This is a genomic window from Peribacillus deserti, from assembly GCF_016909175.1.
GTDB classification, from domain to species: domain Bacteria; phylum Bacillota; class Bacilli; order Bacillales; family DSM-1321; genus Paraperibacillus; species Paraperibacillus deserti.
Window position 1 is genome coordinate 1 of record NZ_JAFBFI010000012.1, and the last position, 57,671, is coordinate 57,671.

Genomic DNA, 57,671 nt, shown 5'->3' on the forward strand with positions numbered 1-57,671 from the left:
AGGCACCATAGTATATCGACCTTCCTCTCCTAGCCGTAAGATCAGTATGGACAGGAAACCCATTTTCATATTCTGTGGTGCAGCAGTGCTGCATGATTGGCTAACGGGTGCGTTAGTTAAAGAAGGAGGGCTGCTACGGCAGCTTTTTTTGTTATTCAGCTAACTGGGCAGTTTAGTTGAACAAAGAATTTATACTTTGTCTGTTGAAATTGTAATACTAAATAAGGTTTTTTAACAATCCTAAAGTAAATTTTACGGTTAATTTATTTTCTTATTGCGGAGGGGTTTTATTGCAAACACTTTTTAGATATAACTGGATGGTAAGAAAAGACTGGTATCGTTGGTGTGAAGTGTTAAGTGAAGAAGAGCTATTGCAAAACCGAACGGGTGGTCTGGGAAGTATATTGCATACACTTTTCCATATTGTTGATGTCGAGTGGAGTTGGATACGTCTCTTACAGGGGAAAACTGACTTTCAGGAGAGTTTCGATAATTATAAAAGCTTGAATAAGGTTCGAAAATTGGACGCGGAATTTCATTTAGAAGTAGAGAACTTTGTGAACAACTGGGATGCTAGTATGGAAAATCAATTATTTTACGATACCCTGCCAGATGGAAGAATTGTAACTGATACTTGGGGTGAAATTATGCGACATGCCATTGCTCACGAAATTCACCATATAGGACAATTATCAATTTGGGCAAGAGAATTGGGAAGAAAGCCTGTTTCTGCAAACCTTATCGGTCGGGGGCTTTCCTCTCATTCGAAAAAATAATTCAAATAGATATTAATTTATTCAGTTTCTGTTCATTAACGTATGCGATGCTCTAAAGTGGCATCGCCTTTTCCATTGTCTATTATAGGACTGTTTTGTGGAGCAAAGTGTGTTTGTGAAATTGTGTACTTAAGCTAAAAGGTGCGATTGCAGAACAAGGCAGTCGCTTTTTGTGTTATTTGCGCAGGAAGGTTTTATAAAGAATAATAATATTAAGGTTAGTAGAGGTTTCAAAATATACGCGGGAAAATCAACCTTCCCTTTATTAGTAATCCGACACGATTCCTATTGTTTTTGCTTTTTCTGATCTTTAAAGAAAAAGTAGTTGACACTGAAAATAAATTTATGATATTATTAAAAAATTTGATAAAAAATAATATATATGTTAAGGTTAAGAAGGTTACCATATATGGAGGTGGATTATTTGTTTCAAATTGGCGATAACATTGTTTATCCAATGCACGGAGTAGGTATAATTAAAGCCATAGAAGAAAAGGAAATTTCAGAGGAAAAACAACAGTATTATGTCATAAAAATGTTAATCAGTAATATGCAAGTCATGATTCCTACGGGTAAAATATTGAGTTCAAGTATACGCCCTGTTACTGACATAATTGCATTAAAACACATCATAAACATTTTTCATCATGGAGAATCAGATAGATTACTGCCGTGGAAACAAAGGTATAAAGTGAACACGGACAAAATAAAAACGGGTAAAATACAAGAATGTACTGAAGTTGTACGTGATTTAATGCGTATGAAGAAAAAAAAAGCACTTAATACAAGCGAAAAAAAAATGTTAGATAACGCACATGAATTTTTGATTAGTGAACTGGGATTAATTAAAGGGATTACTGAAAATCAAATAAAAAGTTTCTGTTAAGGTTAATTTAAGAAAATGTATTACATCTCCCCAAAATATCCTGAATTTTTTGGAAATATGTTTATTATTAAAAGTAAATCTTTTCAAAGACATTCAACTTCTCCAACTCACCTTTAGAGCATTAACCTCTTTTGTTATTTCTACAATCTAATCCATTTTTATTATTTAAATTTCTTTTACGAATGTTTGAAGTTTCATCAAATAACTCGATAAAATAGTCACTTGATTTTTGCAATCCTGATTCACACTGGCACGGACAAGGAGCCGTAAGGATGAAAGAGAGGTAGGGCTTTCATTGTTTTAGGTATACAATATATTATTTAAGTCATTATTTCTAGAAGAAAAAACAATCAATCTCACCTCTATCTTTAAGAATTTTTTACATCTACTGAGACAGTGAATAGTAATTGTTTATCTTCTTTACGTAAAAGAGAAAAACGAATTGGTAACACCATATGGTCAACTACAAAAATGGTTTCCAGACCAGGAAACCATTTTTTATTTTATTTACATAACAATAGTAAAGATTACTGGTGATGGTTTTAAATCCTTTGATGAAGGGCAATGCGTACAATTTGATATTCTAAAAGGACAACGTGGCTCTCAAGCAGTAACGTTTCTAAAATTTAATTGATCTCCTACCCCTTTGTAAATATGAACTCTGATCATAGGGGGGGACCAAGCATAATCACCGCTTTGTACTTGAGTATACTTTTGTCATTTCCTTTTACTTCAATGTTTTCCCCCCAAAAGGTTTTCAAAGTACAGACTTCGCAGAACTTATTCGGGTAGTTAATGATTTTCTTGGCTCATTAGAGGAAGGAAAGCTGATAGATGTTAAATACACTGCTGTTCCTCTTGCTGTAAGCATGCACACAGAATATGGAGTGAATCCTGATACAAAATATACGGCAATGATTATCATAAAGAAATAGTGAGTTCAATGGATTTTTCTGTATCTTGACATTTCTTGCAAAAAATGTTATGATTAAAAAGAATTATTTTTGTTCGGTGTAAAGGACTTGTAACTTTTCATCTTGATGATCACTGAGAGCAGGGATAGTATTACATTGTGTGTGTTTACACACTAGGAGGCAATACAAATGGAAAAAGGTAATGTAAAATGGTTTAATGGCGAAAAAGGCTTCGGATTCATCGAACGTGAAGGTGGAGACGATGTATTCGTTCATTTCTCAGCGATTCAAGGCGAAGGTTACAAAACTTTAGATGAAGGTCAAGCAGTGACTTTTGATGTGGAGCAAGGTCAACGTGGACCTCAAGCTTCAAACGTACGTAAAGCTGCTTAATTTTACAAAACAGGGAAGGCAGGCTCTTTTATGGGAGTCTGCTTTTCTTTTTTCTGTGAAACAAAGAACCCCCACTCGTAAAGGAGTAGGGGAATAAAGATTGTGATGAATTGCACTTAAAGTAACGGGTGCGTTAGTTGAAGAATGTATGGCTGCTATGACAGCCTTTTTGTTAATTACTAACTGGCAGGTTAGTTGAAGAAGGAAAAAAATGTTTGAATATAGAATACATATAAACACTTGAAACAAAAGTAAGTAAAGGGGATGCATTTGATGAAGAGGAATTTTATCAAAGTTCAGGACGTGCTTGAAAATTACAAGTCTTCAGTTTACGAAAAAGATGTTGAAAGATTCTTAGCGACCTATGCCCCTGAAATACATATATATGATTGCTGGGGTAACTGGGAGATCAAGGGTATTTCACACTGGAGGGCAAATGTGGAAGAGTGGTTTAATGGTTTGAAGGTGGACGGTGTTTCACTTAATGTGGAATTCAATGACTTAGTAATAGAAGAAAATATGAATCTTGCATTTGTTCATTGTACTGTTACCTTTGCTGCTCATGATATAAAATCGGGAGATAAACTTCGTCAAATGACAAATCGTTTTACATTTGGATTAAATAAAAAAGATGATTTCTGGCAAATATCTCACGAACATTCATCCTTACCAATAAATATGGAAACTGGAAAGGGTATTTTTAATTTAAGGTAAAAAGGATAAATTAATTTGTTTAAGAATGGGGCTGCTGAACCAGCAGCTTTTCCATTGCATAAAAGGTCAGGTTACAATTGTGAAGAAATGTACTTAAACTATCGGGTGCGTTAATTGAATAAAATATTGCTGCTTAGGCTGCTTTTTTGTTCATCAGCTAACGGGGCAGGTTAGTTAAAGAAGGAACTTTACTTATTTAAGTTGTTCCATTAGATTGAGCAAATGTTAAAAGCTAATTAATTCACTAAAGGGGCAAACCTGAGTATTAGTACATTTCCTTGAAATAGGGCATAGGATAATTTAAAAAATCTTCGAAGGTGTTGAGAAAATTGTACGATGCTCCTTTTTCGTATTCCCACCAATATCAATTTCCAAATCCTAATTATTTTAATGAACCAATAAATAACAATATTATACAGGCCAATTACTGGACCACTCACGATGTTGCTAACCGATTGGATTTGTTTCAATCATCAAAAGGAAGAAATAAAATCGGTCTAAAAGATTATGGACGGAACCCCTTTGTAATCAATATTAATGCAGCTGCAAAACAAAACAGTAACTACCGCACTGCATTATGGACAGGAAAGTATTTACAAGTTACATTGATGAGTCTTAAAGCCAGGGAAGATATCGGTTTAGAAATTCATTCTAACGTAGACCAATTTTTACGCATTGAACAAGGTCAAGGGATTGTTCAAATGGGCAAGAGAAAAAACAATTTAAATTTTGTACAAAATGTTTCTGATGATTCTGCCATTATGATACCTGCTGGAACATGGCATAATGTAACCAATACAGGCAATATCCCGTTAAAACTTTATTCTATATATGCACCTCCACAACATCCATTTGGCACGGTTCATGTAACTAAAGCAGATGCTTTGGTTGCGGAACACCATTCTGCCTATGGAAAGCACTATTCCCATCCAACAAAGTATCCAATTAGGATTCAAACCAATATGGTTAAAAATAGTTTTTCTAAAGAGGAAGCAGCAGCCATAGCTTTACTTTTAGGCATTGACTTTGATAAAAGTAAATTTGGGTTAGAAGAGTTTTTGATGGGAGTGAACACTGAACTTGAACATGGAAAACGGTCCAGCCAAACAAATGTTACAGGGGACGATCCTATTATTACAGGGAAAATTGCACTAGCTCATCTTAATGAATTTCCTGATTATTATAAAAGGTTAAACAAACTTGAGGAAGAAGCAAAATCGTATTGGAACAGATGAAATAGGTTCACTCCTGCTATGGATTGGATGCTTTACTCAGAGCGTATGAATAATTTAGAGGAACTGAAACAAATGATTAATTGTTCAAGAAACTGAATGTCCAAACGGGGCATTCTTTTTTTGTTTTACTATTTATTTTGGTTTTTCGTTCAATCACCAAAATTTGGGTCACTAAAGACTAAACTTTTGCTAATGAGAATAAAATTAACAAGGATACCAAGGAGGTGTAGGATGAAAAATTATGCATTTCTGTTGGTTAGCTTTGTATGGATATTTATGTTGGCAGGATGTTCCCTGGGAATTAATGAAAAAACATTTTATGATGTCCTAACGCCAGTTAAAGGGGATAAAAGTTCTTTCAGGACGGAACGACATATTTCCAAAAAGAACGATGTGAAAACAGTTCAATCTATATTGCATCACGCGAAATGGGCGAATGTTAAGGTTGAGATGGATCGCCAAGCCGACTTTATGGTGTATACCAACAATCCTCAAGCTTCAGAGAAAGCGGCCAGTTATTATATATGGGTAAACCCTGGCAAAGATGTGTTAGAAATTTTGTATACAGACCAGAGTAAGTATGTGAAACTGCCAAAAAAAGATTCAAAAGTTTTGTATCATTTATTAGCTGGGAAAGACCTGAAATAGGTCTTTTTTCTTTTTATTTCCACAATAAACGCAGAGGATTAAATAAGAATGGTAAGTAATAGATATACAAGGTGGATGATATTGCAAGTAAGGCAAAATCTAAAATCCCTTCCGAATTGGAGGGGTTACTTTTATGTACTCGTCAGCAATATCTTCTTAGTCGCCAGGTTATTCTAAGTATTTCAAAGATCAAAATTAATGAGGCTTTCAAAGATATTTGCTAGGTTGTACTGGACCCCTTGCAGGTTACTATTAACCTTCTTAAGTTCAAGTCCGATAAAAAGGAGTAAGGCAAGGAGCAGGAAAGCGAATATATATAAGCTGATAACATGATTCTTTTTCATGGTTATCCCCCATCTATTCTTTTTATCATGTGTATGTAGATCTTTATTTTAGCATTCTTTAATTATTGTGACTTCGCGACAATAAAGCTTGCTAATCAATTCATATTCAAAATTAAAGCTGTGCTAGTTAAAGAACATAGTTATTATGGGTAAACGCTACTGACCGCCTAAGGATGACATTTACATTGAATTCCAACCGTTCCCATCCTGGTCCCACAATTGTAGATTATGCCAATAAAGAACATTTCGATCTAGTGATACTTGGCAGCCGTGGCTTAAATTCTTTACAGGAAATGGTATTGGGCAGTGTAAGCCACAAGGTGGTTAAAAGAGTTAAATGTCCTGTTCTGATCGTAAAGTAATTGAAATCAATCGATTAAATTAATTTCATATCAATATTGGGTTGCCAAAATAAATGAGTTTTTATGTGACCTATGATATGATTACATTACTAAAAAAGAATATTCAAATGTTTTGGAGGAGCCTGTCACCAAGGGATAAGTATGTCCTAAGGTGACGGGCTCTTTTTGTATTTTTTTAGCTGTTAAAATGAATAACTATTAACGAGGGGTGGAATTTGTGTTAATACTTCAATTAGCCATTATTTTAATTGCGTCAAAAATAGCTGGGAGCCTAAGTGTAAGATTGGGTCAGCCTGCCGTTCTTGGTAAACTCCTTATCGGAATTGTACTGGGTCCATCGGTTTTAGGACTAGTGCACGAGACTGAAACACTGGAGGAGCTCAGTCAAATCGGTGTTATTCTGCTTATGTTTATAGCAGGATTAGAAACAGATATAGATGAATTTAAACGAACGGGTAAAGCTTCCGCATTCGTTGGACTAGGCGGGATTGTTGTTCCCTTAGTCATAGGTTATTTAACAGGCATTGCTCTAAATTTATCAGTATTTGAATCCTGGTTTTTGGGTTTATTGCTTTCGGCTACAAGTGTTAGTATTTCAGTTCAGGCACTTAAAGAGATGAATCAACTGCAAACTCGTGAAGGAACCACCATACTGGGTGCAGCTGTTATTGATGATGTAGTGGTCATCATTGCTTTGGCATTTTTAATGAGCTTTGCTGGTGGAGATGTCAATTTAACCACAGTTGTATTGAAGAAAGTATTGTTCTTTGCGGGGGCTATTCTTGTCGGATGGAAAGTGGTCCCTTGGTTCTTGAAAAAGTTTTCTTCATTGAAAGTTACGGAAACGGTGATTTCTTCCGCTTTAATTATTTGTTTTGTTTTTGCTTATCTGGCTGAATACACTGGAGTGGCTGCCATAATAGGAGCTTATATTGCTGGTGTGGCAATTAGTGTAACAAGATTTAAAGATGAGGTATTGGAAAAGGTAGAGACGATAAGTTATTCCCTGTTTGTTCCCGTATTCTTTACATCCATTGGGATTACTGCCCAATTCACTGGCGTTACAGAGAACTTTGGTTTAATCGTCGTTTTAAGTGTTATAGCTATATTGACGAAATTGATTGGCGCCTCTGCTGGGGCAAAATTGGCGGGATTCAATTGGATGGGTTCGTTGGGAATTGGATCGGCAATGGTCTCAAGGGGAGAAGTAGCACTAATACTTGTAGCGATTGGGTTAGAATCCAAACTGCTTACACAAGACATGTTTGCTGTCATTGTTGTTGTAATATTAGTTACAACGATTGTCACACCTCCAATGATGAAAGTATTCTTTAAATCAAAAAGCCGATTAAAGAATGTAGTATAAAAATCATAGTAAAAATAAAGACCTCCAACGCATCTGGTGGTCTTTACGAAATTAATTCGATTGCTAGGTGACCAATTCATACGAATACTTTTGTTTATCATTCTAAGGACTGATTAGGGGTTGACTTTATACCCGTGGGGGTATACTATGTACATTGTAGATAGGCCCTAATGATTGGTGGTGTTCCTAATACTAATACTAATCTTAATCCTACTGGCAATGTCCTTACTGCCAAGTTTTTATAAACGTTATTATCCTGTAAAACACGTTCCATGTATAGAAAAACCAGTTGGTTTAAAGCATAATAATACGATGATTTTGGACATTAGGGATTATAATGAGAAGGGAACCAATTCAGGTGGAGATTCAATGAACATCCCGTATGCGTATTTAAATCGTTACTATGGTGAAATTCCTTCTAGACAGCTACACCTGATTGCTTCTTTAGGCATGAGGTTCTTAAGGGCAAAGGGGTTTAATGTATCGAGCTACATGTTAACAAAATGCCCATGTAAAGAGGTGTAAAATAGTCATGGAATATAATAATGGTGTCAAAAATCGGTTAAAACGAATCGAAGGTCAAATTAAAGGTGTTCTAGCAATGATGGAACAAGGAAAGGATTGCAGGGAAATCGTAACACAACTATCCGCAGCTAGGAATGCCATTGATCGCACCATGGGTGTCATTGTTAGTACAAACCTGGAACAGTGCGTCAGAGAAAATGTAGAAAAAGGTGAGTCAACAGAGCACCTCGTTAAAGAAGCTGTTGAGCTTCTAATCAAAAGTAGGTAAAAGTTCATCAACCGCTGGTGTACCAGGGTTGGCGGACTTTTCATTTGAATAAATATATACCCTTACCCGTATAGGTAAAATTGATTTTGCGGGCCATACGGGTACAAACACCAAGGAGGAACAAAAATGAATCAGCAAAAGAAGAAGACAACGATTGTTTTATTTAGCGGTGATTATGATAAGGCAATGGCCGCTTACATTATTGCAAATGGAGCTGCTGCCTATGATCATGAAGTAACCATCTTTCACACTTTCTGGGGGTTGAACGCTCTCCGTAAAGACGAACAGGTACCAGTGAAAAAACGACTTATCGAAAAAATATTTGGCAAGATGATGCCTCGCGGAGCCGATAAAATGGGATTATCGAAAATGAACTTTGCAGGAATGGGGCCTAAAATGATAAAAGAAGTCATCAAAAAACATAATGCCATGACCCTTCCCCAGCTCATTGAGATGGCACAAGAACAAGAAGTCAAATTAATCGCCTGCACTATGACCATGGACCTTCTGGGTTTGAAAGAAGAGGAATTGTTGGAAGGCATTGAATATGCTGGAGTGGCCGCCTACCTAGGTGAGGCTTCAGAAGGTAATGTGAACTTATTTATTTAATAGTTTCAGGGAAAGAGGTTAGGAGAATGATTGTTATCGGAACCCTATTGAATATAGTGTTGATTGCTTTTATCATTTGGTTCTTATTGCAGCGTATTTTACCTGTATCTGGAGTCAAAAACATGAATATGAGCGAACTGAAAAAGAAGCTGCACCAAAACGATATCCAGTTCATTGACGTTCGAACCCCTGCTGAGTTCAAGGCTAACCATATCAAAGGTTTTAAAAACATACCTTTGGGAGAACTACACAAAAGAAGCCAAGAACTATCAAAGCAGAAAGAGGTATATGTGATTTGCCAAAGTGGCATCAGAAGTTCACGGGCGAGTAAATTATTAAAAAAGATTGGTTTTGAACACATCACTAATATTACAGGCGGAATGAATGCCTGGCATTAATAGGAGGAAAGTTAAATGAAGCAAATGACACCGAAAGAGGTTGAAACATTACTCAACAACAAGCAGCCAGCCAATATTATCGATGTAAGAGAAGTAGATGAAGTAAAGACGGGTAAAATTCCAAATGCCATTCATATTCCATTGGGGCTACTTGAGTTCCGTATGCATGAATTGGATAAATCAAAAGAATATATCATTGTGTGCCGTTCAGGAGGAAGAAGCTCCATGGCCTTCAAACTGCTTGAAAGCCATGGTTATAAGGTAATTAACATGTCAGGCGGAATGCTTGAATGGCAGGGAGTAGTAGAGTAAATTTTTTTAAGAACATAAATACCCCCAGAGGTATAAAACAGGAGGAGAAACGATGATACATTCAAACAAGGTCTTAGACGCAAAAGGGTTGGCATGCCCGATGCCAATTGTTAAAACAAAAAAGGCAATGAACGACTTAGGAGCAGGACAGGTAATTGAAGTTCAGGCAACCGACAAAGGTTCTACGGCTGATTTAAAGGCTTGGGCAATTAGGATGGGACACCATTACTTGGGAACCGTCGAAGAAGGGGAAATTCTTAGGCATTATGTCCGTAAATCAGGCGGAGAAGAACAAAAGGATAAACGGCACCCTCATGTAGTTTCCAATGATGAACTAATTAAACTGATGGAAGAAAAAAAAGACATGCTGGTGTTGGACGTTCGTGAATCAGCTGAATACGCATTTAACCATATTCCGAACGCAGTCTCTGTTCCTTTAGGTGAATTAGAAGAACAAATAAACGAGCTTGATAAAGAGGCGGAAGTATATGTGGTTTGCCGTACTGGGAATCGAAGCGATCTGGCCGCACAAAAGTTATTCGAAGCTGGTTTTAAAAAAGTAACCAACGTGGTTCCAGGCATGAGCGAATGGAATGGAGAAACAGAAAAAGCTGTAAAATAAAACATTTTTTTAAAAATTATACTATGGGGGGTATTTTAGATGACTGTAAAACCAATGACAGTTAAAGAAGTCACAAAAAAAGTGATAAGTAAGGATCAATTATTTATTTTAGACGTCCGCAACCATGATGCGTTCGGTGATTGGAAAATTGAAGGAGAAAACTTTGAGTATCTGAATATACCCTATTTTGATCTGCTTGACGGTGTGGAAGATATAGTGGATAAACTGCCGTTAAATAAACAGGTACTTGTAGTGTGTGCAAAAGAAGGATCATCCGTGATGGTAGCTGAAATGCTGTCGGAAACTGGTCTCTCCGTTCACTACCTTAAAGGCGGCATGAAGGCATGGAGTGAATATTTAGAGCCAGTTAAAATAGGCGACCTAAAAGGTGGCGGTAGCCTTTATCAATTTGTTCGTATCGGAAAAGGCTGTTTATCCTACATGATTGAGTCACAAGGAGAAGCGATAATTGTGGACGCTGCCCGAATGACAGAACACTATGAGACCTTTGCCAATGAAAATAACATTCTCATTAAGCATGTTGCAGATACCCATCTCCATGCGGACCATATTTCAGGTGGGAGAAAATTGGCTGAAAAAGTGGGAGGAACCTATTACATTCCTCCAAAAGATGCCGAAGAAGTGGTGTTTGATTTTGCGGAGCTACAAGAAGGCAAAGAAATCCTTGTCGGCGGTACGAAGGTAATCGTCCAACCGCTTTACACGCCTGGCCACACCATTGGAAGCACTTCACTCCTAATTGATGATAAATATTTGTTAACTGGCGATATTTTGTTTGTGGAATCAATAGGCCGCCCTGATTTGGCTGGCAAAGCGGAGGATTGGGTCGCAGATTTAAGAGAATCCCTTTATGACAGATACAAAAAGTTAGACGGAGGCTTAATGGTTCTGCCTGCCCATTTTTCCAAGGTCTCTGAACTGGGTGAAAACGGAAAAGTCACGGCTAGCTTAAAAGAATTATATGAGCGTAATGAGGGGCTCAATTTGGAGTCTGATAAATTCCGAACTCTGGTTACGGATAACTTGCCTCCACAGCCAAACTCATACCAAGAGATCCGCCAAACCAATATGGGGAAATTGAAACCTGATGAAGAAGAACAAAGAGAAATGGAAATTGGGCCCAACCGCTGCGCGGTCCATAATTAAAAAGGAGGATATACAAATGAACGCAGATAAATTCTTGGATGCAAAGGGTCTTGCTTGTCCTATGCCAATCGTAAAAACAAAAAAGGCCATGGATCAACTGGAGTACGGCCAAATTTTAGAGATACATGCAACAGATAAAGGAGCAAAAAACGACCTGTCAGCTTGGGCAAAATCAGGCGGGCATGAACTTATGGAACACACTGAGGAGAATGGGGTTCTAAAGTTTTTCTTAAAAAAAGGATAACCTCATGACGAAAAAGCTTAAGGTGGTGAGAATATGGATATAGGGTTTATCGTCACGATCTTGGCAATCGGCTTTATTGGTTCCTTTTTTTCAGGAATGTTAGGAATTGGCGGGGCCATCATTAACTATCCCATCCTTTTATACATTCCGCCTCTGATGGGTTTGAATGGATTTACAGCTCATGAGGTCTCTGGGATAGTCGCGATCCAAGTATTCGTTGCAACCCTCGGGGGAGTTTGGTCCTACCGAAAAGCGGGTTATATTAATAAACCTCTTCTTCTGGTTATGGGATCGAGTATATTATTAGGAAGCCTGATCGGGAGTTACTTGTCCCGCTCGATTTCTGAAAACAGTATCAGCATCATTTATGGATTGTTAGCCTTGTTCGCGGGAATCATAATGCTTGTTCCCAAAAAAGGATCAGACCATGAGTTTGCTGATTTTAAAAGATGGCTGGCATCCCTCCTTGCTTTTGTTGTTGGTCTTGCCTCTGGAGTGGTAGGAGCTGGCGGTTCTTTTATCCTCATTCCGATCATGCTGGTGGTACTGAAGGTTCCATTGCGAATTACAATCGCGACATCATTGGCCATTACCTTCATTTCTTCCGTAGGGGGAGCGATAGGTAAGATAACGACTGGACAAGTGTTGTTCCTTCCAGCTCTTCTTATGATGGCAGTGAGTCTGGTTGCTGCCCCGTTTGGAGTGAAAATCAGCAAAGCTATGAACACAAAGGTACTACAATGGGCCTTAGCATTTTTGATTTTAATTACCTCAGTCAAGATTTGGACTGATATCCTCTTTAAGTTATAGCTATGAAGGAGTGAAAAGGGTTATATGTTTCATTATACAGTTGAGAGCAATAAGTCAGTAGAAGAAGCGATCGCTTCGCTTGAGACTCATTTAAAGGAAGAGAAATTCGGTATATTGTGGCGACTTGACCTTCCTGCCAAATTGCATGAAAAAGGCGTAGACAGTTACAATAATCCTTATCACATCTTAGAAGTATGTAATCCAAAGGAAGCGGCGAGGGTCATTGAAATCAATGAACTAGTCGGTTATTTTCTGCCATGTAAAATTACTGTATATCGCTCAGGTGGAACAACGAAAATCGGTTTGCCAAAACCAACTCTGATGGTCGGAATGCTTGACGATTCCCAGTTGAAAGAAATAGCAGAAAATATTGAGGCTACTTTAATGAAGGTATTGGATAAAAGTAAGTAGTTCAATTGATTTGTGTGGAAAAGTCAAATCATCGAGTAAAGAGTGAATTAGGTAACCCTTGCACAGGAAAAGAAGCACAAAAAAAGAGGAGAGAGCACCTCTTTTTTTGTACTATTATTGTACGGCGTCGCTCTTCGTCAATTCCTCATAGGCATCCATAAAGCTTTTATAAGTATCTTTTCCGTATAGTTTCTTGTTATTTTTAAAAAATAGCTCCAGCGTCAGATCTTTAGCATGTGCGAGGCAGCAGGCACGTGCAGCCCAGACAAGCTTTATATAAGATAAGAAATATTCCTTTTTTAGCGCTCCGCCATGATTAACAGTCAAGCCAATCCCTCCTTTAAGTAATCTTTTCATTAGAATATTATTCTCTATAAAAGGTTAAGCACAACTCAGACAGGGTTCCTTAACAAAATTAGTATCAGTGTCTTTTCCTGAGGTTTTGTCATCTGTTTGTATCTCGTAGTATTTCCAGGCATCCTTAGTATTCTGTTCAATCTCATGTTGGAGAGATTTAGTCATCTCAAAAATTACATATTCATAAAAAATCCTCCTTTAATCAAATAATATTGATATATTAATCAAAAAAAACTGATTTAAAACCGAAAAAAAATTAACAACTTGGCTTGAACACGCAACAAAGTTCGTGGGAAAGCATATGGTTGATCTCATCTTGATTGATTTGATAATAACTCCAAGTTCCCCTTGTTTCTTTAGAGATGATGTTCGCATCAAGGAGAATCTTTAGGTGGTATGATAACTTTGACTGAGCCATTTCCATAAGCGGAGCCAGATCGCAGACGCACATTTCTCCTTTTTGGGTCAGGATATTCATGATTTGAAGACGTTTTTTATCGGCCAATGCCTTGAATTTAGCCTCGTATTTCTCAAAGAATTTTTCCATAGATACATCTTGTATTTGGATTTCTTGATTCATCCTTAATTCACCTTTTTCTTAATCAAATCTTCTTGATGTACCCATAGTATACCCAAAATTTTCTTGTGTCAATTTTTTTAATCAAATATTTTTGATTAAAAACATTTGTTTTTTGTTGGTTTACTTTAATTTTTTTGCAGTATATGAAAGTGTTAAAAAGAGGGGAAGGGACACAAACCTAAAAAGGGATAAATATCAAATACTTTTAATAAAAGAGTTGTAATTAGAAAATACTGCTAATATACTGAGTTTATCAAATTAATTTGATTTACCGATTTTAAATCAAAAAATATTGTTTAAAGGTTGGATTAGCAAATCGTGCTGGAACTAAAAACTGCCGAATATAATGTAGCGGTTGTGGGGTGGCTTAAAAAAATGAGTCAAATTAAAATTCGAACGGCTTTTCTTAGCGATCTGGATGACATCCTGGTGATCTATAACGAGGGAATAGCGGACCGAATCGCTACCTTGGAAAATGAAACGAAAGATATGTCATATATCTTGGACTGGTTTAATAAACATCAAGATCGTTACAAAGTGGTAGTGGCTGAATGTGATCAAAAAGTAGTCGGTTGGGCGAGTTTAAACGTGTTCAATGCCCGTGCTGCCTATAATGGCGTCGCAGATCTTTCCGTGTATATCCAGAGAGAATACCGCGGAAAAGGCATTGGTAGAAGATTACTAACATCTATTGAGACACTGGCGAAAGAAAATGGGTTTCACAAAATCGTTCTCTCTACATTCCCATTCAACGAGCTAGGGCAGAGTCTCTATAAGAGAATGGGATATCGGGTCGTAGGAGTATATGAGAATCAAGGAATGTTAGACGATATATTCGTCGATGTGATGGCGATGGAAAAACTTATTAATATAGGAGGTAAGGAAAATGGGTCAAATCGATAAACATTCACTTCCAGTTGCGATTATAGGGGGAGGGCCTGTCGGTCTTGCCGCAGCAGCTCATTTAATTGAGAAGGGTGAGCCATTTATCCTGTTTGAAGCGGGCAACAGTGTAGGTTCAAGCATGCTTGAATGGGGGCACGTCCGCATGTTTTCACCTTGGCAGTATAATATGGATAAAGCGGCCAAGGAGTTACTGCTAAAGTCAGGCTGGACATCTCCGAAAGAACAGGAGCTTCCAACAGGCCGTGAACTGGTGGAAAACTATCTTCTTCCGCTAAGCAACCTGCCAGAAATAAAAGAGAACATCCTGTTAAATGCAAAAGTGGTAGGAGTGGCTAAAAAGGGACTCGACAAGCTAAAAACGGCCCAAAGAGACCTTGCTCCCTTTGTATTGTATGTAGAATTAGACGGCGAAACAAGGGTATTTGAGACGAAGGCAGTCATCGATTCATCAGGAACATGGAAAAATCCAAATCCCATCCTTTCTAACGGCATTTGGACAAAAGCAGAAAAGACTTTGAAACATCGGATTTTTTATGGAATACCAAACGTGAAGGAACTGGAAGAGCGATATAAAAATAAAAAGGTGATGGTGATCGGGAGCGGCCATTCTGCAATCAATGCGCTTCTTGAATTAGCGTCACTGAAGGAACAATTCCCAGAAACGGGTATTCACTGGGTTCTACGAAAGTACAGGATTCAAGATGTATATGGAGGCCAGGAAAGAGATGGATTGCCAGCCCGCGGGGAACTCGGCATCAACATTCAACGATTAGTCGAATCCGAACAAATTAATGTTCACACTCCCTTTTATATCAACAAAGTAAGTGAATTGAAAGGCACGATTACTGTAACAGGAGAGTCAGGCAACGAAGAATATTCAGTAGAAGGAATCGATGAAATCATCGTCAGCACTGGATTTAGGGCAGACGTAACCTTCCTGAATGAAATTAGGCTGAGTATAGATTCTGCTGTTGAAAGCGTGGAGGCTCTTGCACCGCTTATCGATCCCAACGTCCATAGCTGTGGAACGGTCAGACCACACGGGGAAGCGGAACTTCGTCAGCCTGAGAAGGATTTTTATATCGTGGGCATGAAAAGCTATGGGCGGGCACCGACTTTCTTGCTTGCGACAGGATATGAACAAGTCCGTTCAGTAGTAGCCTATTTGACAGGGGACCTGGAAGCGGCAAAAAAAGTCCAATTGGAACTTCCTGAAACAGGAGTGTGCAGCACAAATATTGTGACCAGCTGCTGTACTTCAGAAAATTCTGTCCAGGAAACAAGTTCTTGTTGCAGTGCACCAGTTGTTCTAGAATTTAAAAGTTCTTCTTGCTGCGGGTAAATACAAAAAGACCAGTCTGCTTTGATTCAGACTAGACGTGTTGTATGATCGGCTAACGGCGATAGTTCAGAATTTAACCGTCCGTATTAATCGGGCGGTTTTTCTTGTGTTCAGACGTTACCTTAGAAAAAGCTTGGATTCTGTTAGACATCTGGATAAAACATACCATGCGATTGGTCTTAATAAGAGTGAGTTGAATGAAATAAGTGAACATGGGGATATTGAGTTTTTTCTACGGTTACCTGAGGATAATTTTAAGGACCTGTCTTTCAAGCTTATTTTTAATAGTGCAGAATACAAAAGAGAAAATTTGGACTTTAGTACGTATTTAGCCTTAACAAGTGAAGATATAGTTTATGATTTGCTAGAGCTACTATCGATATATAATTTAACTAATACATTAGAGTCAAGAACGGTAAAACATAAATATGTCTACGATAAGATAAATTCGCGTAAACTCATTAGATTTGTAAAGTTTTCGAAATTAGCATATCTCCGCACTAAAGTGGAACATGACTATTTATATATAAATAGGTTAAAGAGAGATACAGTAGATAATTTATATGTAGGTATTAAAAAGCGGTATGAATCAGTAGTCGGTGAAACCAGCAATCCTTGGATATCTGGAAACATCGTAGGGAGGTTGACTGAAATAGTAAAAACACGTATAAACAATTTTGTTTCTCTGTTTGAGAATGTAAAACAAGAAATGGATATACAGATATCGTTTTTAAATACAATTATTGACTATAAAAGGCAGAGACGAATGTTTTTACTCACAATTGTATCTTTAATCGTATCGCTTATCGCTTTAGCTGTATCTATTTTAGCGTTATAATCGTTGAACTCGGTAGCCCCATGGCATACCTATCCTTTCGGAAAAGCAGTTCCTAGCAGGCAGGACGACAGAGAGATGGTCGCAATATCCAATACGGAGAGCTACCAAAATGCAAATCCTCTATTAATCATTGTCCGTAACGGCCGTATGGAATTTCGGATAGGTACTTTTAGATATCAAAATTCAGAGCGCACCGATCTAGCATATGAGGTGTATGGTAATAGCATATAAATCCCTTGTAAACTAGAAATTAAAAAAGGAGGCTAACGGCCTCCTTTGTGATATTTATCTGGGACCTTTTCAATATGAGCCTTGTATTCTTCATACTTCTCCTCGGCCGCCTGCAAAGCTTCCATCCTAGAGAGAGAGTCTTCAGCTGCGTTACCTAACACTGCCTGTTCATGGACACTTTCAAGCATGTGGAATTTTGTCCAATCGCTTTCTTTCATAGGACCTGAAAAGTAATAAGCAACATAGTGCATTCTGATTCCCCCTACTAAATGGCTTTGGAATATAAGGAGTATGCAATTAGAATCATTGTGCATTCCATATTCTGTCCAGACCCAGGTACACCCAGTATTGTATCCTTCCCATTTCTCTAACTCTACAAAGTCTTTTATTTCTGAATAGGCTTTGTATTTCTTTCTTCCAATGAACCTCGTTTGTGCTCGAAGTCTTCTCCATTCTTCTACAAATTCTTCTGCCCATTTCAATCATTATTGACCTCCTTGCTACTTGCAGGATTTTTTCTATAAAACTAAACAAAAAGTGTCCCTTTAAAAAAACACAGGGATTTAGAAAAGTCATCAGGAATTGTGTCAGATATGTTATGGTGATTTGAAAATAGGGCTCTATGTAGACTTTTTTTGTTCCGCATCCAAGCCTTAAAAAACGGTTTCGGAACTGGAAAAGCATTTCGGTGTGTATTTTTAAAACTGTCAGCATAATGGTAGATTTTTAAACACTAATCATGAGGAAGTTCGCTTACATTCTCCTTATAAAAGATTAAACCAGCTCTCTTGTAATGAGTAAGGGCTTTTTTTTACTGAAGGATATTTTATAAAGGGAAAACCAGAATTTATTTTCTCCTTAAATTTTGTTATGTAAGCTGGTATATTCTTCAGCATCTGCATGAGGGTAATTATATTCAATCGGATCATCTCCAATAAAAAATTGAATGAACAGCAACAACTTTTTCTCTATCGAGAATTAAGACATTTAGTATCACCTCTCTATAAATGAAAAAGGATAATCAAATGTTTGTTAGATTACCCTTTTCCTTTACTGTTCACTCAAATGAATATTTATATGTACATATGTTCATAAATATGAATAGTCGTATCTATTTTGGTTACAAATATAAATGGAAACACATTACTTTTTATGAAGGAGGTACATATATACCCATTTGTTGCTTATTAGAAAAAGAATTAAATCCTTCTAAAATCCTTTACCGAAGGAGGCCCTATCTGTGTACTCGTCTGTTGATCATATTGAATGGAGGAGGAATACATGAAGAAGTTAATCAAGTGTCCACCTTTATTGAATGGGGAGAGCCTGTCCAGTTATGTATACCGCTTGAGCGAAGATAATTATTATGAGTCTGTCTTCACTTTCCTAAAGATCATTAACGTACCCTTTTCTCATTGGGAATCGAACATGCTTGATGAGGAGAGCTGCATGCGGTTATCCAGATTGATCGATTACAATGCTGATGAATTGTACCAAGTATCCGTGAATCATTTTGTAAAAAACACCGATTCAACCTTGCATAAGGTTGGCATGCTTAAACAATATGTCAAGTACTGCCCAGCATGCAAGCGATATTCGAAGGCAAAGGGGGCAGGGTATTTAAGAATTTATCTTTCGATGAGCTGCTCCTTCTATATAAGAAACATCTCTATCTTCTCGACAGTATCCCTCACTATGCGGGAAACAGTGAGGAACAGGAACAAATAAAGATCCGATACGATTCCAGCAAGTTTTTCTTGAACGAAAGTCTGGAAGCAGCCCAAATTCACCTTTACTGGATGCATCAAGATTTCCCTAGCCGATTTTTTTGAGGTCCTCGATCAATTCTTCTTGCTGCCTTTCAATAGAAGGAAAAGGAGAAAGTGTGAGTTTGAAGCGTTGCTTTTGCATGACAAATTTCGCTTCATTCAAGATGCTTATGCAGCCTACGAGCGGCAGGAAATTACAAATGGAAATGTACCTCGGAATATTTCTTGCATCAATCCTGATATTGCAGAGTGGGTTAAAACGAAATTTTTAATGAAGAAACAAATACAGACCAGCTACAACCTCACTAGAGAAGAAGCGAAGGAGTTATGTTCCTGGATGAATCCTCAGGTATATATAAGGGATAAAACCAAAATTTGCCATTATTCCGTAGAGGAAATAGAAGAAAAGGTAGCGGTACTTTATGACAAAAGAACCAATGTCATCCTAAAATGTGAAGCTGCTAAGATGTTAGGGGTTAGCGTAGACACCATTCCTTCCTTAGTAAATGCAGGGTTTTTACAAGAAGTTAAGTTTATGAAGAAAATATATTTATGTAAAAAAACTTTAAATAACCTTCAGAAAGGTTTTGATGCAAAATCCCTGACATCTGATGCCAATTGCGTATCCTGGGGGCGTTTGTTTGATAAATACAGAACTAGTGGATTGTGTGTGGTTGACTTAATCTATTTGCTGTCATCCAGAAAAATCGCCGCCTACTCATTGTTTCAGTCTAACAAGGTATCGGACTTTTATTTCATGCCTGGTGATGTTGAAAAAATCATTCTATATATAACGGAACGGACTATCAACAAAAGGGGCTACTGTTTGGGACAAGCTGCCAAAGCCATTAGTGTAGGGGAAAGGACAGTGCATAAATTGATCGAGCTTGGGTTGCTCAATCCAATCAAAGCCGCAGCAAATAATAATAGAAGAAAAGAGTATTTTTTCAATATAGAAGAGATTGAAGCCTTTCATAGGAAATACATAACCCCCAAGGAAGCGGAGAAGGTTTACGGGAAAAGCCAGAACTATTTCCGTAACCTTGTATTCAGAGGAAAGGTGGATAACGTTCTTTCTGGCACTTGTTCCAAAGTGCTATTGAATAGAAGGGAAGTGATGGAGTACATGAGGTTAAAAAGATAGTTTGTGAGAAAAATGTAAAACTAGAAAAAAAGAAAAAATGACAAAAAATTATACTATATTTTTCCACAAAATATATGTAATTCCAATTATGTATATGCAATTCCATATTTGTATATCCTTTTCCAATATTGCGATCTGCTTCCATAGACTTGCTATTGTCAGAATGCTTTGGGGTCCATTATGCTGTTAAACGTACCGCGAAAACATAAAGGAGGTGAGCACCTTATGAATGCTTAAACAAGATGTTTATGCTTATGTGGAGAGGCTAATGCTTAAAGGCCCTTATGGGAGGTCTTGCTGCGAAGGAAGCTTGAAAAATATTAGAAAAGATCCTTTAAAAGAGAGGGCATGATGGAGCACATTATTCGGTTTGCCAATATAGAAGACAAGGAGAGCTGTCTTACGTTTGACCATCAAATAGATGAACAGCTTCTGCTAAGTAAAATACAGCTCAATCAGATTATCCTCCTCGAAATCGATAGAGTTATCCGATGGTATATAAAACTGGATATTATTTGGAGCAACCTCCCATTTCTCAGCCTGATTAAAGTGACCGGAGAGATCAGGGGAAATGGATATGGTCAAGAGCTTCTCAAGTTCCTGGAGAAAGAACTGAAAGATAAAGGTTATTCAGTACTGCTTTCTTCGTCACAGGTAAATGAAACAGAGCCGCAGAAATGGCATCGGAAAAATGGGTTCCAGGAATGTGGGATCTTGACTGGGATAAATGGGCAGGGAATAGGCGAGCTCTTCTTTAAAAAGGAATTGATTACTAAGTTTTATAGAGCATCTGCCCGACCTGAGCTGGTTTTATAAGGATTTATCCATGAATGTCTCAAATTAACAGCTCTTATTGCGACACTTTTCTCTTAACAGGAAAAGTGTTTTTTTCGAATTTGTTTGACAGGACAAATTAAACCACTATACACTAAGGGGAGTTATTAGTTAATTAAGAAAATTTTTTATATTAAGTGAGATGTATATGCTGCAGATTAAAAGAAATCGAATTGGATTAAATGCTATATTGCTGGCATCGACTGAAGCAGAAGAAGAAAACAAACTTTACAGGCAGCTCCGCGAGAGCGGCTATATTTTCTGCAGCGGCAAAGTTGGGTCGATGGATACTCATAAAATTGTTGCAGCTATTGAAACGGCAGCGAAGAGGAATGAAGTTGTTGATGGCTCGCTTTATCGTGAAGTTCATGCTTTATACCATAGCTCAATTGAAGCTGTCCAGGGAATGACCAGGGGGCAGGCTCAGATAGGGGAATTGCTTAGGACGGTTGGCCTGAGGTTCGCTGTTTTAAGAGGAAAGCCCTTCCAGAATCCTGAAGAAGGTGAATGGATTGCGGTAGCTTTATATGGGACCATTGGAGCCCCTATAAAAGGGTTTGAACATGAAACGGTAGGGCTGGGCATTAATCATATCTAAAAATTTTTTCAGTCCATAGTTAAAAGTTAAATGGGGGCTGTATCACTTTATTGTGGTACAGCCCCTTTATTATGTTAAAGAGGTGAAGTGATAAATGGTAGTCTTAAATGGTAATTCTTTAACCTTGCAGCTCGCCTATCAGGTCCTGTTTCAGAAAGAAACAATCACAGCTTCGCCTGAAGCATTGGCTAAAGTTATCTGCAGCAGGGAAGCAGTAGAAAGTATAGTTGCGGAAAAAAGGATCGTTTATGGAATTACGACAGGCTTTGGAAAATTTAGTGATGTATTAATAGACAGCAGCGATGTGAATGATTTACAAACCAATCTTATTCTTTCTCATGCCTGTGGTATCGGTGAGCCATTCCCTGAAATAGTGTCGAGAGCCATGCTTCTTTTAAGAGCAAATGCTTTACTCAAGGGTTATTCAGGAGTCCGTCCGATCGTAATTGAACGGCTGATCCAGCTGGTCAATACAGGCATCCATCCAGTAGTTCCCCAGCAAGGGTCACTCGGGGCCAGCGGTGATTTAGCGCCTCTGTCTCATTTAGCGATGGCCTTAATGGGAGAAGGGGAAGTTTTTTATCAGGGAGAAAGGGTTTTAGCCATGCAGGCTTTAGCAGCGGAAGGTATTCCTCCTTTAACTCTTGAAGCAAAAGAAGGCCTCGCCTTAATAAATGGCACTCAGGCCATGACGGCAATGGGTGTAGTTACTTATCTTGAGGCAGAGAGTCTGGCTTATCAATCTGAGGCAATCGCAGCTATAACTATGGAAGGATTACAAGGAATTATTGATGCTTTTGATGAAGATATACAGAGGGTAAGAGGCTACAAGCAGCAGATGGATGTGGCAGAGAGAATGAAAAGATGGCTGCATGACAGTAAGCTCACAACAAAACAGGGAGAATTACGTGTGCAGGATGCTTATTCCCTTAGGTGTATTCCGCAGGTGCACGGAGCTTCGTGGCAGGTACTTGACTATGTAAAAGAAAAACTTGAAATTGAGATGAATGCGGCTACCGATAATCCTCTGATTTTTGAAGGCGGCAAGGTCATTTCTGGCGGTAATTTTCACGGACAGCCGATTGCGTTTGCGATGGACTTTTTAAAATTGGGAGTAGCTGAACTCGCTAACATTTCCGAGAGGCGGATAGAAAGGCTTGTAAATCCTCAGCTAAATGATTTACCTCCATTTTTGAGCCCTCAGCCAGGGCTTCAATCAGGAGCCATGATCATGCAATATGCCGCGGCCTCACTCGTATCTGAGAATAAAACACTGGCACATCCTGCGAGCGTTGATTCTATTCCTTCATCTGCGAATCAGGAAGATCATGTAAGCATGGGCACCATAGCTTCGAGACATGCTTATCAAATTGTCGGTAATGCACGGAATGTCCTGGCTATAGAAATAATCTGTGCCATGCAGGCCGCTGAATATAGAGGCAGGGGTAAAATGGCATCTAAGACTGCTGTGCTCATGGAGAAAGCGAGAGAAATCGTTGAACCTATTGAAAAGGACCGGATATTTGCAAAAGATATTGAAAGAATGGCTGCCTGGCTGCAGGTTACTAACTTTTTGCCTTTTTTAGAAATCGAAGCTTCGGTTAATTTGTAATGATCTAAATTGAGAGGGAGGCTTTCATGAGATGGAAAAAAATGTAGCTGAAAAACGTGTGATCAAAAATTATAGTGGATCAGAACTGCATGCTAAAGGCTGGGTACAAGAAGCGGCGATCAGGATGCTGATGAATAATTTAGATGAGGAGGTAGCGGAACGGCCAGAGGATCTTGTCGTATACGGGGGGATAGGAAAAGCTGCGAGAAATTGGGAATGCTATGACGCTATCATGGACGCCCTTCACCAATTAGAGTCGGATGAAACGCTGCTGATACAGTCTGGTAAACCTGTCGCGGTGTTCAAGTCGCATAGCGATGCACCGAGAGTTCTTCTGGCTAATTCTAATCTTGTGCCGGCATGGGCAAATTGGGACCATTTTCATGATCTCGATAAAAAAGGTCTTATGATGTATGGTCAGATGACTGCGGGAAGCTGGATTTATATAGGCAGCCAGGGGATTGTACAGGGAACATTTGAGACCTTTTCAGAGCTCGCGCGGCAGCACTTCCACGGTACATTGAAGCATACGATTACTCTGACTGCGGGACTCGGAGGGATGGGCGGGGCACAGCCGCTTGCTGTTACGATGAATGATGGAGTCTGTATTGCTATAGAGGCAGATGAATCAAGAATTGACCGCAGAATAGAGACCAAATATCTGGATGTAAAAGCAGTGGATATTCAGACGGCTATAACCATGGCGAAGGATGCGAAGTTTAAAGGGATAGCATTGTCAATTGGACTGCTCGGAAATGCCGCCGAAATACTGCCTCAAATGCTTGTTGAAAATTTTATTCCTGATATCTTAACAGACCAGACCTCTGCGCATGATCCTTTAAATGGATATATACCTATGCACATGTCCCTCACAGAAGCAAAGGAACTCCGAGATAGTAATCCAGCTCAATATATTAGGAAATCAAAAGCCAGCATGGCAAGGCATGTGCAATCAATGCTCGAAATGCAGGAGAAGGGTGCCGTCACATTCGATTATGGAAATAATATCAGGCAGGCTGCAAAAGATGAAGGAGTACAAAATGCATTTGATTTTCCCGGGTTTGTACCTGCTTATATCCGCCCGTTGTTCTGTGAAGGCAAAGGGCCTTTTAGGTGGGCAGCCCTTTCTGGAAATCCAGAGGATATTTATAAAATAGATCAAGCTATTTTAAAAGAATTTGCGGGCAATGAACATTTATGCCACTGGATTAAGTTGGCCAGAGAAAAGATAGCCTTCCAGGGTCTTCCTGCACGAATTTGCTGGCTTGGGTATGGAGACCGGGCTAAACTTGGTAAAATGATTAATGATCTCGTTGCCTCTGGAGAAGTATCAGCACCTATTGTTATTGGAAGGGACCATTTAGATGCAGGGTCGGTCGCTTCGCCTAATCGGGAAACAGAAAATATGAAGGATGGCAGCGATGCAGTGGCTGACTGGCCAATTTTAAATGCTTTAATTAATGCTGTTGGCGGTGCAAGCTGGGTCTCTGTCCATCATGGAGGCGGAGTAGGCATGGGTTACTCTCTTCACGCCGGAATGGTGATTGTTGCAGACGGAACAAAAGAAGCGGAAATCAGGCTCGAAAGAGTACTTACTACTGACCCTGGAATGGGTGTGGTACGCCATGCCGATGCTGGGTATCAATCAGCTATCAAGACGGCAAAAGACAAAGGCATTCACATGCCGATGCTGGATGATGAGTGATAGTGGATTTGAAAAGGAGGCAAAACATGGCTGGTACAATACTTATTCGAAACGCTTCACAGCTTGTCACGTTAAAGGGAAGCTCCGATGCTCCGCTTACCGGTGAAGCGATGTCGAGACTCGAAGTAATTGAAAATGGAACGGTGTGGATCGAGGACGGGCTGATTAAACTGGCAGACAGTGACGAAGCCGTTATGGCACAATTTACGGGAAACTACGAGGCGGCTGAAATAATAGATGCGAACGGCAGGCTGGTGGTGCCAGGTCTTATAGACCCGCATACACATCTTGTGCATGCAGGCAGCAGAGAAGAAGAATTTAATATGAGATTATCCGGTGCGTCATATATGGACATTATGAATGCAGGCGGGGGAATTCACGCGACAGCCTCGAAAACTAAAAAGGCCGCTCCAGAGGATTTATTTCAGGCTGCCTACAACACTCTAAATGAGTTCTTGCTTCACGGCGTTACAACCTTAGAGGCAAAAAGCGGATATGGAATGGAATGGGAAACAGAAAAAAAGCAGCTGCAAGTGGCGAAGGAATTAAATGAACGTCATCCAATTGATATTATCAGAACTTTTATGGGGGCACACGCAGTTCCGAAAGAGTATAAAGAAAGACCGGATACATTTGTTGATCATATTATTGAATATATGCTTCCACGGGCAGCGGAAGAAGGTCTTGCTGAATTTAATGATGTGTTCTGTGAACAAGGCGTCTTTACGCCCGAGCAGTCCAGGAGAATTTTAGAGGCAGGAAAGAAACTTGGACTTAAAGCAAAGATTCATGCAGATGAAATTGAACCTTATAAGGGAGCAGAGCTTGCTGCGGAACTCGGAGCCATAAGTGCGGAGCATCTGCTAAAAGCGTCTGAAGAAGGCATCAAAAAGATGGCGGAAGCAGGCGTGATAGGCGTACTTCTTCCAGGAACGGCCTTTTTCTTAATGGCGGAATTCGCAGATGCAAGAAAAATGATAGATTCAGGTGTTCCTATCGCATTATCTACTGATTTTAATCCTGGTTCTTCACCTACCGTTTCCCTGCCCTTTATTATGAACCTCGCATGCTTGAAAATGGGAATGACACCGGCAGAGGTTATTACTGCTGTTACCATAAATGCGGCTCACGCGATAAATCGCGGAAGAGAAATAGGAAGTATTGAACAGGGGAAAAAAGGAGATATCACCATATTTAATGTGCCAAACTACATGAAGCTTCAATATTCATATGGAGTGAATCATACCCATACCGTCATTAAAAATGGATGTGTTGTGGTTAGAGACAAAAATCTCGTGTTTCAAAGTGCTGGCTGCTGATGTTGATTAGGGTGTGAATGAACATATATGCATGTTTTATAGACGAACAGGAGGGCCAATTTTGGTCCTTTTTTGTGTTTTTTAAGTACGACCTATACAGAGCCAGTGAGCCGGTGCAGCAGGACGAGGCTAACATTTATTACCGCCAATCCCCTTAAAAACATAAAACCACTCTTAAATCTCGAAAAATCCTCTTAAATTTGAATTCTAGCTCTTATATTTCCATTTTGCCTCTTAACTTTTAAAAATCGCTCTTAAATGGCTGTTTGGGCCATTATGTAGTACCTGAAGAAAACTTCAAATGAATTAATTGCAGTTTATCGGCAATTCACTGAGCTGGTCTATGATCATTACTCTTAATTTAGGCTCTTTCCTGCAGTTCACAGGTTCTAATCTATAATCTTTGTAAACTTTTACATCTAATGCTATCATGAGTATTTTATTGTGCCCAGCACCCCCTTTAAGTCATTCTGAGTTACTTAAAGCTTCGGAAAAACTGATGGACTGCGTAGAGATATTTACTGCTTAGTTTTTAAATCTAAGAAATGTCATCTTTCATTCCTGGTAAAAGAACTCTATAATTATAAAAATTGTATATAAAAGGAAAGGGGGTAAGTATATGGAGTTTAAAGTATACAAAAATATTTATGAGTTCTTTGAAAAAACTCAATCTTTCTATCTATCTGACGAACTAGTACATAATCTGCCATACGGAACACTAAAGAGACTTGTAAATAAAGAACTGGGAAACAAGGATGCATCTCCTTTCATGGCCCTGATCGAGTCAGGGGAAGAAGTGATTTTGTCTTTGCTTCAGACTCCGCCTCACAACCTGATTATAAGTTCTAAGAGTACCAGTGATCCAGAGATTCTCCGTTATGCTGCCGAGCTGCTGATTAAGGAGGGTATTACTATCCCGGGCGTAATTGGTTCCAAAGAGCTGGCGCAGAGTTTTGCGGACGTATGGGTGGAGCTGACGGGACAAAGCCAGCAAGTAGAAATGAACCAAAGAATATATAGATTGGACCAAGTGCTCCCTACCCATAAGCCTGAGGGGAGATTTGCGCCTGCCGAGAATTCACATGCACCCTTAATCATGAAATGGGTTAAAGAATTTTGTGAAGAGACAGGTGTATTATACGAAGAGGACAAGTTGGAGAAGTCTGTTAAGGATTCAATAGCCAGCAAAAGTACATTTTTATGGCTGGACTCTCATGGAAATCCAGTTTCCATGGCTAAAGAAGGAAGAAAAATAGAAACCGGCACCGTTGTTACCCTGGTGTATACACCTCATGAATTACGCGGGAAAGGCTATGCTAGTGCCTGTGTAGGGGAACTAAGCCAAGAATTGTTAAAAAGGAATACGTTTTGCTGTCTGTATACCGACCTGGGAAATCGTGTCTCTAACGGTATTTACATGAAAATTGGATATGAACCTGTATGTGATTCTATTGCAATAAAATTTTCTGGCGCGTAAATCCTGAGAAATCATGTGAAACTTTTCTTTTTAAAAGAGATAGTGTCTAATTAAAGCACAGGATCAGAAGCATTATGCTAAGTTTTCGTGATAAATATAAAAATTCATCAAATATATTTCAATATAATACTGAAATTAACCTTATTTTTATGACTTTTTCCTTTGAATATATATGTCGAAAGGTGTAAAATACCTTTGTAACCGTTTTATCCTTAGAATTTTAAGAATAATTACTTATTCAAAACTATTTTTATATAGCTTGTTATTTTAATAGTTAGCAGAACGAATAAAAAGGAATGGATTCTTTAGGGTATTGCGTAAGAAAATTACACTAATGGAATGGTTGGGGGTTTAAAAATGACCAACATAAGATCAATGGAGCTAAATCCCTGGGCGGGGCTGTCAGGACCCAATCTAGGCTATGTATTGGAACAGTATGACTTGTTTGTGCAAGATCCTGATTCTGTTGGTTCCGATTTAAAGGAATTATTTATCACTTGGGGATCTCCGGAACAAGCTGTACAGCTAAACCATATAGCTGGCCAGGCAGCTGCCGGGCAGACGAAGACAGCAGGTGTTCCGCTGAGCACCGATATAATGAAAAAGGTTATGTCCGCTGTTCAGTTAGCAGAAAATATCCGTGCATATGGACATCTGGCTGCTAATATTTATCCCTTAAATGAAGTTCCTAAAGAAAATGATGTGATCAGATTATCAAATTATGATCTGACTGACGAAGATTTAAGGAAAATTCCAGCGGATCTGCTAAGCCCTTATCTTCCAGCACACATTAAAGATGGACTTGAAGCCATTCAATATTTAAAAGAAGCTTACTCAAAAACAATTGCGTTTCAATTCCATCATGTAAATGACATGGAAGAAAAATACTGGCTGAATGAAATGGTTGAATCCGGCAGGATTTTCCGGGATCTTACCAATGAAGAAAAAGTAGGCCTTTATAAACGATTAAGCGAAGTAGACAGCTTTGAAAAATTTCTTCATAGAACATTTGTAGGGCAAAAGCGTTTTTCAATCGAAGGACTGGATACACTTGTCCCTGTGTTAGATGAAATTGTTTCCGAGGCAGTGCAGTCTGGTACGCAAAGCATTAACATTGCGATGGCTCACAGAGGCCGGCTGAGTGTTCTTGCACATGTTCTTGGCAAACCATACGAAGTGATTTTCTCAGAATTCCAGCATGCTCCTAATAAAGAGCTTGTACCATCAGAGGGATCAATCGGAATTAACTTTGGCTGGACTGGAGACGTAAAATACCATCTTGGTGCAGACCGCCAGATTAAAGATGAAAGCACAGTAAAAGCAAGGATTACGCTTGCTAACAATCCAAGCCATCTTGAATTTGTCGGATCCATTGTTGAAGGGTTTACGAGAGCAGCGCAGGATGATCGATCAGAGCCTGGATATCCTGTACAGGATGATGAAAAATCACTGGCCATCATCATACATGGTGATGCAGCATTCCCTGGCGAAGGAATTGTAGCTGAAACACTAAACTTAAGCGGGTTAAAAGGCTACAAAACTGGCGGAACCGTTCATATCATAACTAATAATATGATTGGTTTTACGACTGAGAGCGAAGACTCAAGATCAACAAAATATGCCAGCGACCTGGCAAAAGGATACGAAATTCCAATCGTTCATGTGAATGCAGACGATCCGGAAGCATGTATTGCTGCTGTGGAGCTTGCTTATCAATATAGAAAAAAATTCAAAAAAGATTTCTTAATTGACCTGATTGGATACAGAAGGTTTGGCCACAACGAGATGGACGAGCCATTGGTCACAAATCCGCAAATGTATAATTTGATCCATAAGCATCCGGTGATTACAGAAATATATGGTAAAAAATTAACTGACTCAGGTGTGCTGACACAGGCCAGGGCTGCAGAAATCAAGGAACAGGTTGACTCCAGGCTTAAGGAAGCATACAGCAAGGTGGATACGAAAAATAAAAAAGAAGCGCCTGATGATTTAGTTCCTCCTGAAACAGTGGAACACGGCCTTCCAAGAATCGATACATCTGTTTCTTTAGATACACTTCAACAGATTAATAGTGAACTTGTTCAGTGGCCAAAAGACTTTAAAATTATGAAAAAGCTTGAAAAGATTCTTACCAGACGCCTTGATGCTTTCAATGAGAACGGAAAGATTGACTGGGCGCAGGCAGAAACACTGGCATTTGCAAGTATTTTGGGCGATGGTACACCGATTCGAATCACAGGACAGGATTCAGAACGCGGAACTTTTGCACACCGCCATCTTGTGCTTCACGATTATGAAACGGGTAAAAAGTATTCTCCGCTTCACACATTAAGCCTGGCGAAATCTTCATTTGCCATTCATAACAGCCCGTTAACAGAAACAGCTGTTTTAGGCTTTGAATATGGCTATAACATTTATTCACCTGAGACGCTGGTGCTCTGGGAAGCTCAGTATGGGGATTTTGCAAATGTGGCCCAGGTGATCTTTGATCAATTTATCGCAGCCGGCCGTGCGAAGTGGGGTCAAAAATCGGGGTTGGTTATGTTATTCCCGCATGGGTATGAAGGTCAGGGACCAGAACACTCAAGCGGAAGATTAGAACGATTCCTGCAGCTTGCAGCAGAAAATAACTGGACTGTCGCTAACCTGTCATCGGCTGCTCAATATTTCCATATTCTCAGACGTCAGGCTGCCATTCTTACAATGGAGGAAGTACGCCCACTGGTTATTATGGCACCGAAAAGTTTATTAAGAAATCCTTTAACTTCTTCATCACCTGAAGATTTTACAGAAGGTGAATTTAAAGCTTATATTGAAGAGCCGCTGCTGGGGAACAATCCAGAAGCTGTAGAACGTATTGTGTTTACTACTGGTAAGATGTCAATAGACCTTTCGGATAGTCTGAAAGATAAAAAGGATATGGATTGGCTTCACATTATCAGGCTGGAAGAGATTTATCCATTCCCATTCGAGGAAGTTCAGAAGTTTCTTAAAGGATTCAAAAATCTAAAAGAGATCGTCTGGACGCAGGAAGAACCTAAAAACATGGGTGCATGGAGTTTTGTCGAGCCTCGCCTGGCAACCGCGGCACCTGATGGCGTACAAGTTAGTTATTATGGCCGTAAACGCCGTTCAAGCCCTGCTGAAGGGGATCCGATGGTCCATAAAAAAGAACAGCAAAGAATTATTGACACTACTTTAACACGCAATTAAAAGGGGAGAGTATTTTCATGGCCGAAATTATTGTACCAGAACTAGCAGAATCTATCTCAGAAGGAACGATCGCCCAGTGGCTGAAACAGCCGGGTGACCAGGTTCAAAAGGGAGAATATATTGTTGAACTTGAAACAGACAAAGTAAATGTTGAGATTATTTCCGAAGTTGACGGGATTCTATCTAAACAGCTTTTCGACGAGGGAGACACTGTTAAGGTTGGAGAAGCTATTGCAGTTGTAGGAGAAGGCTCAGAAGCGGCTGCCCCAGCTCCTGCTGCTGAGGAGAAAGTAAGCCCAGAGCCGGCACAAACGGCCGAAGCAGTACAAGCTGCTCCAGTCCAATCTGAACAAGTACAGACAGGTTCTAAGCATAAAGCGATTGCTTCTCCAGCTGCAAGAAAGCTTGCGCGTGAGAAAGGCATTAATCTTGATGCTGTTCCAACTGCAGATCCCCTTGGAAGAGTAAGAGTTCAGGATGTGGCTTCCTTTGAAAATAACAGCCAGCCTGTACCTGTAAAATCTGAAAGTCCGGCTCCGAAAGCTCCAGAGGCTGTACAGACTTCTGACAATCCATCAAAGCCGGTTGAACGTGTGAAAATGTCCCGCCGCCGTCAGACCATTGCGAAACGATTGGTTGAGGTCCAGCATACAGCAGCCATGCTTACTACTTTTAATGAAGTCGACATGACGGCAATCATGAATTTAAGAAATAGAAGAAAAGATTCTTTCCTGAAAAATCATGATGTGAAACTTGGGTTTATGTCATTCTTCACAAAAGCGGTTGTTGGTGCTTTAAAACAGTTCCCGCTTTTAAATGCAGAAATTCAAGGTGATGAGTTAGTAATCAAAAAATTCTATGATGTAGGTATTGCTGTGTCTGCAGAGGATGGTCTAGTTGTACCAGTCGTAAGAGATGCAGATAAGCTTACATTTGCTGAAATTGAAAAAGAAATCGGCCATTTGGCAAACAAAGCAAGAAGCAAGAAGCTAGCAGTATCTGACCTGACTGGCGGCACTTTCACAATAACTAATGGCGGTACTTTTGGTTCTTTACTCTCCACACCAATTCTAAATGCACCGCAAGTAGGTATTCTTGGTATGCATAAAATTCAGGTTCGTCCAGTTGCGATTGATGCTGAAAGAATGGAAAACCGGCCAATGATGTATCTTGCATTATCATATGACCACAGAATAGTTGATGGAAAAGAGGCTGTGAGCTTCCTTGTAAAAGTGAAAGATCTTCTTGAAGATCCAGAATCCTTGCTATTGGAAGGCTGATAGTTAACTTAAAAAATCCCTGCTGATCTAGCAGGGTTTTTTTTTGTATCTACCTATTTGGATAACCTAATAAATTGCCAAATATTTAGAAGATTATGGTATTGTTTAAATAATACAATCTTATATTTGAGGTGGTTCAATGACTAAGCTTAAAGCATTAAAAGAGAATATAGAAAAGGTCCTTGTAGGAAAAAGTGAAGTAATCGATTTATTGCTGCAATGTCTGCTGGCAAATGGCCATGTGCTGCTGGAAGATATTCCTGGTACTGGAAAGACTGTCCTGGCAAAATCTACGGCAAAAAGTATTGGAGGCACTTTCTCGAGGATTCAGTTTACTCCTGATGTTCTGCCTGGGGATATAACAGGGATCGAATATTTTAATCCACAAACAAATCAGTTTGAGACCAGAATTGGACCCATATATTCTAATATATTGCTTGCTGATGAAATTAACCGTGCTATGCCGCGGACACAGTCGAGCCTTTTAGAAGCTATGGAGGAGCGGCAGATTACCATTAAAAAAAATACATATGCTCTGCCAACACCTTTTATCGTCATCGCAACACAGAATCCAATCGAGTCTCAAGGGACGTTCCCTCTGCCAGAAGCTCAGCTGGATCGTTTTTTAATGTGCATACCAATGGGCTATCCTTCATTTGAAGACGAAAAAACAATTATGCGGAAATTTAAAAGCAATCAGCCGCTTGATAATCTGGAACCTTGTATAGAACTCGAGGAACTTACTCAGCTGCAGGAACAGACCAAGACCGTCTATGTCTCAGAGGCAGTCGAAGATTACATACTGCAGCCCGTTACAGCAACAAGAAATCACAGTTGGATTGGGCAAGGGCTAAGCCCGCGGGCTACTCTTGGGTTTATGAGAAGTGTACAGGCTAAAGCCGTACTAGAAGGGCGTGACTATTGCACGCCAGATGATGTGATCCTGACCTTCCCATACATAGCACACCACCGGATATCCTTATCTATGGAAGGTTCCTTGAGAACAACTCCTGTAGAAGTAATTAAAGAAATCCTGAAAGAAAATGACGTTCCTGTGGAGATTGTCCGATGAAACTAAGACCCATGATTGAAACGGTTTATCCTTTTCAGGCCGGCTTTATTGCAAGTACGGTACCGGCAGCTTTAGTTATTGTATTATTTTACCCGGCAAAATACCTCCTTTTCATTCTTGCAGTATACTATTTGTATGCTGTTTTTCTAAAACTGCATAATTCTTACATCGTAGAGTCTGTAAGAATTTCAGATAAAATAAAAAGAGTCCGAGTATTTCCTGGTGAGAAAGCACAGCTGGAATTCGGTTTATTAAACAATGGCAAACTACCCGTTGTACAGGCCAAGCTGAATTTTTCTCTCGATAAAAGCATGACAGTGTCTCAAAAAAATCAAGATGTCAAAAGTGACTTCAATCTTATATCGCAATACATTTCACTGCCTCCTAAGAAATCAGTCAGCTGGGAAATTGAAGTAATCCCACAAAAAAGGGGTATATACCATATAAAAGAACTAGAGTTAATTTTATATGATTGGTTTAATACATCATCGATTCATTATCCCGCTATGAAACGCTTAAAGCATGAAATTTTAGTATATCCTGAACTTAAGCCTGTGGCAGGAATTGAAGAACTATTTAAAATCACACAGGGCAGCGCATCTGCTAATTTTTCACTTTACAGGGACGAGCTGTCTATTTCGGGAGTTAAGCCATATGAAGGTGAAGGCTTCAGGCAGATTCACTGGAAGGCAACTGCAAGAAGCGGAGAGCTTATTGCGAAGAGATTTCAGCCTGTTATTCAGAAAGGCTTTACTATTTGCTTATATTTAACGGCAGAGAAATCCTTCTCTTATCATCCTCATATGGAAGAGTATATTTCATATACTGCATTTGTTTGTAAATATCTTAGCGAGAGAAGAATTCCGTATGAATTGTTTATTAATTTGAATGCGCAGAATGAGCCTATCCAGCTGCACTTAAATGAAGGAGATCCGCATTTCTCCTTATGCCTTGAAACACTGGCTCAGCTCAGCGAAGAAGGGCAGCTTCTGACAGCAGACTATTTTAACCGGTTTGTTAAATCTCATAGATTTTCAAATAATATAACGGTCTGGATTGGAGAGGCCGCTGCTAATGTTCAAACAGGATTTGTCAGAACTATAAATAAAGATGGAATCATTCAAGGAGGGGAAAAACGTGCTCTCTCTATTGGTTGATTTTTTTGTCCAGCTTTTTTCTTTTATTGTTTTGGTAAAATTCAATAATGAAGCTATTTTTGCTGCGCTCATACCAGCCTCTTTCGCGGTATATTATTTGATTTATAAAAGGCTCCTGATGCTTTTGTGTTATTGCCTTCTTTTTGTTGGTTCAATATTTTTTAGATTAGCTCTTCCTTCTGTCCTGGAATGGATCGTTCTTGGGGGTGTTCTGCTGCTTCATTTATTTGTTTCCAGCAGAACTAAGCGCATTGGTGTTTACCGTATAGAGGGAATTTTGTCTGCCAGTGCAGCAGGTTTCATGCTGTTGTATATAGTACCCTTTGTAACCACGACTTTAAAAGCTATTCTAAGCCTGATTGCTACACTCTTGGCATGGATTGTCAGCGGTCCGCTTGTATTCTTAGTAGGTTTAATTAATTTTAGGGGCGGGAAAGAAATGGAGGAAAGATTACAAAATTTACTCAAGAAAAGCCCGGAAAAAGCTCCTGAATTTACTGGCGAATCAGGTAATAATATATTGATTTATTCGGTTTTGGCAATCTTAGCTCTAGTTGTCATTTTTCTCATAATCAGAATGGCCAAGAAAAGGTTGAATATCTACAGCCTCAGCAGTATAACTAAAAATATAAGTATTTATGAAGGAACGTCCAGTCTGCCAGGGAGGCTTACCGCCACTAAAGATGCGGTACGTAAAATTGTATTCAACTGGGAAAAGAAGCTTGCCGCTCCTTATACAAGAAACAGCGGAGAATCATTTTCTGCCTGGATCATGCGGATAAGCTCTGATTTCTTGAATGACTTGGACACAAATTTATTAATATCGATTTATAGCGGTGTAAGGTATAAAGACCAGGCGGCCGATAACTCTGATGTAAAGAAATTCAAACAAGAGATGAATAAGTTTGCACAATTAAGAAAACCGGCCAAATCATAAATTTTTTGCCTCCGCTGGAGGTGAAAATGTATTACATCAAAAGAAGGGAGAGCAATATGTTAAAAAAATGGACGATTAAGACAGTAAAGCGGGATGAAATGGTTGAAATTTCTCATGAAGTAAGCAAGTTTATCTTAGAACAGGGAGTAGAGAAAGGGATTGCCTTAATATATTGTCCCCACACAACTGCAGGAATAACGATAAACGAAAACGCCGATCCGGATGTGAAAAAAGACATGATCCGAAGGCTGGATGAATTATACCCCTGGAATCATGCTGCTGACCGTCACTTGGAAGGCAATACGGCTGCCCATCTAAAAGCCAGCACTGTAGGAAGTTCACAGCAGGTTATCATCGCTAATGGTGAGCTTTTATTAGGTACATGGCAGGGAATTTACTTTTGTGAATGGGACGGGCCAAGAACTAGAGATTTTTATGTGAAGCTTTCAGTAAATTAGTGAAAAAGGTCTGGTGTAAGTGTGTGTCAGACCTTTTTAGATTTTCGACTAGTAAAGAAATGGGTGGAATGATGGGGATAGTATTAAGCGGCGATGAGCTGGTATTGAAAAGCGTGAGAACCGAGGATTTTGAAACTCTCTGGAAGTTAATATATTCTGAAGAGAATCCCGAATGGAAGGGATAAACGGATCTCTATTCTATTAAACTAAATTGGTTTTTGTAGGGTTGCCTTTTATTGCTTCTCGCTTTTGGTATAAGTGAAGCATAACAGAATTTTTAATTAAGATAAAAATCCGCCTTCTAAAACAATTCCCAGTCAAGGAGAATGGTTCTAGAAAAGCGGATTTTTTATTCATGAGGAGAGTATTTAAGCCTTTAATGGAATATTGAATTGGCCATTGAGGAGCGGATTTGACAGCGATTTTTCCTTTTTTTTCATCTCTTTTCTAATCTCATTTGTCCATACACCATCTTCTATCTGATTTGCAATGTCAGCAAGGAGCTCGATATCGTTAAAAGAGTATTTCCGCATTCCTGACTTTGATCTTGAAGGGAAAATTAGTTTTCTCTCTTCGTAATATCTGATCTGCCTCTCCGATAAACCGGTTAATTCACTGACTGTCCCTATAGAGATGACCTTCTTTTCCTTGAAGCTTACATCGTTCCATCCCATTATGACACTCCTATTTATCTAAAGATTCTAAATTGTTAATATATTTTATTTTAAGAGATTGCAAGTAAAATAGCAATACAATTAGACATTCATAATCTAACAAAATTCGACTAGGATAAAATAAAAAAACTATGTAAGGAAGTCTGACAAACTTAGTGTACAGGAACGACGTACTATTTATACTGAAAAAAGCTACATAAATGCTTTACTTTTCTGAAAGGAGTACTTTGGAACTAAAATTTCTGAATATTTGGAAAAAGGGGGATTCATAAAATTGAATATTAAAAAGTCATTATCCTTATTATTAACAGGTTCACTTGCATTCGGAATTTTAGCCGGATGCGGCAAAGACAGTGCAGGATCAACTAGCGGGGAAAGCAGCAGTGGTCTTAAAGTAATAAAAATTGCTACCCAGACTCCTCTGTCAGGTGGAAGTGCAACACTTGGTGAAGCAATTAAGCTTGGTGCGCAGCTGCAGCTGGAAGAACAAAAAGAAAAATTTAAAAAGCTGGGCTATGAGTTGAAGCTTCAGCCTTATGATGACCAGGGAGATCCGAAAAAAGGCGTGGCTAACGCGCAGATAATTGGTTCAGATAAACAGATTATGGGCATTGTCGGCCACTTAAATTCGGGTGTTGCCATTCCTTCATCAGAAATTTATGAAAAATACAAAATTCCGATGGTATCTCCTTCCAATACAGCAACAGACGTGACGGACAGGAACCTTAAATCCGTAAACAGAATTTGTGGCCGTGACGATTATCAAGGGCCTGCAGGAGCGGAATATGCGACAGGAAACCTTGGTGCTAAAAAAGTCTTTGTTATCCAGGATAAAACGGCTTACGGAACTGGGCTTGCTGATGCCTTTAAGAAGTCAGTAGAGGAAAAGGGAGCCACAGTTGTAGGCTATGAGGGTATCACTGTTGGAGAAAAAGATTTTAACGGTGTAATTAACCAGATTCTTTCCAAAAAACCTGATCTTGTATTCTTTGGCGGCCTATATTCAGAAGGCGGGCTTATCATTAAACAGGCTCGTGAAAAAGGTATCGATGTGCCGTTTATGGGTGGAGATGGCCTAGACTCTTCAACCTTGGTTGAAATTGCGGGAGATGCTGTTAAAAACGTTTTTATTACTTCTGTAGCAGGTGATACAGAAGGGACGGAAAGCGGAAAGAAATTCGCTGAAAATTACAAAGCTAAATTTAATAAGGCAACTGAATCTTATTCAGTTTATGGTTATGACTCAATGGGCGTTGTGTTAAAAGGCCTTGAAGATGCCATTAACTCTAATGGCAAAAAAATGCCTTCCCGCGAACAAGTGATGACTGCAGTAAGGTCAGTTAAAGACTTCCAGGGAGCGGTAACGCAAGTAAGCTTTGATGATAAAGGCGATAACGACTATGCTAAGTTCTTCGTATACAAATTTGATGATGCTAAATACCCACCTGCGTTTGACGCTGAGATTCCAAAGAAATAAATAATGGCGAAAGGGTATAGCTCAGAAGAGGGCATACCCTTTCGTACATTTTTAGGGAACGGAGAGATGATTATGCTGAATGATATATTGCAATCGATCCCGCAGGTATTAATAGACGGATTAACTTTAGGTACTGTTTATGCGGTCATTGCACTTGGCTATACAATGGTTTACGGAATATTAGAACTTATTAATTTCGCACATGGAGAAATATTCATGACAGGAGCGTTCATAGGTACAGCGATGCTGATTGTTCTTACTGGTATTGGCTGGGTATCGGCACTGCCGGCGATTGTTATGCTGATCACCGTACTATTATTAACCGCTTTGCTGACAGGGCTGCTGGGCATGGGGATAGAACGGGTAGCCTACCGTCCTCTCCGGAATGCGCCAAAGCTTATCCCTCTTATTACAGCAATCGGAATATCCTTCCTTCTGCAAGACCTGGTACGTTTCATTGCTGAGCTTAAAAAAGGAAATTATATCGTGACTGGTCCCAGCCTCTTTACCAGTCAAATTAAAATAAACAGTTCTGCGATTTCTTCTGTATTTAATGATGCATCCATTAAAAGTTCATTTATCATTGTGCTGGTTTCTGCCATTATCATGATGGTGGTTCTGGATTTCTTTGTTAATAAAACAAAATGGGGAATGGCTATGCGTGCAGTGGCCCAAGACCGTGAAACAGCTTCCTTAATGTCGGTGAACGTCAACAAGGTGATTTCATTAACCTTCTTCATTGGTTCTGCCTTGGGAGGTGCTACAGGTGTGTTGTTTGCAGTACAGTATGGCACCATAGATCCTTATATTGGTTTTATTCTGGGACTTAAGGCGTTTACAGCAGCTGTACTCGGGGGCATTGGCAATATCAGGGGCGCTATGCTTGGCGGATTGCTGCTGGGCGTTATGGAGATGTTTGCTTCTGCGAACCTCACGCTGATGACCGGCGGAGTTTTTGGGGCGGAATATAAAGATGTATTCGCTTTTGCAATCCTCATTATTGTCTTAATTTTCAAGCCTGAAGGATTATTAGGAAAACCTGTAGCGGAGAAAGTGTAGGTGAAATTGGAATGAAGAAATTATGGAATGCATATTCAGAAAATAAATTATTCCAGGGAGTATTCCTGCTGATCTTTATTGCGGTTACTTCATTGAGTCTGTATTTGGCTCAAAAATCCGTTACAGCATTTCTACTGCTGCTTTCATCGCTGCTGCTTCTTTATTTCACTAAATTTTCGAATCTGGTGAAATGGCTGATCGCTGGAGTCATTTTAGTTGTCTTGCTGCCTGCGGCGGCAGGAGGAGGGGATGCGTTTGAATCATATATGGAAGTAGCAACCCTCGTTGGAATTTACATATCGATGGCCCTTGGTCTTAATATAGTGGTTGGGATGGCAGGACTGCTGGATTTAGGTTTCGTTGCATTTTTTGCGGTGGGTGCCTATACGTATGGTATTTTTGCAACCGGCCAGGCATCGAATTTCATGCCATTCGGGACATACCCGCTATCAGGTGAAAGTTTTTGGCTTTTCATTGTTCTTGGCTGTTTAGCGGCAGCTTTATTTGGGATTTTACTTGGAATTCCGGTCCTGAGGGTTAAAGGTGATTATTTAGCTATCGTAACCCTGGGGTTTGGGGAGATTATCCGGATCATTTTCAATAACTTAGATAAACCTGTCAATATAACTAACGGAGCAATGGGGATCGCTTCTATTACTCCACCTAAAATATTCGGAATCGAACTGATTTATTCCAGTCAATTCTATTATGTAGTTCTAATTATACTTGTTTTTACTATATTCACCGTCCGGCGGTTTGAACATTCAAAAATCGGAAGATCTTGGAAGGCGGTTCGTGAAAACGAAATTGCTGCACAGTCCATGGGTGTTCCTCTTGTTAGGACAAAGCTTATAGCATTTGCCGTAGGAGCTTCTTTTTCTGGAATGATGGGCGTAATTTTCGCTGGAAAGCAAACTTTTGTCGATCCGACCAGTTTTACTCTTCTCGAATCTATTACCATACTAGTAATGGTTATTCTGGGCGGAATGGGCAGTGTTCCTGGAGTCATACTAGGAGCGGCTGTGATGACTATTCTGAATCTGCAGGTTCTGGCTGAAATGACAAACTGGCTGAATGAGTTAAGCTCTTCAGGCGCCATTACTATACCGGATGCCCTTTCTCCATCCAAAATGCAGAGACTAATTTTTGGAGCCTTGTTAATTGTTTTTGCCCTTTATAGACCTAAAGGCTTAATACCTGCTAAAAATCCTGTTTATAAAGAAGAAGAATTGGTTTCGAGCAAGGTCCTGGATATGAAACAGGATCAAAAAGTACAGGCATAAGGGAGGAGGCATCAGATGTCGATTTTAGAAGTTAAAGATTTAACCAAAAAATTTGGGGGTCTTACTGCTAATCAGGATGTATCAATGACGGTAGAAAAAAACTCTATAACAGCAGTAATAGGACCCAATGGAGCAGGGAAGACGACCTTTTTTAATATGATTACCGGAGTTTATGAGCCGACTTCCGGCAATATTCTGCTCGAGGGTGAATCTCTTTGCGGACTAAAGCCGCATGAGGTATCTAAAAGAGGGATATCCCGAACATTTCAGAACATACGCCTTTTCAGCGAAATGTCAGTAATTGAGAATGTACTGGTAGGCATGCATACTCATCTTAAAGCAAGTATATTTGGCATCCTGCTAAATTTACCGTGGGTGAGAAAAGAAGAAAAGGAAGCCGAGAAGTACGCCTACTGGCTGCTTGAATATGTTGGCTTGAACTCACTGCTCAATGAAAAGGCATGCAATCTGAGCTATGGTGCACAAAGGCGCCTTGAAATTGCGAGGGCATTGGCAGCAAAGCCAAAAATCATCCTGCTTGATGAACCGGCTGCTGGGATGAATCCAAAGGAAACACGCGAGCTGACAGAGTTAATCAAGCAAATGAGAAAGGAATTCGACCTGACTGTTATCCTGATAGAACATGACATGAAGCTGGTGATGGAGATTTCGGAACAGATTTTTGTTCTCGATCACGGAGTGAAGATAGCAGAAGGATTACCTTCGGATATACGGAACAATCCTAAAGTAATTGAAGCATACCTAGGAACGGGTGCCGTTCACGCTGGATAAGGAAGAGGGGATTAGATATATGCTTGAGTTAAAAAACGTTGAAACCTTTTACAGTGGCATACAAGCGTTGAAGGGTATCAGCTTAAATGTTGAAAAAGGTGAAATCGTAACGCTTATAGGGAGCAACGGTGCAGGAAAGTCCACTGCGCTTAAATCAATCAGCGGGCTGGTCAAAGTCGGGAGCGGCCAAATCAGCTACAAAGGAAACGATATTACAAAAAAACAGGCACATGAGACGACACTTTTGGGAATTGCTCACGTTCCAGAGGGAAGGAGAATCTTTCCGAAGCTGACTGTAAAAGAGAACTTGTTAATGGGTGCTTTTTCGGTAAAAGACAAACGGGCCATTGAAGAAAGAATGGAACGTGCTTTCAGATATTTTCCTAAGCTTAAAGACAGACTGGAGCAAAAGGGAGGCACCATGAGCGGGGGCGAACAGCAGATGCTTGCAATCGGAAGGGCACTGATGATGCAACCAGAGCTGCTGATGCTGGATGAACCTTCTATGGGCCTCGCCCCGATTATTGTGGAACAAATTTTTGACATCATTAGAGAATTAAATCAGGAGGGCATAACCATTTTGCTGGTCGAACAAAACGCTTACCAGGCTCTGCAGATAGCGCACCGCGGATATGTTATCCAGACTGGTGCTATAAGGCTGGAAGGCTACGGACAGGATTTAATCAAGAATAGTGAAGTGCGGGAAGCGTACTTGGCGTAATCAGATATATACACCTGCCATCTCAATTGGCAGGTTTTTTATTCGCCCAGCCAATAAAGAAGTGCTGCTTGTTATGCCCGGTCGGCTGGAACATTAATATTGGAGCAATGTTGGGGAGAAGGGCAACATCGATGAGCATGCGCCCGACGATAATTGCACCTTATAAAAAATTATTACCTCTTATACGAAAATAATTGCCTCGTATAAAAAATTAATTGCCTCGTATAAGAAAATAATTGCGCCAAAGTAAATAAACTGTAAAACCATTAAGAAGTCACAGCTGAATTCACTTTATTGATCGTAACCTGAAAAAGACAACTTCAATGAAAATCTTTATTTCAAATTTGTTCCTCACCTTCCATGGAAAATACTTATCAATGTAATGAAGCTTTATCTTTGTTAGGCTTGTATAAGTATTTTTAAAAAAGGAGGATCCCATGTTGAGATTATTAAAAATCATAGCCTCGCTGGCGTTATTATTAACGATTACGGTTCCCGGATCAACTCATGCTGAAAAAAAACCTTCTACACATAATAGGAGTTCACATACTGTTAAAGATGATAAACACTTAAGGAAAATAGCTAAACAAAAGGGTGTCCCTGTTAATCTTCTGAAGAAAAAAGTAAACCACAGTCAAAAACGGAACCTGGCAAACCGTTTTACAAAGCAAGAAAAAGACTTATTAGCAAGGCTTGTTAATGCTGAAGCAAAAGGAGAACCGTACAAGGGCAAGGTTGCAGTGGCAACTGTAGTTCTTAACCGGACAAAGCACAAAGCCTTCCCTAAAACTGTTACAGGCGTTATTATGGAAAAAAGACAATTTGAGCCAGTTTCTAATGGGCAGATTAATAAACCGGCCGCTTCCGATTCGAAGCGCGCGGTTAATGAGGCAATTGCCAATCATGCAGATGGAAAAGGAAAAGCAACAGAGGCCATTTATTTTTACAACCCAGATCTGACTGACAGCAAATGGATGCGTTCGCTAAAAGTTGTTAAAAAGATTGGAAACCATACATTTGCTAAGTAACATCTGAAAACACCGGCATCTGAACTGCACCGAAATTGTTAGACACGAAACTAACAATGGAGGTGCAGTTTTTTCATGCGAAAAGTGTTTAATTAATATTCTCAGGTATACTCGCAGGATTACTTAATCTCTTTCCACATTTCTTTCGGATTTAACTCATATATCCCATTTTCCCTATACATAATTCCATTAATGATAAATTCCCGTCTGATGGTTGCATAATCAAGGTGGAATTTCTTGATAAACTCATTAATGTCCTTTTCACTATACTTTTTTCCATGTTCAATGCCTTTTGCTAAATGATACAGAACCATTAATTTCTTCTTTCGCTGAGAAGGGAGATTCTTTAGCTTTCCTTCTTTTGTAAAGAAGTTTTTTACGATTTCCTCGTGGCTTGACACAGGCTTTATTTCCATTTCTTCTGGTTCACCCTTTCTGATTATTGTAGCGGTTATGGAATCAGAGTAGTGCTTCAGTACGGACTCTTTTAAATAAAAATAAATATGATTTTTTTCCCTTCTATCGGTTACAAGGTTCACTTCTCTCAATTTGGTTAAGTGATGGGTGACGGTAGGGGGAGTGAGGCCAAGATGTTGAGCGAGCTCCTGGCCGTTTTTCGGACCAGTTGAAAGTAAAACTAATATTTTTATACGGTTAGCATCAGCTAAAGCTTTGTGAAACTGAACCAGTTTATCGAGCTGCAAATAGGAACCTCCATTCTAATTAGATATAATTCTAATTAGATATTAATCGAATTAGTCTGCTCGGGCAAGTAATATTGCTTTTTATTGTTAAAATAATTTGATATGGTATAGAACAAGAATACATACGTCACCAAAACAATATTAAAGGAGCTGACTCCATGGCAGAAACACATGTATTTTCAAAAAAAGAAGAACTGGTCAATGCCATTACTCATGGCATAGGGGCCATATTAAGCATAGCAGCCCTGGTTTTTCTCATCATTTTTTCAGCCTCCGAAGGAACGGTCTGGCATCTTGTCTCCTTCATCATATTCGGCGTAACCATGCTCCTTCTGTATATTTCGTCCACTTTAGTGCATAGTTTTCCCCCCGGAAAAGCAAAGGACGTTTTTGAGGTTTTTGACCATTCTGCCATTTATTTGTTTATCGCCGGAACCTACACTCCCTTTACTTTAATTGTAATTAAGGGGGCACTGGGCTGGACACTTCTCAGTGTTGTTTGGGCAATTGCCATCGTGGGAATTGTTTTCAAGTCCTACTTTGTGAAAAAGTTTCTTTTTTTATCAACAGTTCTTTATATAGTGATGGGATGGCTGATCATTATTGCATGGGGCCCTCTAACTGCGGCATTGCCTGCAGGCGGAATAAAGCTGCTGGTTGCTGGAGGGATTTTATATACAATAGGGGCTGTCTTTTATGTATGGAGAGGGTTTCCTTTTCATCATGCAGTCTGGCACATGTTTGTACTGCTGGGAACAGCAGCGCATTTCTTTGCTATCCTGATTTACGTTCTACCTCTTTCTATATAATAAGAAAACCTTGCCTTTAATTATGGGCAAGGTTTTCTTATTAAGTTTACATATGGCTTTCGTTCTGAAACTTCAGATTATATAATAAAAGTTAGTATATCCTGCGTTTAAGGGGCCTTTTATAAGTGAACTAAAAGCTGTCCTAATATTGTATGCATGAAAAAAGAGAATGATAGGGGGAAGGAATGGAACTACAAGTTGCCAAAGTATTTACTGAGGAAATCTTACACACAGGCTGCTGGCTTTTTTACGGGGATAACGGCCGTTTAAAGAGACTTGGGGATTTTGAAAATTATATTTATGAAACTGAAGTGGATGGAGAAACTAGAATACTTAGATTTGTTCATTCTTCTCACAGAAGCCAGGAGCATAAAAAGGCCGAGGTGGACTGGGTTGAATATTTACACCGAAATGGAGCACCTGTATATCAGCACTATTCTTCGATAAACCAAGCTCACATTGAGACTCTTAAGGCTGCTGACGGAACGGAATTTTTTATAAGCTGTTTTGAAAAACTGCCTGGAAACCGAATTTCCTGGAAGGATATCGAGAAGAATCCACATATTGCGTATATCTGGGGAAAGTCACTTGGAATGCTGAATCGTCTTTCTAAGAATTACAATAATGGGGGCCGTTCCGTCCGTCCACAATGGGATGAAGAAGAGCTATTTGACATCGAACGCTTTAAACCAGGAATAGAGCAGGACACTCTAAACTATAGGAACGAAATACTGGTGCAAATCCGGTCTTTTCCGAAAAATCAGGAGACTTATGGCTTGATTCATTCAGATCTGCATAATGGAAACTTCCTATTTCATCAAGGCAGGATACATTGATGACAGCTCCTATCACTGGTTTGCAAGCGACATTGCCATGCCTCTTTATTATATTGTCATGCAGAGAGACTTAAGCACAAAAGAAAACAGGCCGGAATTTATTTATTCTTTTCTAAAATCGTTTTTAGACGGCTATAGTACTGAAAATAAACTGCCTGAAAAATTAGGGGATTCGATTCCTTTATTTTTAAGACTCAGAGATGTAGTTCTGCTGTCCGTCTTATACAAGAAACTCGATTTTGAGAATCTGGATAAAAACGATGAGGTCTTTTTCAATACTATAAAAGGCAGGGTGGATAACAGGGAAGTAATATTGAATTTGGATATGGATTTTTATAAACAGATAGAAAAGCAGAAGTGAAACCGGTGCCAAAAAATGGCACTGGTTTTCTTATTTAATCAGCGGTTTAACAAAATAAAGCGATAGACTGGGTTGTTTTAGGTCAAAATATACCTTACAGAATTCATGCTTAACAGGATTAGATAATTAACAAAGAGACAGGTGAAAAAATGATAGGTATATTATATGCGCTGCTTCCAGCTTTTGCCTGGGGCAGCCTCGTTTTGGTGAGTGTAAAGCTAAGAGGGAATGCTTATAGCCAGACAATGGGAATTACAGCCGGGGCTTTTATATTTTCTGCAGTGATCTATTTGATTAAAAGCCCTGAACTATCTCCCTTTATTTTACTAATTGGATTTATTTCCGGGATATCATGGTCAGTAGGGCAATTAAATCAGCTGGCAAGTGTGGAACATATAGGAGTTTCTAAGGCAGTCCCTATTTCTACAGGCATGCAGCTTTTGGGTACGACCTTGTTTGGAGTGCTTGTTTTCCATGAGTGGGAAACAAGCAGTGCAATCTGGATCGGATTTTGTTCTATTCTGCTTATCATTGCTGGTGTTCTGCTGACATCCTACGGTCAAAAGGAAGAAGAGAGCAAAAAGGGTAAGTTGAAGAAAGGAATGGTAACTTTACTTATTTCTACAGCCGGATTCGTGGGCTACGTAATTATATTAAGATGGTTTAATATAGGCGGCTGGGAGGCAGTGCTGCCGCAGTCCATTGGAATGGCAGCCGGGGCATTCGTCTTGTCTGTACGCCATAAGCCCTTCACTAAATACGCACTTAAAAATATTCTGACGGGTCTCATGTGGGCAGCTGGAAATCTAGGTCTCCTGCTAGCTATACCAAGAATAGGTGTTGCAGTTAGTTTCTCTATGTCACAAATGGGTATAGTAATCTCTACATTTGGCGGTATTTATTTATTAGGAGAAAAAAAGTCAAAGAGACAGCTTGTGCTTGTAATGATTGGAAGTTTTCTGGTCATTGCTGGGGGTGTAATGCTTGGATTTACGAAAAAATAAGGAGGAGATGTTATATGTATAAGGATTTACAAGGAAAGGTAGCTATTGTTACCGGCGCTGCAACAGGGCTGGGAAAAGCTATAGCAGAAAGACTGGCTGCAGAAGGGGTTAAAGTAGTAGTTAACTACCATTCAAAAAATCAGGGTGTAGAAGAAATGATTAAGGATATAGAGGAAAAAGGGGGCAGTGCTGCTGCTTTTCAGGCTGATGTTACAAAGCAAGAGGATATAAAGTATCTGGTTGAATTTGCTTCCGATACATTTGGCAGACTGGATATTATGGTGAATAATGCGGGAATTGAAAATGAAGTTCCATCTGCAGACCTCACTCTGGAGGACTGGAACAAAGTAATAAACGTAAATTTAACTGGAATGTTCCTCGGCAGCAGAGAAGCGATTAAATACATGCTGAAACATGATATCCAGGGGACCGTAATAAATATGGCTTCCGTGCATGACCGAATTCCATGGCCGCACTTTGTTCATTACGCGGCAAGCAAAGGCGGAGTGAAAATGCTGACAGAAACACTGGCACTGGAATATGCACCAAAGAGAATCAGAATAAATAATATTTCTCCAGGTGCCATTGATACACCGATCAATGCAGAAAAGTTTAACGACCCCAAAGCAAAGCAAGAAGTGATAAAGCTGATCCCTATGGGGTATATCGGCAAACCGGAAGAAATTGCCGCATGTGCTGCATGGCTTGCATCATCAGAATCCAGTTATGTCACAGGCATTACTCTTTATGCAGACGGCGGAATGACTAAATACCCTGGCTTTCAGGCAGGAAAAGGATAAAGAGGTACAGGCCGGGCAGCTGGTCTGTATTATTTCGTTTGAATCTAACATATATTTCTACTATAAAATACATGTGTATCAAAGACATAGCCTGATTGGAAGCTTTAGTTTTAATCTCTTATAGCCTCTATTAGCTAATTTTCACCGATGCTATTTATCTAAAAATCGGTTCTCGTACCAATCATCCTGATTGAATATATCCTGTAATGCTTCGTATTTAATAATTTATATATTTATGGCCAATCCTCCAAATCACAGGATGCTCAGCGATTTCCCTGGCAAGAGCGCGGTTCTTTTTTAAAAAACTATAAGAAAATTCAAACAAACAGTATTCATTCCAGCAAAAAGCGATTAAAATTAAAGTTAAAAACTTAGGTGGGTATTTTTTATGGAAAAATATAAAGGCTATCTTATGGTGGTTGTGGCCGCTTCATTATGGGGTGTTTCGGGGACGGCGGCACAATATGTGTTTGATCATTCTGATGTTTCCATGAAATGGCTTGTGAGTGTAAGAATGCTTATATCAGGTCTATTATTTATTGCATTTTCCTATTATGGAAAAGAAAGAAAAGAAATTTGGAGTGTGTGGAAGTCAAAAAAATCTGCCTTTCAAATTTTATTCTTCGGTCTGGCCGGAATGCTGGCCGTCCAATATACGTATTTCGCTTCGATTGACGAGGGGAACGCTGCAGTTGCCACTCTTTTGCAATACTTAGCTCCTGTGTTTATTATGATCTATTTTTTGGTGGTATTTAAAAAAGTACCCAGCAGGTTTGAGATGATTTCCTTAGTACTGGCGTTAATGGGCACCTTTTTGCTGCTTACAAACGGAGCATCGGAAAATTTAACGGTACCTGCTGCATGTATTATATGGGGAATTATCTCTGGAGTCTCGCTGGCCTTTTACACATTATATTCCGGTAAGCTCATTCGTACCTACCCATCCATTATTGTGGTTGGATGGGGAATGCTGATTGGCGGGACGACTATGATGTTTATTAAGGCTCCTTGGGATTTTGATCCCGCAGGGTGGACTTTTACTACTATTGGCTTAATTATATTTGTGATTCTTTTTGGGACGCTTGTTCCTTTTTTTCTGTTTATTGACAGTATGCGATATATTACCGCAAAAGAATCCAGTCTATTAGCCTGTGCTGAACCACTTTCTGCTGTGTTATCATCGGTCGTGTGGCTCGGTGTCCCTTTTGGATTATACCAGGGATTAGGTGGAGGGGCGATCATCATTATGGTAGTGCTGCTTACGCTTAAGCCAAAAGAAAGTAAGAAAAAAATGTCGGAAAATGTAAATTATTAATCTATTAAAATAATTTTTTTGTAGAAAAAAGGGATATTTAGGAAAAAGGAGAATAGATAATAATAGATTAATTTTACGTCAAGGAGAATAGAAAGTGACAAAACGAGCCTATTTTTACCCCGTAGTGATTTTAGCTATACTATTAGCAATGTTATTTGCAGAAAATATTCGCTTGGAAACTAAGCTTCCAAGTGACGGCTGGAGCCGATCTTATAATTTTAAGGCCGAATCTTCAACACTTGCTAAACCATTTATTCAAAATAACAGTGTCTTTTTCTCGGAGGATAAACAAATAGCTGAGATTACCTGCAAAGACGCGATGGAATGTACGAAAACAATAAAAGCAAAGATAGCAGTACCTGGGAACGCAGAAATTTGGGTGAAAGATAATACCGTGGTGTATCAGGACGATACAAACCTATTTGTTATGAAAAATGGTAAAACTTCGCAGGTTGTTGCGGACGTTACATATGTAAGGACTGGTGAAAATCATGTTTTGTATTGGAAAGAGCAGAATCTTTTTGAACTTAATCCGAGCACAACTAAATCTAAATTAGTCTCAACTTTTGACCACCCGATTGCAGATATCTCTTTCTTTAATAACAGCTTTGTAACCGCCGTAGAAATGGATCGAGGAAAATTTAGATTAACCTATTTTGAAGCTAATGGAAACAGCTATAAGACAAGCCCATTGCCGGACATAACGTTTACTGATAATGAAAGTCTTGAAGGCTTCAAGTATAGCCGGCAGGGAAACAGCCTGTCATTCATGCTGAATACAATGAGGCTGTCACAAGGGAATAAAGCATACAATCTGCTCGAATTCACTCAAGCTTTAAATGATGATCAGAAAACACCAGAACTACATAAAGTGGAGCTGGCTGATTATCAAACCGGAATTTCTTTAGCTAATCCGAGAAATATGAACTTCAGGCAGACACAATCTGGTGGAGAACTGCTGTTTACGGCATACGGCAGCAGATTCTCCAAATATGAAGGGTATAACTTATATACAGCAGAGAAGGTTGAAAGCACTTGGAAGGCTAAGCGTGTCAGTACAACCAAGGATCTTCCGGTACAGCCATTTTGGCTGGGAAATGATAAAATCATGTGGACTAACTTTTCAGGAAAAGTAAACACTCTTCATGGTGCTTCGTCTAATAAAGAAGCCATCCAGAAAAGTGAAAAGATTACCACAGAAGATCTTAAATTTGCGGCCTCTAATACTGTCTCAGGAGGGTTTGGGAGCTTTATCATTCTTCTGTTTACCATGCTCTGGATAGTATTGCCCTGTATTTACTTTGGTGTTCTATTCTTTGTTAAAGGTAATTTATTTGAAGATGAAACCAAAGGATGGATTATCCTTATTCCAATTCTTCTCTTTACTATAAGTCAGCTTTATACCTTTAACACGAGTTTTAGGAAAGAAAGTTATATATTTGCACCGGATTATCTAACCTTCCAGGGAAGCTTCATAGTCTGGCCGGTCATTATCGCACTCATATCCTGGGGAATTTTAAAAATAAGCAAAATTAAAGAAGTAAACCCAGCGGGAAAATTCTTTTACTTTGCGGTTGTTGATACATTGATTATCGTATTATTAATAGGACCTTATGTTTTGTAATGATGTTTTATAGTACGGCTAAAGAACTGCACACTGCAGTTCTTTTTTTTATGTCAACTTCTCAGGGATAGCAGCCTATACAAACTCAGGATAAATATCATAGTTTGTAGTGTATTCCAGAAATAAAAATGAGGAGGAAACATCATGCAGCAGCAACTAATCGATTATGAAATTAATGAACATGACGAAAGAAGACGTCCATTTGGCTTTGGAGGCTTTGGGAGACCTGGATTTGGATTTGGCAGACCAGGGTTTGGATTTGGCAGACCTGGATTCGGCTTTGGCCGTCCATTTGGCTTTGGAGGATTCGGCGCGGGGTTAATAGGCGGTCTGGCTCTAGGGGCTGCGTTAACTCCGGGATATGGCTATGGCTATGGGTACCCGTACTATCCATATCCGTACCCGTACCCGTATTATGGTTATGGATATGGATATCCTTATTATATCTAATTTGCAACCGGCCCCTTGAAGAAAGGGCCGGTTTCCTAATTCCAATTAGAAAAGAGAACATGAAACAGCTTTCTGATGACAATAAAGAGAAACCGAAGAGGAAGCATACTATTTCAAATATGATGCTTCCTAAAGCTTCAGCTCCTAATTTCTTTATAAAGCGGCTCTTTTTCTTCCTTTTTTATTTTCATAAGTACCAATCCATAGCTAGAAAATCGTTTACATCACAGCCGGTTTTTTTCATATTGATAGCTGTAACTCTTAAAGAAATAACGGAAATCATCATAAAAAATCGTCTGGTCCTGTGAAAAATCATACATAGATAAGAATGAAATGATCACATCCTCGTCTTTTATATGGTCAAAAAGGCCTGTTAATTGAAACTGATAGCTGAATTGGTCGAAGAGGCAGGAATAAAACTCCTGTTCAAATATGGCTTTAACTTGCGATATTTCCATGTGTACCACCTCCAATGATTAGTATGGGAGGGTTGAACCCGTTTTAAACGAAAAAACCGGCCCAAAAGGACCGGTTTTCTTATAGCTGATCAGCTGTACATGGCTTTAACTTGTTTTTGCAGCTCTCCATTATCTAAATATTCATCATAAGATAACTGCTTATCAATGATGCCTTTAGGTGTAATTTCGATAATGCGGTTAGCAATCGTTTGTATAAACTGATGATCGTGTGAAGAGAAAATCATGGAACCTTTAAAGTTAATCAATCCATTATTCAAGGCAGTGATTGATTCTAAATCCAAATGGTTTGTCGGCTCATCTAACAGTAACACATTAGATCCGCTTAGCATCATTTTGGAAAGCATACAGCGAACCTTTTCTCCTCCGGATAAAACACTCGGCTTCTTCAATACTTCTTCGCCAGAAAATAGCATTCTGCCTAGAAATCCTCGAAGGAAGCTTTCGCTCTGGTCTGCGGGAGAATATTGGCGCAGCCAATCTACTAGAGAGGGCTCATTGCCCTGGAAGTATTCTGAGTTGTCTTTCGGGAAATAAGCCTGCGACGTAGTGACACCCCATTTATATGTGCCGCTGTCTGCCTCCATTTCTCCGGCTAGAATCTTGAATAGAGTCGTTTTTGCAATTTCATCTGTACCAACTAAGGCAATTTTATCGCCTTTGTTCATAATGAAAGAGACATTGTCTAACACCTTAACGCCATCAATCGTTTTGGTAAGGCCTTCAACACGGAGCAGGTCATTTCCAATTTCTCTTTCAGGAGTAAAGTGTACATATGGATAACGGCGGGAAGATGGTTTAATATCATCCAATGAAATTTTGTCCAAGAGTTTTTTACGGGAAGTGGCCTGTTTGGATTTGGATGCATTTGCACTAAAACGTGCAATAAAGGCTTGAAGCTCTTTCACTTTCTCTTCTTTCTTTTTGTTGGATTCCTGTGTCAGCTTAGAAGCAAGCTGGCTGGATTCATACCAGAAGTCATAGTTTCCAACATAAATTTGGATTTTTGAGAAATCCAAATCTGCAATATGTGTACATACTTTGTTTAAGAAGTGACGGTCATGGGATACAACGATAACTGTATTTTCAAAGTTGATCAGAAACTCTTCCAGCCATTGAATCGCTTTAATATCAAGATGGTTGGTAGGTTCATCAAGGAGAAGAACATCCGGTTTTCCAAATAAAGCCTGGGCAAGGAGAATTTTAACTTTATCTCCACCGGTAAGTTCAGCCATCTTCTTTGTGTGAAGCTGCTCTTCAATGCCAAGACCTTTTAGAAGGATGGCAGCTTCAGATTCTGCTTCCCAGCCGTTTAATTCTGCGAACTCGCCTTCGAGCTCAGCGGCACGGATGCCATCTTCGTCTGTAAAATCAGCTTTCATATAGATCGCATCTTTTTCTTTCATGATTTCATAAAGTCTTTGATGCCCTCGAATAACAACTGAAAGAACTTCTTCCTCTTCAAATTCGAAATGGTCTTGCTTTAAAACGGCAAGGCGTTCACCAGGACCTAGATGAACATCACCAGTCTGGGCTTCAATTTCACCAGACAAGATTTTTAAAAAGGTAGATTTTCCTGCACCATTTGCACCTATTAACCCGTAGCAATTACCGGGTGTGAATTTTATATTAACGTCTTCAAACAGTTTACGGTCACCATAACGTAAACCAACATTGTTTACTGTAATCATGTATTTACATACCTCCAAAAAGACAATATCTCTAATTATAACATGTTTTCGGGAAAGATGATATTAACCCTTGAGATACTTTACAGGGAGTAATGTTTCCACTGCTTCACCGTTGAAGTGTTCAACTCTGTATGCTTTGGCCTTAGGTCTCGAGCTTACCGCCTGATACAAATCAGTTCCTATATAATGAAGGGCAGTTCCATCATCTACTCCAAATCCATTCTTTAGTTTCTGATATTTAATACTATGTGTATATACGGGTCTCCGCTCTTCCTCGCCATCATAATGCGGACAGTTGCTTCCAGGAAGGAAACCGAGTGCTTTAATTCCTGTCAAGGCCACGAACGAATCGGTTACTCCTTCTTCAAACCAGCAAATGGATCCAGAACTGATTCCAGACATCACAATTCCTTCATTCCATGCTTTGAATAATATAGAATCAAGTCCCCAATCTTTCCATATAGCAAGAAGATTTTTCGTGTTTCGACCCCCAACAAAGATGATGTCTTTCTCCATTACGAAACTTTCAAGGTCGCAAGAAGGCGGCTTTAACAGGGAAAGGTGAGAGGGTGTACAGTCATATTTGTTAAAAGAATGATAAAATCGCTGAATATAATTTTCAGAGTCACAGCTGGCCGTTCCAATAAAACAAATTCGGGGTGCAGGTTATAGGCTTTTAGACAAAATGTAAAGATCGAGCAATGGATTTTCAGGTTCCATCGAGAAACCTCCGCCGCCCAGTGCTATGATTTGTTTCAAAATATCCCTCCTCCGTTAATGTTTTGACGTACTTAAGAAAATCTGACGTTGAAATCGGTTTCGGCGGTTATTTTACATTCATTTTATAAAAAATAGTGATAGAGCTTTATTACTGAGTCGGCTGTTAAACTCATTTAAGGGCCAAGAGAAAGCGAGTGCCCTTCGCTGCAATAAACAGGCAAGTTGAACTGAGCTAAAAAAGTTATAGTTAGCCCTCATAATCTACAAATATTCTATTATGATTATTGCTGTCGAATGCATTCTAAATGGAGGGAGGATTAATGTTTAGTCCTATGAGGAATCTTCCATTATTTTAAAAAATAGTAGAAAAATAAAAAACTGTATCGATTTCCCAAAAAAGACTCATGAAATTAATAAAGCTATGACGAGAATGTCAAAAAATAGCTAATACGCTGAGGAAAGTTAGAAGTTTAGTTAAATGTGGCTGGCTTAAGATGTGTTTATGCTTATGTTTTAGTGTTTTATGCTTGGGTTTTGAAGATTTATGCTTATGTTTCCGGGTTTTATGCTTAAGAATGGAAGTTGTATGCTTATGACTTAGCATTTATGCTTATATCAATCTCTTTATGCTCCATACTTAATTCTTTTCAGTCCTAGCCGCCTTTCCCCCGAATTTTGTACTGCGATTATAAAACTTTTGTTTTAATTATTTATTCAAGCCTTCCTTTTATTCCAATATTAAAGAGTTCTGTTAAGACCAGGACCCAGATAAACAGGTTTATACACTTTACAGTTCACCAGATTTTATATAACAAAGAAAAAAAGCTAATCCATATATTCGATTAGCTTTCGGTTTCGTTTTCCTTTGCTGATACATGTTCAAATAATTGAGATATGTAACTCTTTAACTCAAAACCTTCTTCATTAGTAAATTCTGTTAGTGATACATTTTCATGTCTCATTTTTAAATTCCTCCTAAATTTTATTGTTAGTATTGTAATACCCATCTATTAATCTTTTATTCATCCAGTTTTTAGAATAATCTTTTTTATGCTTATTTTTAGCCTCTATTAAACCTGCCTAATGAGTTTGGCTGCCTGCTTTTCTCCGCCGATCTGGGAGCCTTCCTCTGTAGATAACGCCTGCGGGGTGTCCCTAGACGCGCTTTCCCACAATTTTTGGCGTTTCCGGTAGTGCCATATTAAAAGTAAACTTTTACACAGCCTATTTTGAAATATATTTTTAAAATACATTGCAAACAACTAAATTTTCTGATAATATAAATTTCCGCGATTTCACTGTTACACCGCTTACAATTGTGTTTTCTCCACCATAGTCCGCGAAAACGAAGGGAGAAAATGAGTCATGGAACAGCATCCTGATTTTGTTAAAGAGAGTCAGCGTCTTGATTTTACAAAGAGGTATATGGACGTAGTAATTGAAACAGCACAAAGCAGTAAAGATCAATTTAAGAAGAACATGGAAAAAGTCTTTGGCGACGCAGACTGGCTGGAAACAGGCGGTTATGGTGAACTCTTAACAAATGCCAGCTTTTTCGAAATGTCAATGGCTGAATTGGAGAGCCTCCGGCGTGCTAAGGATAAGCCCTATTTTGCCCGAGTTGATTTTACCAGAGATGGACATGAAAAGCAGGAAGTCCTTTACTTTGGAAAAACCTCTCTCTACCAGAGGGAAAATCAGGAGCAGATTATTGTAGATTGGCGATCCCCTATTGCAAACCTCTATTATGAAGGAAGAGTAGGCGAAGTCAGCTATGAAGCGGAAGGAGAAGAATTTCAGGGTAATATCGATCTGAAAAGGCAGCTGATGATCGAGGACGGGATTCTCACGGATGTCCGAGATATTGATTTAACAACTACTGATGAACTTCTACAAGATTCACTTTCCAAAAGTTCGAGCAACAGACTGACAGAAATTGTTGCCACGATCCAGGAAGAACAAAACCGGATTATAAGGGCCGACCTAAATAAGCCTATTATTGTTCAGGGTGCCGCAGGAAGCGGAAAAACCACTATTGCACTTCACAGAATCTCCTACTTTATCTATCATTACCGAGACCAGTTTGACCCCCGGCATATGATGATTATTGCACCCAGCCGACTTTTCATAGACTACATATCTGAGGCGCTTCCCGAACTCGGAGTTGAAAAAGTAAAACAGTTTACCTTTAGTGAATACGTACAGCAGGCAATCGGAAAGAAGCTGAAATTAAAAGAAGATAATAAACTAATCCGGCTGTTAGAACAGGGAAACTCAGCGGCTGAAGAGGAAGCGCTCATTTCCGGAATTAAAGGTTCAGAAATGTATAAGAATATCATCGATGCTTATCTAAAAGATGTGTACCAGCGTTTTAATCCAAAAGAAGACTTTTATGTAGACAAGTACCGTTTATATTCGGCGAAGAAATTTAAGTTATTGTTTAATAAGGAATACTGGTATCTTCCGCTCTTCAGCCGTTTGGATAAAATGAAAAACCTTCTCCAGAACCAGGTTCGTGCGAATAAAAAGCTGATGGTTGAGGGTGTAGAAAAGTATTTTGACGAAAGATTGGATCGCGCCCTTTTCAGCCGGCTGGAGCCCGAAAAGCGGAAAGAACTAGTCACAAATGCACTGGATAAGAAGCAGGAACGGGTGGAAGAAGTTCAGACTGCCATTAAGGTTTCGCTTCGAAATTATATGAAGCAATTTGAAAAGAAGCCTACACTTCAATATTATCAAGAGCTTTTTGAAGATGAAGAACAATTCATGAAGTACGCTGACGGGAAATTACCAAAATCGGAGGCGCAGTTAATCTGCAGATATAATCAAGACCTTTTCAAAAGAAAAATGTATGAACTAGAGGATCTTGGCCCTATTCTTTATCTCCATTCCAAGCTTTACGGAGTAAATAAAGAAAATAGAGCAAAAAATATTGTAATAGATGAAGCGCAGGATTACAGCTTCATGCAGCTGCTTTCCTTAAAGACAGCAAGCGATACAGATATGTTTACACTTGTGGGAGATCTGGCACAGGGAATTCATTCTTATAGAGGCTTGGATTCATGGGAAACGATACAACAGAAGGTCTTTCCAAGGGCAATATATTCTGAACTTCAAAAGAGCTACAGAACGACCGTGGAAATTATGAATGAGGCCAATAAGCTGCTGGAATTCCTCCCCTATCAGTTTCCAAAGGTAGAGCCTGTGGTAAGACATGGTGTGCCTCCTGAATTTACAGCGCTGGAAAATGATGAGGATTATTGTGAACATCTGCTCTTAAAGCTGGACAAATTAAAGGGGGAAAATTTAAAAACCTTTGCCATCATCTGCAAGACCATGAAGGACAGCCAAAAACTCTATCAATTATTAAAGGATAATGGAAAGCATCCTGTTAAATTGCTTCAAGAACAAGAATCCATTCCAAAGGACCAGACTGTGATCCTGCCTTCATACTTATCAAAAGGACTGGAGTTTGATGCTGTGCTGGCAGTCTCATTAGAGGAAGCATACAATAAAGATAATGAGCTGGATATTAAGCTCCTTTATGTTACGATGACCCGCCCTTTGCACCGGCTGTATTTTTTTGGGAAAAGAAGAGAAGACTTTCTTATAAGTTAGTCTTCTCCATTCCTGTTATTGACTTTTATTTCACACCCAGCTATCCTTATACATATATTGAAAAATATAGAATATTAAATCAATAATAAACCATAACTAAAGGGGTTTGTTTTATGTCTGGTGTTATTCTTAACTAATCCGTAATTTCATACGGCTGTATTCATGCGTTTTTTAGGCTGCGTCCAAAAGCAGAGGAGCCCTTGCTTGCTAGCTAGACGTACTAAGCTTATTTAAATATGTCTTGAATACACAGTTAAGAATGATGATCATGGCATAAAACCTTCGATACAGAAGCTATTGTCAATTGACAATAGCTTTTTATGTCTTTTATTCCAAAGTGCTGTTTGTGCAGCCATTTTGAAGAGTGAAGACCTGTTGAAAAGGACTAAGCTT

General features: G+C 39.3%; 58 protein-coding genes and 4 pseudogenes. 53 read left to right on the top strand and 9 right to left on the bottom strand.

The features are described 5' to 3' along the window. Positions 1–290 precede the first annotated feature (290 nt). From JOC77_RS13275 to JOC77_RS13310, 9 genes and pseudogenes are all read left to right on the top strand, one after another. On the top strand, positions 291–776 hold the full coding sequence (locus tag JOC77_RS13275) for a DinB family protein (protein ID WP_204544028.1): 486 nt from the start codon (positions 291–293) through the stop codon (positions 774–776). Positions 777–1,185: 409 nt separating this feature from the next. Next, positions 1,186–1,662, top strand: coding sequence for a CarD family transcriptional regulator (locus JOC77_RS13280; RefSeq protein WP_204544029.1), 477 nt, complete (start codon positions 1,186–1,188; stop codon positions 1,660–1,662). A gap of 442 nt (positions 1,663–2,104) precedes the next feature. Further along, positions 2,105–2,296, top strand: a complete 192-nt coding sequence (locus JOC77_RS13285) for a cold shock domain-containing protein (protein WP_204544030.1) — start codon at positions 2,105–2,107, stop codon at positions 2,294–2,296. A gap of 148 nt (positions 2,297–2,444) precedes the next feature. Continuing rightward, positions 2,445–2,597 carry a sporulation protein Cse60 gene (locus JOC77_RS21310; protein WP_338047228.1) on the top strand — a complete coding sequence of 51 codons (153 nt, stop codon included), beginning with the start codon at positions 2,445–2,447 and terminating at the stop codon, positions 2,595–2,597. A gap of 168 nt (positions 2,598–2,765) precedes the next feature. Further along, a complete protein-coding gene (locus JOC77_RS13295; RefSeq protein WP_096340629.1) occupies positions 2,766–2,969 on the top strand; it encodes a cold-shock protein in 204 nt (67 codons plus the stop codon). A 273-nt stretch (positions 2,970–3,242) separates the two neighbouring features. Beyond that, positions 3,243–3,683 carry a YybH family protein gene (locus tag JOC77_RS13300; protein ID WP_204544031.1) on the top strand — a complete coding sequence of 147 codons (441 nt, stop codon included), beginning with the start codon at positions 3,243–3,245 and terminating at the stop codon, positions 3,681–3,683. 329 nt (positions 3,684–4,012) lie between these two features. Next, positions 4,013–4,597, top strand: a pseudogene (locus tag JOC77_RS13305) (cupin domain-containing protein); the annotation flags it as partial. 96 nt (positions 4,598–4,693) lie between these two features. Beyond that, positions 4,694–4,918: pseudogene (locus JOC77_RS21315) on the top strand (DUF5661 family protein); the annotation flags it as partial. Between the two features lie 231 nt (positions 4,919–5,149). Further along, positions 5,150–5,566, top strand: coding sequence for a hypothetical protein (locus JOC77_RS13310; protein WP_204544032.1), 417 nt, complete (start codon positions 5,150–5,152; stop codon positions 5,564–5,566). A gap of 182 nt (positions 5,567–5,748) precedes the next feature. Here JOC77_RS13310 and JOC77_RS13315 read toward each other — a convergent pair whose 3' ends face one another. Further along, the gene (locus tag JOC77_RS13315; RefSeq protein WP_204544033.1) at positions 5,749–5,910 is read right to left on the bottom strand and encodes a hypothetical protein; all 162 of its coding nucleotides are present in this window, start codon (positions 5,908–5,910) and stop codon (positions 5,749–5,751) included. Positions 5,911–6,113: 203 nt separating this feature from the next. Between JOC77_RS13315 and JOC77_RS13320 the strand changes: the two are divergent. The 11 genes and pseudogenes from JOC77_RS13320 to JOC77_RS13370 all read left to right on the top strand — a co-directional run. Next, positions 6,114–6,272: pseudogene (locus JOC77_RS13320) on the top strand (universal stress protein); the annotation flags it as partial. A gap of 217 nt (positions 6,273–6,489) precedes the next feature. Beyond that, positions 6,490–7,638: a monovalent cation:proton antiporter-2 (CPA2) family protein gene (locus JOC77_RS13325; protein WP_204544034.1), complete on the top strand. Its 1,149-nt coding sequence runs from the start codon at positions 6,490–6,492 to the stop codon at positions 7,636–7,638. Between the two features lie 532 nt (positions 7,639–8,170). Beyond that, on the top strand, positions 8,171–8,431 hold the full coding sequence (locus JOC77_RS13330) for a metal-sensitive transcriptional regulator (protein WP_204544035.1): 261 nt from the start codon (positions 8,171–8,173) through the stop codon (positions 8,429–8,431). Positions 8,432–8,557: 126 nt separating this feature from the next. Then, positions 8,558–9,040, top strand: a complete 483-nt coding sequence (locus JOC77_RS13335) for a DsrE/DsrF/DrsH-like family protein (RefSeq protein ID WP_204544036.1) — start codon at positions 8,558–8,560, stop codon at positions 9,038–9,040. Positions 9,041–9,066: 26 nt separating this feature from the next. Further along, positions 9,067–9,438, top strand: a complete 372-nt coding sequence (locus tag JOC77_RS13340) for a rhodanese-like domain-containing protein (RefSeq protein WP_204544037.1) — start codon at positions 9,067–9,069, stop codon at positions 9,436–9,438. Positions 9,439–9,453: 15 nt separating this feature from the next. Next, positions 9,454–9,750: a rhodanese-like domain-containing protein gene (locus JOC77_RS13345; RefSeq protein ID WP_204544038.1), complete on the top strand. Its 297-nt coding sequence runs from the start codon at positions 9,454–9,456 to the stop codon at positions 9,748–9,750. A gap of 52 nt (positions 9,751–9,802) precedes the next feature. Continuing rightward, positions 9,803–10,372, top strand: coding sequence for a sulfurtransferase TusA family protein (locus JOC77_RS13350; RefSeq protein WP_204544039.1), 570 nt, complete (start codon positions 9,803–9,805; stop codon positions 10,370–10,372). Between the two features lie 39 nt (positions 10,373–10,411). Beyond that, the gene (locus tag JOC77_RS13355) at positions 10,412–11,539 is read left to right on the top strand and encodes an MBL fold metallo-hydrolase (protein ID WP_204544040.1); all 1,128 of its coding nucleotides are present in this window, start codon (positions 10,412–10,414) and stop codon (positions 11,537–11,539) included. A gap of 16 nt (positions 11,540–11,555) precedes the next feature. Continuing rightward, positions 11,556–11,783, top strand: a complete 228-nt coding sequence (locus JOC77_RS13360; RefSeq protein ID WP_204544041.1) for a sulfurtransferase TusA family protein — start codon at positions 11,556–11,558, stop codon at positions 11,781–11,783. A gap of 33 nt (positions 11,784–11,816) precedes the next feature. Continuing rightward, a complete protein-coding gene (locus JOC77_RS13365; RefSeq protein WP_204544042.1) occupies positions 11,817–12,593 on the top strand; it encodes a sulfite exporter TauE/SafE family protein in 777 nt (258 codons plus the stop codon). Between the two features lie 24 nt (positions 12,594–12,617). Beyond that, a complete protein-coding gene (locus JOC77_RS13370) occupies positions 12,618–13,004 on the top strand; it encodes a DUF302 domain-containing protein (protein WP_204544043.1) in 387 nt (128 codons plus the stop codon). A 114-nt stretch (positions 13,005–13,118) separates the two neighbouring features. Here the strand turns inward: JOC77_RS13370 and JOC77_RS13375 are convergent, their stop codons facing one another. Together JOC77_RS13375 and JOC77_RS13380 are read right to left on the bottom strand one after the other, a co-directional pair. Then, positions 13,119–13,331: a hypothetical protein gene (locus tag JOC77_RS13375; protein ID WP_204544044.1), complete on the bottom strand. Its 213-nt coding sequence runs from the start codon at positions 13,329–13,331 to the stop codon at positions 13,119–13,121. Between the two features lie 286 nt (positions 13,332–13,617). Next, complete coding sequence (locus JOC77_RS13380) at positions 13,618–13,941, bottom strand: ArsR/SmtB family transcription factor (RefSeq protein WP_275585078.1); 324 nt, start codon at positions 13,939–13,941, stop codon at positions 13,618–13,620. 375 nt (positions 13,942–14,316) lie between these two features. On the opposite strand from JOC77_RS13380, the gene JOC77_RS13385 reads away from it, so the two are divergent. The 3 genes from JOC77_RS13385 to JOC77_RS13395 all read left to right on the top strand — a co-directional run bounded on the left by JOC77_RS13385 (position 14,317) and on the right by JOC77_RS13395 (position 17,027). Continuing rightward, positions 14,317–14,844 (top strand): arsinothricin resistance N-acetyltransferase ArsN1 family A, encoded by a 528-nt coding sequence (locus JOC77_RS13385; RefSeq protein WP_204544045.1) that lies wholly within the window; start codon positions 14,317–14,319, stop codon positions 14,842–14,844. Then, on the top strand, positions 14,828–16,189 hold the full coding sequence (locus tag JOC77_RS13390) for an NAD(P)-binding domain-containing protein (protein ID WP_204544046.1): 1,362 nt from the start codon (positions 14,828–14,830) through the stop codon (positions 16,187–16,189). The genes JOC77_RS13385 and JOC77_RS13390 overlap by 17 nt, the downstream gene beginning before the upstream one ends. Before the next feature lie 106 nt (positions 16,190–16,295). Then, entirely contained in the window at positions 16,296–17,027 is a 732-nt protein-coding gene (locus JOC77_RS13395; protein WP_204544047.1) for a hypothetical protein, read from the top strand. 263 nt (positions 17,028–17,290) lie between these two features. On the opposite strand, the gene JOC77_RS13400 is transcribed toward JOC77_RS13395, so the two are convergent. Further along, positions 17,291–17,740 carry a hypothetical protein gene (locus tag JOC77_RS13400; protein ID WP_204544048.1) on the bottom strand — a complete coding sequence of 150 codons (450 nt, stop codon included), beginning with the start codon at positions 17,738–17,740 and terminating at the stop codon, positions 17,291–17,293. Between the two features lie 799 nt (positions 17,741–18,539). On the opposite strand from JOC77_RS13400, the gene JOC77_RS13405 reads away from it, so the two are divergent. The 15 genes from JOC77_RS13405 (at position 18,540) to JOC77_RS13475 (ending at position 36,021) form a co-directional block, all read left to right on the top strand. Beyond that, positions 18,540–18,986, top strand: a complete 447-nt coding sequence (locus JOC77_RS13405) for a TniQ family protein (protein ID WP_204544049.1) — start codon at positions 18,540–18,542, stop codon at positions 18,984–18,986. Between the two features lie 177 nt (positions 18,987–19,163). After that, positions 19,164–20,171 (top strand): helix-turn-helix domain-containing protein, encoded by a 1,008-nt coding sequence (locus JOC77_RS13410; RefSeq protein ID WP_204544050.1) that lies wholly within the window; start codon positions 19,164–19,166, stop codon positions 20,169–20,171. 351 nt (positions 20,172–20,522) lie between these two features. Then, positions 20,523–20,987, top strand: coding sequence for a GNAT family N-acetyltransferase (locus JOC77_RS13415; RefSeq protein WP_204544051.1), 465 nt, complete (start codon positions 20,523–20,525; stop codon positions 20,985–20,987). A gap of 166 nt (positions 20,988–21,153) precedes the next feature. Further along, complete coding sequence (gene hutP / locus JOC77_RS13420; protein WP_204544052.1) at positions 21,154–21,603, top strand: hut operon transcriptional regulator HutP; 450 nt, start codon at positions 21,154–21,156, stop codon at positions 21,601–21,603. A gap of 94 nt (positions 21,604–21,697) precedes the next feature. Continuing rightward, the gene (hutH, locus tag JOC77_RS13425) at positions 21,698–23,215 is read left to right on the top strand and encodes a histidine ammonia-lyase (RefSeq protein ID WP_204544053.1); all 1,518 of its coding nucleotides are present in this window, start codon (positions 21,698–21,700) and stop codon (positions 23,213–23,215) included. Positions 23,216–23,246: 31 nt separating this feature from the next. After that, positions 23,247–24,920, top strand: coding sequence for a urocanate hydratase (gene hutU, locus JOC77_RS13430; protein ID WP_204544054.1), 1,674 nt, complete (start codon positions 23,247–23,249; stop codon positions 24,918–24,920). A 26-nt stretch (positions 24,921–24,946) separates the two neighbouring features. Further along, on the top strand, positions 24,947–26,239 hold the full coding sequence (hutI, locus tag JOC77_RS13435) for an imidazolonepropionase (protein WP_204544055.1): 1,293 nt from the start codon (positions 24,947–24,949) through the stop codon (positions 26,237–26,239). A gap of 619 nt (positions 26,240–26,858) precedes the next feature. Further along, positions 26,859–27,716: a GNAT family N-acetyltransferase gene (locus JOC77_RS13440; RefSeq protein WP_204544056.1), complete on the top strand. Its 858-nt coding sequence runs from the start codon at positions 26,859–26,861 to the stop codon at positions 27,714–27,716. Positions 27,717–28,073: 357 nt separating this feature from the next. Then, positions 28,074–30,932 (top strand): 2-oxoglutarate dehydrogenase E1 component, encoded by a 2,859-nt coding sequence (gene sucA / locus JOC77_RS13445; protein WP_204544057.1) that lies wholly within the window; start codon positions 28,074–28,076, stop codon positions 30,930–30,932. A gap of 17 nt (positions 30,933–30,949) precedes the next feature. Next, positions 30,950–32,212: a 2-oxoglutarate dehydrogenase complex dihydrolipoyllysine-residue succinyltransferase gene (odhB, locus tag JOC77_RS13450; protein WP_204544058.1), complete on the top strand. Its 1,263-nt coding sequence runs from the start codon at positions 30,950–30,952 to the stop codon at positions 32,210–32,212. A 139-nt stretch (positions 32,213–32,351) separates the two neighbouring features. Then, positions 32,352–33,284 (top strand): AAA family ATPase, encoded by a 933-nt coding sequence (locus JOC77_RS13455; RefSeq protein ID WP_204544059.1) that lies wholly within the window; start codon positions 32,352–32,354, stop codon positions 33,282–33,284. Continuing rightward, entirely contained in the window at positions 33,281–34,441 is a 1,161-nt protein-coding gene (locus JOC77_RS13460; RefSeq protein WP_204544060.1) for a DUF58 domain-containing protein, read from the top strand. The genes JOC77_RS13455 and JOC77_RS13460 overlap by 4 nt, the downstream gene beginning before the upstream one ends. Then, complete coding sequence (locus tag JOC77_RS13465; RefSeq protein WP_204544061.1) at positions 34,422–35,378, top strand: hypothetical protein; 957 nt, start codon at positions 34,422–34,424, stop codon at positions 35,376–35,378. The genes JOC77_RS13460 and JOC77_RS13465 overlap by 20 nt, the downstream gene beginning before the upstream one ends. Positions 35,379–35,434: 56 nt before the next feature. After that, complete coding sequence (locus JOC77_RS13470) at positions 35,435–35,836, top strand: secondary thiamine-phosphate synthase enzyme YjbQ (RefSeq protein WP_204544062.1); 402 nt, start codon at positions 35,435–35,437, stop codon at positions 35,834–35,836. Between the two features lie 23 nt (positions 35,837–35,859). Beyond that, entirely contained in the window at positions 35,860–36,021 is a 162-nt protein-coding gene (locus tag JOC77_RS13475) for a hypothetical protein (RefSeq protein WP_204544063.1), read from the top strand. A 183-nt stretch (positions 36,022–36,204) separates the two neighbouring features. Here the strand turns inward: JOC77_RS13475 and JOC77_RS13480 are convergent, their stop codons facing one another. Further along, the gene (locus JOC77_RS13480) at positions 36,205–36,510 is read right to left on the bottom strand and encodes a MerR family transcriptional regulator (RefSeq protein WP_204544064.1); all 306 of its coding nucleotides are present in this window, start codon (positions 36,508–36,510) and stop codon (positions 36,205–36,207) included. A 274-nt stretch (positions 36,511–36,784) separates the two neighbouring features. Between JOC77_RS13480 and JOC77_RS13485 the strand changes: the two genes are divergently transcribed. From JOC77_RS13485 to JOC77_RS13510, 6 genes are all read left to right on the top strand, one after another. Beyond that, on the top strand, positions 36,785–37,987 hold the full coding sequence (locus tag JOC77_RS13485) for a branched-chain amino acid ABC transporter substrate-binding protein (RefSeq protein WP_204544065.1): 1,203 nt from the start codon (positions 36,785–36,787) through the stop codon (positions 37,985–37,987). A gap of 72 nt (positions 37,988–38,059) precedes the next feature. Next, a complete protein-coding gene (locus JOC77_RS13490) occupies positions 38,060–39,046 on the top strand; it encodes a branched-chain amino acid ABC transporter permease (protein WP_101644786.1) in 987 nt (328 codons plus the stop codon). A gap of 11 nt (positions 39,047–39,057) precedes the next feature. After that, the gene (locus JOC77_RS13495) at positions 39,058–40,329 is read left to right on the top strand and encodes a branched-chain amino acid ABC transporter permease (RefSeq protein ID WP_204544066.1); all 1,272 of its coding nucleotides are present in this window, start codon (positions 39,058–39,060) and stop codon (positions 40,327–40,329) included. A gap of 15 nt (positions 40,330–40,344) precedes the next feature. Further along, positions 40,345–41,121, top strand: a complete 777-nt coding sequence (locus JOC77_RS13500) for an ABC transporter ATP-binding protein (RefSeq protein ID WP_204544067.1) — start codon at positions 40,345–40,347, stop codon at positions 41,119–41,121. Between the two features lie 19 nt (positions 41,122–41,140). Further along, positions 41,141–41,842 (top strand): ABC transporter ATP-binding protein, encoded by a 702-nt coding sequence (locus JOC77_RS13505; protein ID WP_204544068.1) that lies wholly within the window; start codon positions 41,141–41,143, stop codon positions 41,840–41,842. A 437-nt stretch (positions 41,843–42,279) separates the two neighbouring features. Further along, entirely contained in the window at positions 42,280–42,870 is a 591-nt protein-coding gene (locus JOC77_RS13510; RefSeq protein WP_204544069.1) for a cell wall hydrolase, read from the top strand. A 119-nt stretch (positions 42,871–42,989) separates the two neighbouring features. Here JOC77_RS13510 and JOC77_RS13515 read toward each other — a convergent pair whose 3' ends face one another. After that, the gene (locus tag JOC77_RS13515) at positions 42,990–43,574 is read right to left on the bottom strand and encodes a DUF2087 domain-containing protein (RefSeq protein WP_204544070.1); all 585 of its coding nucleotides are present in this window, start codon (positions 43,572–43,574) and stop codon (positions 42,990–42,992) included. A gap of 158 nt (positions 43,575–43,732) precedes the next feature. On the opposite strand from JOC77_RS13515, the gene trhA reads away from it, so the two are divergent. The 8 genes from trhA to JOC77_RS13555 all read left to right on the top strand — a co-directional run bounded on the left by trhA (position 43,733) and on the right by JOC77_RS13555 (position 50,773). Beyond that, positions 43,733–44,383 carry a PAQR family membrane homeostasis protein TrhA gene (gene trhA, locus JOC77_RS13520; RefSeq protein WP_204544071.1) on the top strand — a complete coding sequence of 217 codons (651 nt, stop codon included), beginning with the start codon at positions 43,733–43,735 and terminating at the stop codon, positions 44,381–44,383. 185 nt (positions 44,384–44,568) lie between these two features. Beyond that, positions 44,569–45,219 carry a phosphotransferase enzyme family protein gene (locus JOC77_RS13525; RefSeq protein WP_204544072.1) on the top strand — a complete coding sequence of 217 codons (651 nt, stop codon included), beginning with the start codon at positions 44,569–44,571 and terminating at the stop codon, positions 45,217–45,219. Continuing rightward, positions 45,182–45,580 (top strand): aminoglycoside phosphotransferase/kinase family protein, encoded by a 399-nt coding sequence (locus JOC77_RS13530; RefSeq protein WP_204544073.1) that lies wholly within the window; start codon positions 45,182–45,184, stop codon positions 45,578–45,580. Before JOC77_RS13525 ends, JOC77_RS13530 begins: the two co-directional genes overlap by 38 nt. A 152-nt stretch (positions 45,581–45,732) precedes the next feature. Next, positions 45,733–46,584 (top strand): GRP family sugar transporter, encoded by an 852-nt coding sequence (locus JOC77_RS13535; RefSeq protein WP_204544204.1) that lies wholly within the window; start codon positions 45,733–45,735, stop codon positions 46,582–46,584. 14 nt (positions 46,585–46,598) lie between these two features. Further along, on the top strand, positions 46,599–47,384 hold the full coding sequence (locus tag JOC77_RS13540) for a glucose-1-dehydrogenase (RefSeq protein WP_204544074.1): 786 nt from the start codon (positions 46,599–46,601) through the stop codon (positions 47,382–47,384). Between the two features lie 388 nt (positions 47,385–47,772). Continuing rightward, positions 47,773–48,699: a DMT family transporter gene (locus JOC77_RS13545; RefSeq protein ID WP_204544075.1), complete on the top strand. Its 927-nt coding sequence runs from the start codon at positions 47,773–47,775 to the stop codon at positions 48,697–48,699. Between the two features lie 94 nt (positions 48,700–48,793). Continuing rightward, positions 48,794–50,323, top strand: coding sequence for a hypothetical protein (locus JOC77_RS13550; protein ID WP_204544076.1), 1,530 nt, complete (start codon positions 48,794–48,796; stop codon positions 50,321–50,323). Positions 50,324–50,467: 144 nt separating this feature from the next. Beyond that, entirely contained in the window at positions 50,468–50,773 is a 306-nt protein-coding gene (locus JOC77_RS13555) for a hypothetical protein (protein ID WP_204544077.1), read from the top strand. 224 nt (positions 50,774–50,997) lie between these two features. Here the strand turns inward: JOC77_RS13555 and JOC77_RS13560 are convergent, their stop codons facing one another. The 3 genes and pseudogenes from JOC77_RS13560 to JOC77_RS13570 form a co-directional block, all read right to left on the bottom strand. After that, positions 50,998–51,231 carry a hypothetical protein gene (locus JOC77_RS13560; protein ID WP_204544078.1) on the bottom strand — a complete coding sequence of 78 codons (234 nt, stop codon included), beginning with the start codon at positions 51,229–51,231 and terminating at the stop codon, positions 50,998–51,000. An 89-nt stretch (positions 51,232–51,320) separates the two neighbouring features. Further along, positions 51,321–52,940, bottom strand: coding sequence for an ABC-F family ATP-binding cassette domain-containing protein (locus JOC77_RS13565; protein WP_204544079.1), 1,620 nt, complete (start codon positions 52,938–52,940; stop codon positions 51,321–51,323). 63 nt (positions 52,941–53,003) lie between these two features. Then, positions 53,004–53,699 (bottom strand): annotated as a pseudogene (locus tag JOC77_RS13570) (Type 1 glutamine amidotransferase-like domain-containing protein). 1,326 nt (positions 53,700–55,025) lie between these two features. Here JOC77_RS13570 and helD point away from each other — a divergent pair. Continuing rightward, positions 55,026–57,278 carry an RNA polymerase recycling motor HelD gene (helD, locus tag JOC77_RS13575; RefSeq protein ID WP_204544083.1) on the top strand — a complete coding sequence of 751 codons (2,253 nt, stop codon included), beginning with the start codon at positions 55,026–55,028 and terminating at the stop codon, positions 57,276–57,278. Positions 57,279–57,671: the final 393 nt, after the last annotated feature.

What these genes read in the sequence shown, in the direction of transcription:
- JOC77_RS13355 (WP_204544040.1), top strand. Translation starts at nt 10,412, where the DNA reads ATGACTGTAAAACCAATGACAGTTAAAGAAGTCACAAAAAAAGTGATA.
- JOC77_RS13495 (WP_204544066.1), top strand. Translation starts at nt 39,058, where the DNA reads ATGAAGAAATTATGGAATGCATATTCAGAAAATAAATTATTCCAGGGA.
- JOC77_RS13505 (WP_204544068.1), top strand. Translation starts at nt 41,141, where the DNA reads ATGCTTGAGTTAAAAAACGTTGAAACCTTTTACAGTGGCATACAAGCG.
- JOC77_RS13460 (WP_204544060.1), top strand. Translation starts at nt 33,281, where the DNA reads ATGAAACTAAGACCCATGATTGAAACGGTTTATCCTTTTCAGGCCGGC.
- JOC77_RS13300 (WP_204544031.1), top strand. Translation starts at nt 3,243, where the DNA reads ATGAAGAGGAATTTTATCAAAGTTCAGGACGTGCTTGAAAATTACAAG.
- JOC77_RS13335 (WP_204544036.1), top strand. Translation starts at nt 8,558, where the DNA reads ATGAATCAGCAAAAGAAGAAGACAACGATTGTTTTATTTAGCGGTGAT.
- JOC77_RS13370 (WP_204544043.1), top strand. Translation starts at nt 12,618, where the DNA reads ATGTTTCATTATACAGTTGAGAGCAATAAGTCAGTAGAAGAAGCGATC.
- JOC77_RS13390 (WP_204544046.1), top strand. Translation starts at nt 14,828, where the DNA reads ATGGGTCAAATCGATAAACATTCACTTCCAGTTGCGATTATAGGGGGA.
- JOC77_RS13295 (WP_096340629.1), top strand. Translation starts at nt 2,766, where the DNA reads ATGGAAAAAGGTAATGTAAAATGGTTTAATGGCGAAAAAGGCTTCGGA.
- JOC77_RS13560 (WP_204544078.1), bottom strand. Translation starts at nt 51,231, where the DNA reads ATGGAAATATCGCAAGTTAAAGCCATATTTGAACAGGAGTTTTATTCC.
- JOC77_RS13330 (WP_204544035.1), top strand. Translation starts at nt 8,171, where the DNA reads ATGGAATATAATAATGGTGTCAAAAATCGGTTAAAACGAATCGAAGGT.
- JOC77_RS13500 (WP_204544067.1), top strand. Translation starts at nt 40,345, where the DNA reads ATGTCGATTTTAGAAGTTAAAGATTTAACCAAAAAATTTGGGGGTCTT.
- JOC77_RS13340 (WP_204544037.1), top strand. Translation starts at nt 9,067, where the DNA reads ATGATTGTTATCGGAACCCTATTGAATATAGTGTTGATTGCTTTTATC.
- JOC77_RS13470 (WP_204544062.1), top strand. Translation starts at nt 35,435, where the DNA reads ATGTTAAAAAAATGGACGATTAAGACAGTAAAGCGGGATGAAATGGTT.
- JOC77_RS13545 (WP_204544075.1), top strand. Translation starts at nt 47,773, where the DNA reads ATGGAAAAATATAAAGGCTATCTTATGGTGGTTGTGGCCGCTTCATTA.
- JOC77_RS13350 (WP_204544039.1), top strand. Translation starts at nt 9,803, where the DNA reads ATGATACATTCAAACAAGGTCTTAGACGCAAAAGGGTTGGCATGCCCG.
- trhA (WP_204544071.1), top strand. Translation starts at nt 43,733, where the DNA reads ATGGCAGAAACACATGTATTTTCAAAAAAAGAAGAACTGGTCAATGCC.
- JOC77_RS13360 (WP_204544041.1), top strand. Translation starts at nt 11,556, where the DNA reads ATGAACGCAGATAAATTCTTGGATGCAAAGGGTCTTGCTTGTCCTATG.
- hutP (WP_204544052.1), top strand. Translation starts at nt 21,154, where the DNA reads ATGCTGCAGATTAAAAGAAATCGAATTGGATTAAATGCTATATTGCTG.
- sucA (WP_204544057.1), top strand. Translation starts at nt 28,074, where the DNA reads ATGACCAACATAAGATCAATGGAGCTAAATCCCTGGGCGGGGCTGTCA.
- JOC77_RS13540 (WP_204544074.1), top strand. Translation starts at nt 46,599, where the DNA reads ATGTATAAGGATTTACAAGGAAAGGTAGCTATTGTTACCGGCGCTGCA.
- JOC77_RS13565 (WP_204544079.1), bottom strand. Translation starts at nt 52,940, where the DNA reads ATGATTACAGTAAACAATGTTGGTTTACGTTATGGTGACCGTAAACTG.
- JOC77_RS13380 (WP_275585078.1), bottom strand. Translation starts at nt 13,941, where the DNA reads ATGAATCAAGAAATCCAAATACAAGATGTATCTATGGAAAAATTCTTT.
- hutU (WP_204544054.1), top strand. Translation starts at nt 23,247, where the DNA reads ATGGAAAAAAATGTAGCTGAAAAACGTGTGATCAAAAATTATAGTGGA.
- JOC77_RS13415 (WP_204544051.1), top strand. Translation starts at nt 20,523, where the DNA reads ATGGAGCACATTATTCGGTTTGCCAATATAGAAGACAAGGAGAGCTGT.
- JOC77_RS13530 (WP_204544073.1), top strand. Translation starts at nt 45,182, where the DNA reads ATGGAAACTTCCTATTTCATCAAGGCAGGATACATTGATGACAGCTCC.
- JOC77_RS13510 (WP_204544069.1), top strand. Translation starts at nt 42,280, where the DNA reads ATGTTGAGATTATTAAAAATCATAGCCTCGCTGGCGTTATTATTAACG.
- JOC77_RS13345 (WP_204544038.1), top strand. Translation starts at nt 9,454, where the DNA reads ATGAAGCAAATGACACCGAAAGAGGTTGAAACATTACTCAACAACAAG.
- JOC77_RS13455 (WP_204544059.1), top strand. Translation starts at nt 32,352, where the DNA reads ATGACTAAGCTTAAAGCATTAAAAGAGAATATAGAAAAGGTCCTTGTA.
- JOC77_RS13440 (WP_204544056.1), top strand. Translation starts at nt 26,859, where the DNA reads ATGGAGTTTAAAGTATACAAAAATATTTATGAGTTCTTTGAAAAAACT.
- JOC77_RS13480 (WP_204544064.1), bottom strand. Translation starts at nt 36,510, where the DNA reads ATGGGATGGAACGATGTAAGCTTCAAGGAAAAGAAGGTCATCTCTATA.
- JOC77_RS13365 (WP_204544042.1), top strand. Translation starts at nt 11,817, where the DNA reads ATGGATATAGGGTTTATCGTCACGATCTTGGCAATCGGCTTTATTGGT.
- odhB (WP_204544058.1), top strand. Translation starts at nt 30,950, where the DNA reads ATGGCCGAAATTATTGTACCAGAACTAGCAGAATCTATCTCAGAAGGA.
- JOC77_RS13555 (WP_204544077.1), top strand. Translation starts at nt 50,468, where the DNA reads ATGCAGCAGCAACTAATCGATTATGAAATTAATGAACATGACGAAAGA.
- hutI (WP_204544055.1), top strand. Translation starts at nt 24,947, where the DNA reads ATGGCTGGTACAATACTTATTCGAAACGCTTCACAGCTTGTCACGTTA.
- JOC77_RS13525 (WP_204544072.1), top strand. Translation starts at nt 44,569, where the DNA reads ATGGAACTACAAGTTGCCAAAGTATTTACTGAGGAAATCTTACACACA.
- JOC77_RS13280 (WP_204544029.1), top strand. Translation starts at nt 1,186, where the DNA reads ATGGAGGTGGATTATTTGTTTCAAATTGGCGATAACATTGTTTATCCA.
- hutH (WP_204544053.1), top strand. Translation starts at nt 21,698, where the DNA reads ATGGTAGTCTTAAATGGTAATTCTTTAACCTTGCAGCTCGCCTATCAG.
- JOC77_RS13490 (WP_101644786.1), top strand. Translation starts at nt 38,060, where the DNA reads ATGCTGAATGATATATTGCAATCGATCCCGCAGGTATTAATAGACGGA.
- JOC77_RS13405 (WP_204544049.1), top strand. Translation starts at nt 18,540, where the DNA reads ATGAAGAAGTTAATCAAGTGTCCACCTTTATTGAATGGGGAGAGCCTG.
- helD (WP_204544083.1), top strand. Translation starts at nt 55,026, where the DNA reads ATGGAACAGCATCCTGATTTTGTTAAAGAGAGTCAGCGTCTTGATTTT.
- JOC77_RS13310 (WP_204544032.1), top strand. Translation starts at nt 5,150, where the DNA reads ATGAAAAATTATGCATTTCTGTTGGTTAGCTTTGTATGGATATTTATG.
- JOC77_RS13385 (WP_204544045.1), top strand. Translation starts at nt 14,317, where the DNA reads ATGAGTCAAATTAAAATTCGAACGGCTTTTCTTAGCGATCTGGATGAC.
- JOC77_RS13315 (WP_204544033.1), bottom strand. Translation starts at nt 5,910, where the DNA reads ATGAAAAAGAATCATGTTATCAGCTTATATATATTCGCTTTCCTGCTC.